Source organism: Micromonospora arida, from assembly GCF_003857035.1.
GTDB classification, from domain to species: Bacteria; Actinomycetota; Actinomycetes; order Mycobacteriales; family Micromonosporaceae; genus Micromonospora; species Micromonospora arida.
In genome coordinates, this window is the sequence record NZ_QGSY01000169.1 from 1 (window position 1) to 50,915 (window position 50,915).

The 50,915-nt window shown below is 70.9% G+C and carries 43 protein-coding genes, 2 tRNA genes, 1 other RNA gene and 1 pseudogene; 27 read left to right on the top strand and 20 right to left on the bottom strand.

The genetic code is table 11. The annotated features are described in order from the left end of the window. Together DLJ58_RS34570 and DLJ58_RS14245 are read left to right on the top strand one after the other, a co-directional pair. Positions 1-120 (top strand): annotated as a pseudogene (locus DLJ58_RS34570) (IS30 family transposase); the annotation flags it as partial. Between the two features lie 168 nt (positions 121-288). Beyond that, positions 289-657, top strand: coding sequence for an SCO4402 family protein (locus tag DLJ58_RS14245; RefSeq protein WP_124856591.1), 369 nt, complete (start codon positions 289-291; stop codon positions 655-657). A gap of 177 nt (positions 658-834) precedes the next feature. Here DLJ58_RS14245 and DLJ58_RS14250 read toward each other — a convergent pair. Further along, a tRNA-Ser gene (locus DLJ58_RS14250) sits at positions 835-919 on the bottom strand. 82 nt (positions 920-1,001) lie between these two features. Here DLJ58_RS14250 and ffs point away from each other — a divergent pair. Together ffs and DLJ58_RS14260 are read left to right on the top strand one after the other, a co-directional pair. Beyond that, positions 1,002-1,091, top strand: an RNA gene (gene ffs, locus DLJ58_RS14255) — signal recognition particle sRNA small type. A gap of 202 nt (positions 1,092-1,293) precedes the next feature. Next, the gene (locus DLJ58_RS14260) at positions 1,294-4,464 is read left to right on the top strand and encodes a DNA polymerase III subunit gamma and tau (protein WP_124856593.1); all 3,171 of its coding nucleotides are present in this window, start codon (positions 1,294-1,296) and stop codon (positions 4,462-4,464) included. Positions 4,465-4,525: 61 nt separating this feature from the next. Here DLJ58_RS14260 and DLJ58_RS14265 read toward each other — a convergent pair whose 3' ends face one another. After that, positions 4,526-5,197: a DUF998 domain-containing protein gene (locus DLJ58_RS14265; protein ID WP_124856595.1), complete on the bottom strand. Its 672-nt coding sequence runs from the start codon at positions 5,195-5,197 to the stop codon at positions 4,526-4,528. A gap of 201 nt (positions 5,198-5,398) precedes the next feature. Here DLJ58_RS14265 and DLJ58_RS14270 point away from each other — a divergent pair, with 201 nt between their 5' ends. The 7 genes from DLJ58_RS14270 (at position 5,399) to DLJ58_RS14300 (ending at position 12,514) form a co-directional block, all read left to right on the top strand. Then, a complete protein-coding gene (locus tag DLJ58_RS14270) occupies positions 5,399-5,707 on the top strand; it encodes a YbaB/EbfC family nucleoid-associated protein (protein ID WP_007466279.1) in 309 nt (102 codons plus the stop codon). An 8-nt stretch (positions 5,708-5,715) separates the two neighbouring features. Beyond that, positions 5,716-6,309 carry a recombination mediator RecR gene (recR, locus tag DLJ58_RS14275; protein ID WP_124856597.1) on the top strand — a complete coding sequence of 198 codons (594 nt, stop codon included), beginning with the start codon at positions 5,716-5,718 and terminating at the stop codon, positions 6,307-6,309. A gap of 314 nt (positions 6,310-6,623) precedes the next feature. Next, complete coding sequence (locus DLJ58_RS14280) at positions 6,624-8,288, top strand: ABC transporter substrate-binding protein (protein WP_124856599.1); 1,665 nt, start codon at positions 6,624-6,626, stop codon at positions 8,286-8,288. 82 nt (positions 8,289-8,370) lie between these two features. Beyond that, entirely contained in the window at positions 8,371-9,375 is a 1,005-nt protein-coding gene (locus DLJ58_RS14285; RefSeq protein WP_088950603.1) for an ABC transporter permease, read from the top strand. Next, a complete protein-coding gene (locus DLJ58_RS14290; RefSeq protein WP_124856601.1) occupies positions 9,372-10,334 on the top strand; it encodes an ABC transporter permease in 963 nt (320 codons plus the stop codon). The genes DLJ58_RS14285 and DLJ58_RS14290 overlap by 4 nt, the downstream gene beginning before the upstream one ends. Positions 10,335-10,400: 66 nt before the next feature. Then, positions 10,401-11,414 carry an ABC transporter ATP-binding protein gene (locus tag DLJ58_RS14295; protein WP_124856603.1) on the top strand — a complete coding sequence of 338 codons (1,014 nt, stop codon included), beginning with the start codon at positions 10,401-10,403 and terminating at the stop codon, positions 11,412-11,414. After that, positions 11,411-12,514, top strand: coding sequence for an ABC transporter ATP-binding protein (locus DLJ58_RS14300; protein ID WP_124856605.1), 1,104 nt, complete (start codon positions 11,411-11,413; stop codon positions 12,512-12,514). Before DLJ58_RS14295 ends, DLJ58_RS14300 begins: the two co-directional genes overlap by 4 nt. 21 nt (positions 12,515-12,535) lie before the next feature. Here the strand turns inward: DLJ58_RS14300 and DLJ58_RS14305 are convergent, their stop codons facing one another. Both DLJ58_RS14305 and DLJ58_RS14310 read right to left on the bottom strand, forming a co-directional pair. Continuing rightward, the gene (locus tag DLJ58_RS14305; RefSeq protein ID WP_124856662.1) at positions 12,536-12,925 is read right to left on the bottom strand and encodes a hypothetical protein; all 390 of its coding nucleotides are present in this window, start codon (positions 12,923-12,925) and stop codon (positions 12,536-12,538) included. Continuing rightward, positions 12,919-13,560 carry an HNH endonuclease family protein gene (locus DLJ58_RS14310; RefSeq protein ID WP_124856607.1) on the bottom strand — a complete coding sequence of 214 codons (642 nt, stop codon included), beginning with the start codon at positions 13,558-13,560 and terminating at the stop codon, positions 12,919-12,921. The genes DLJ58_RS14305 and DLJ58_RS14310 overlap by 7 nt, the downstream gene beginning before the upstream one ends. A 107-nt stretch (positions 13,561-13,667) precedes the next feature. On the opposite strand from DLJ58_RS14310, the gene DLJ58_RS14315 reads away from it, so the two are divergent. Then, positions 13,668-15,161, top strand: a complete 1,494-nt coding sequence (locus tag DLJ58_RS14315; protein WP_124856609.1) for an MFS transporter — start codon at positions 13,668-13,670, stop codon at positions 15,159-15,161. 29 nt (positions 15,162-15,190) lie between these two features. Here DLJ58_RS14315 and leuA read toward each other — a convergent pair whose 3' ends face one another. Continuing rightward, the gene (gene leuA / locus DLJ58_RS14320) at positions 15,191-16,942 is read right to left on the bottom strand and encodes a 2-isopropylmalate synthase (RefSeq protein ID WP_124856611.1); all 1,752 of its coding nucleotides are present in this window, start codon (positions 16,940-16,942) and stop codon (positions 15,191-15,193) included. 237 nt (positions 16,943-17,179) lie between these two features. After that, complete coding sequence (locus DLJ58_RS14325; protein WP_124856613.1) at positions 17,180-18,451, bottom strand: MFS transporter; 1,272 nt, start codon at positions 18,449-18,451, stop codon at positions 17,180-17,182. A 77-nt stretch (positions 18,452-18,528) separates the two neighbouring features. Between DLJ58_RS14325 and DLJ58_RS14330 the strand changes: the two genes are divergently transcribed. Then, the gene (locus DLJ58_RS14330) at positions 18,529-19,515 is read left to right on the top strand and encodes an ArsR/SmtB family transcription factor (RefSeq protein ID WP_124856615.1); all 987 of its coding nucleotides are present in this window, start codon (positions 18,529-18,531) and stop codon (positions 19,513-19,515) included. Between the two features lie 6 nt (positions 19,516-19,521). On the opposite strand, the gene DLJ58_RS14335 is transcribed toward DLJ58_RS14330, so the two are convergent. Beyond that, positions 19,522-20,052, bottom strand: a complete 531-nt coding sequence (locus tag DLJ58_RS14335; protein ID WP_124856617.1) for a nitroreductase family protein — start codon at positions 20,050-20,052, stop codon at positions 19,522-19,524. Positions 20,053-20,136: 84 nt separating this feature from the next. Continuing rightward, positions 20,137-20,925, bottom strand: coding sequence for a hypothetical protein (locus DLJ58_RS14340; RefSeq protein WP_244218936.1), 789 nt, complete (start codon positions 20,923-20,925; stop codon positions 20,137-20,139). A 259-nt stretch (positions 20,926-21,184) separates the two neighbouring features. On the opposite strand from DLJ58_RS14340, the gene DLJ58_RS14345 reads away from it, so the two are divergent. Next, positions 21,185-22,450: an aspartate kinase gene (locus tag DLJ58_RS14345; RefSeq protein ID WP_124856619.1), complete on the top strand. Its 1,266-nt coding sequence runs from the start codon at positions 21,185-21,187 to the stop codon at positions 22,448-22,450. Positions 22,451-22,455: 5 nt separating this feature from the next. Beyond that, on the top strand, positions 22,456-23,517 hold the full coding sequence (locus tag DLJ58_RS14350; protein ID WP_124856621.1) for an aspartate-semialdehyde dehydrogenase: 1,062 nt from the start codon (positions 22,456-22,458) through the stop codon (positions 23,515-23,517). A 120-nt stretch (positions 23,518-23,637) separates the two neighbouring features. On the opposite strand, the gene DLJ58_RS14355 is transcribed toward DLJ58_RS14350, so the two are convergent. Then, positions 23,638-25,047, bottom strand: a complete 1,410-nt coding sequence (locus tag DLJ58_RS14355; RefSeq protein WP_124856623.1) for a sensor domain-containing diguanylate cyclase — start codon at positions 25,045-25,047, stop codon at positions 23,638-23,640. A 413-nt stretch (positions 25,048-25,460) separates the two neighbouring features. Here DLJ58_RS14355 and DLJ58_RS14360 point away from each other — a divergent pair, with 413 nt between their 5' ends. From DLJ58_RS14360 to DLJ58_RS14370, 3 genes are all read left to right on the top strand, one after another. Next, positions 25,461-25,928: a peptidoglycan-binding domain-containing protein gene (locus tag DLJ58_RS14360; protein ID WP_158629588.1), complete on the top strand. Its 468-nt coding sequence runs from the start codon at positions 25,461-25,463 to the stop codon at positions 25,926-25,928. A 276-nt stretch (positions 25,929-26,204) separates the two neighbouring features. Then, positions 26,205-26,984, top strand: a complete 780-nt coding sequence (locus DLJ58_RS14365) for a phosphodiesterase (RefSeq protein ID WP_124856627.1) — start codon at positions 26,205-26,207, stop codon at positions 26,982-26,984. 9 nt (positions 26,985-26,993) lie between these two features. After that, complete coding sequence (locus DLJ58_RS14370) at positions 26,994-27,644, top strand: histone deacetylase (protein WP_244218937.1); 651 nt, start codon at positions 26,994-26,996, stop codon at positions 27,642-27,644. 35 nt (positions 27,645-27,679) lie between these two features. Here the strand turns inward: DLJ58_RS14370 and DLJ58_RS14375 are convergent, their stop codons facing one another. Continuing rightward, positions 27,680-28,477, bottom strand: coding sequence for an alpha/beta fold hydrolase (locus tag DLJ58_RS14375; protein ID WP_208741090.1), 798 nt, complete (start codon positions 28,475-28,477; stop codon positions 27,680-27,682). Between the two features lie 283 nt (positions 28,478-28,760). Here DLJ58_RS14375 and DLJ58_RS14380 point away from each other — a divergent pair, with 283 nt between their 5' ends. Next, complete coding sequence (locus tag DLJ58_RS14380) at positions 28,761-30,467, top strand: bifunctional metallophosphatase/5'-nucleotidase (protein WP_124856631.1); 1,707 nt, start codon at positions 28,761-28,763, stop codon at positions 30,465-30,467. 126 nt (positions 30,468-30,593) lie between these two features. Here DLJ58_RS14380 and DLJ58_RS14385 read toward each other — a convergent pair whose 3' ends face one another. Further along, entirely contained in the window at positions 30,594-31,871 is a 1,278-nt protein-coding gene (locus DLJ58_RS14385) for an MFS transporter (protein ID WP_124856633.1), read from the bottom strand. A gap of 148 nt (positions 31,872-32,019) precedes the next feature. On the opposite strand from DLJ58_RS14385, the gene DLJ58_RS14390 reads away from it, so the two are divergent. Then, entirely contained in the window at positions 32,020-32,493 is a 474-nt protein-coding gene (locus tag DLJ58_RS14390) for a hypothetical protein (RefSeq protein ID WP_124856635.1), read from the top strand. A gap of 149 nt (positions 32,494-32,642) precedes the next feature. Here DLJ58_RS14390 and DLJ58_RS14395 read toward each other — a convergent pair whose 3' ends face one another. The 5 genes from DLJ58_RS14395 to DLJ58_RS14415 all read right to left on the bottom strand — a co-directional run bounded on the left by DLJ58_RS14395 (position 32,643) and on the right by DLJ58_RS14415 (position 38,139). Then, the gene (locus DLJ58_RS14395) at positions 32,643-34,655 is read right to left on the bottom strand and encodes an FG-GAP-like repeat-containing protein (protein WP_158629589.1); all 2,013 of its coding nucleotides are present in this window, start codon (positions 34,653-34,655) and stop codon (positions 32,643-32,645) included. Positions 34,656-34,787: 132 nt separating this feature from the next. After that, entirely contained in the window at positions 34,788-36,224 is a 1,437-nt protein-coding gene (locus tag DLJ58_RS14400; RefSeq protein ID WP_124856639.1) for a hypothetical protein, read from the bottom strand. Further along, positions 36,221-36,775, bottom strand: coding sequence for a SigE family RNA polymerase sigma factor (locus tag DLJ58_RS14405; protein ID WP_124856642.1), 555 nt, complete (start codon positions 36,773-36,775; stop codon positions 36,221-36,223). The genes DLJ58_RS14400 and DLJ58_RS14405 overlap by 4 nt, the downstream gene beginning before the upstream one ends. 309 nt (positions 36,776-37,084) lie before the next feature. Further along, positions 37,085-37,161 (bottom strand) — tRNA-Pro (locus tag DLJ58_RS14410). Positions 37,162-37,245: 84 nt separating this feature from the next. Next, positions 37,246-38,139 carry a metallophosphoesterase gene (locus DLJ58_RS14415; RefSeq protein WP_124856644.1) on the bottom strand — a complete coding sequence of 298 codons (894 nt, stop codon included), beginning with the start codon at positions 38,137-38,139 and terminating at the stop codon, positions 37,246-37,248. 25 nt (positions 38,140-38,164) lie between these two features. Between DLJ58_RS14415 and DLJ58_RS14420 the strand changes: the two genes are divergently transcribed. Beyond that, entirely contained in the window at positions 38,165-38,620 is a 456-nt protein-coding gene (locus DLJ58_RS14420) for a GatB/YqeY domain-containing protein (RefSeq protein ID WP_124856646.1), read from the top strand. Between the two features lie 116 nt (positions 38,621-38,736). Here the strand turns inward: DLJ58_RS14420 and DLJ58_RS14425 are convergent, their stop codons facing one another. Next, positions 38,737-41,169: a penicillin-binding protein gene (locus DLJ58_RS14425; RefSeq protein ID WP_124856648.1), complete on the bottom strand. Its 2,433-nt coding sequence runs from the start codon at positions 41,167-41,169 to the stop codon at positions 38,737-38,739. Between the two features lie 407 nt (positions 41,170-41,576). Here DLJ58_RS14425 and DLJ58_RS14430 point away from each other — a divergent pair, with 407 nt between their 5' ends. Continuing rightward, a complete protein-coding gene (locus DLJ58_RS14430; protein ID WP_030328078.1) occupies positions 41,577-41,897 on the top strand; it encodes a WhiB family transcriptional regulator in 321 nt (106 codons plus the stop codon). 6 nt (positions 41,898-41,903) lie between these two features. Here the strand turns inward: DLJ58_RS14430 and bagB are convergent, their stop codons facing one another. From bagB to DLJ58_RS14445, 3 genes are read right to left on the bottom strand one after another with little or no spacing between them, the layout of a single operon-like run. After that, positions 41,904-43,055, bottom strand: a complete 1,152-nt coding sequence (gene bagB, locus DLJ58_RS14435; RefSeq protein WP_208741091.1) for an ArsA family ATPase — start codon at positions 43,053-43,055, stop codon at positions 41,904-41,906. Positions 43,056-43,108: 53 nt separating this feature from the next. After that, the gene (gene bagA, locus DLJ58_RS14440; RefSeq protein WP_124856652.1) at positions 43,109-44,086 is read right to left on the bottom strand and encodes an ATPase BagA; all 978 of its coding nucleotides are present in this window, start codon (positions 44,084-44,086) and stop codon (positions 43,109-43,111) included. A gap of 26 nt (positions 44,087-44,112) precedes the next feature. Then, entirely contained in the window at positions 44,113-44,814 is a 702-nt protein-coding gene (locus tag DLJ58_RS14445; RefSeq protein ID WP_124856654.1) for an Rv0361 family membrane protein, read from the bottom strand. A gap of 353 nt (positions 44,815-45,167) precedes the next feature. Here DLJ58_RS14445 and DLJ58_RS14450 point away from each other — a divergent pair, with 353 nt between their 5' ends. The 5 genes from DLJ58_RS14450 to DLJ58_RS14465 all read left to right on the top strand — a co-directional run bounded on the left by DLJ58_RS14450 (position 45,168) and on the right by DLJ58_RS14465 (position 50,912). Then, positions 45,168-45,650, top strand: a complete 483-nt coding sequence (locus tag DLJ58_RS14450; protein ID WP_112621981.1) for a hypothetical protein — start codon at positions 45,168-45,170, stop codon at positions 45,648-45,650. Between the two features lie 44 nt (positions 45,651-45,694). Then, a complete protein-coding gene (sp36, locus tag DLJ58_RS34085; protein ID WP_007466198.1) occupies positions 45,695-45,850 on the top strand; it encodes a Sp36 family protein in 156 nt (51 codons plus the stop codon). After that, positions 45,847-46,308, top strand: a complete 462-nt coding sequence (locus DLJ58_RS14455; protein WP_124856656.1) for a RidA family protein — start codon at positions 45,847-45,849, stop codon at positions 46,306-46,308. The genes sp36 and DLJ58_RS14455 overlap by 4 nt, the downstream gene beginning before the upstream one ends. A 123-nt stretch (positions 46,309-46,431) precedes the next feature. Then, positions 46,432-47,268 (top strand): MBL fold metallo-hydrolase, encoded by an 837-nt coding sequence (locus DLJ58_RS14460; RefSeq protein WP_124856658.1) that lies wholly within the window; start codon positions 46,432-46,434, stop codon positions 47,266-47,268. After that, positions 47,265-50,912: an adenylate/guanylate cyclase domain-containing protein gene (locus DLJ58_RS14465; RefSeq protein ID WP_124856660.1), complete on the top strand. Its 3,648-nt coding sequence runs from the start codon at positions 47,265-47,267 to the stop codon at positions 50,910-50,912. The genes DLJ58_RS14460 and DLJ58_RS14465 overlap by 4 nt, the downstream gene beginning before the upstream one ends. Positions 50,913-50,915: the final 3 nt, after the last annotated feature.

The window sequence follows — 50,915 nt, forward strand, 5'->3', positions numbered from 1 at the left end:
GACCAGGCCGGCCTCGACCACGTCGCCGACGAACTCAACGACCGTCCCCGCATGACCCTGGGCTGGGCCACCCCAGGTGAGAAGATGACCCAGCTACTCGGTGTTGCAACCACCGGTTGAGCCCGCCGTGCGAACGGAAACTGTCCAAGATCTCGACGAAGTCGAGGTGCCGGGCCGCAGCCGGCCATGTCGGTCGGCGGTCGGGCGTTTGCGCCAGTCTCGGCCGCGAGGGGTGCCGAAGGTCGCAGCGGGGACGCGTCCCATTGAGTGGAGCAGGAGCTGGCAACCATGATCGCCATCACCTGGCCCGACCGCAGGGCCGACATCACCAATGCCCTGTCCGTCCTTGCGACCCTGCAACCCCACGGCATTGCGTCGTGGCCGGGCCTGACCGATGCCGTGCACTGGCTCATTGACGACACGTTCTGGGACGGCCACGACCCCCGCGACGACATCGGAACTATCCTCGCCGATACCAGCGAGGCCGAAGCGATCATTGCGACGCTCGAACCCTTGCTCGCCATCCTTGGCGCACTCGGACCCACCGCCCCCGACGATGACTACCTCACCCATCCCAGATGGCATGAAGTCACTCGGGCCGCAACCGACACTCACCAACTCATGACTGGCAAAACCCCAAGCCGGCCCCAGCACTGAACGACGAGCAGCGGCTCACGTCCGCCACCACAGGCGCGATTGCCCCTGCGACGGGCCGCCGGTAGACCGGCCGGAACAGGTCAAGTGAGACGACAACTGAGACGGGAGCGACCGCGCAGACGACTCAGGGCCGGTCCCCGTTAGGGCCGGCCCTGTCGTTCGTGCTGCTCAGGCGAGCGGAGGATACGAGATTCGAACTCGTGAGGGTGTAAACCCAACACGCTTTCCAAGCGTGCGCCCTAGGCCTCTAGGCGAATCCTCCGCGAGCCAGGATACAGGCCCGTGTCGGGCGGGCCACCCCACCACCCCCTGAAGATCGACGGGCGGTCGGGTAGGCTGGGCGTCACCTCCCGTGCGGCGGTATCTCGTGAACCTCCCCAGGGCCGGAAGGCAGCAAGGATAAGCGAGCTCTGCCGGGTGCACGGGAGGCCTTTTTGTCTGTGGGCGGTTGATCCACTCGGCATCCGTGATGTCGCGGTGTCCCGGCCACGCGGACACCGCGGTTTCCAGGAAGCCGAGTCGATCAAGGCCGATAGCCGAGTCGATCAAGCCCGAAGGCCCAGGCGCCCCGGGGTGGTGGGTGGTCACCCGCGCCCGACCGGCGCAGAATGGCTCGGTCGAGAGGAGGCGGGACGAGTGACGCTGGCGCTCTACCGCAAGTACCGGCCGCGTACCTTCGCTGAGGTCATCGGTCAGGAGCACGTGACCGAGCCGCTGTCGCAGGCGCTGCGCAGCGGACGGCTCAACCACGCCTACCTCTTCTCCGGCCCCCGTGGCTGCGGCAAGACCACCAGCGCCCGGATCATGGCCCGCTCGCTCAACTGTGAGCAGGGCCCCACCCCCGAGCCGTGCGGCAAGTGTGAGTCCTGCCGCTCGCTGGCCACCGACGGCACCGGGTCGATCGACGTGATCGAGATCGACGCGGCCAGCCACGGCGGTGTCGACGACGCCCGCGAGCTGCGCGAGCGCGCCTTCTTCGCGCCGGCCAGCAGCCGCTTCAAGATCTACATCATCGACGAGGCGCACATGGTCTCGACCCAGGGCTTCAACGCCCTGCTCAAGCTGGTCGAGGAGCCCCCGGAGTACGTCAAGTTCATCTTCGCCACCACCGAGCCGGAGAAGGTCCTCGGCACGATCCGGTCGCGGACCCACCACTACCCGTTCCGGCTGTTTCCGCCGAAGGTGGTCCGCCCGTACCTGGAGCAGCTCACCCAGGCCGAGGGCGTCGCCGTCGAGCCGGCGGTCTTTCCGCTGGTCGTCCGCGCCGGTGGCGGCAGCATGCGGGACAGCCTCTCCGTGCTCGACCAGCTCATCGCCGGCGCCGGCGCGGAGGGGGTCAGCTACGCGCGGGCCGTCGCGCTGCTCGGTGTCACCGACTCGGCGCTGATCGACGAGATGTGCGACGCGCTGGCCGCCGGTGACGGCGCGGCCGCGTACGCCACCGTCGACCGGGTCGCCGAGGCCGGGCACGACATGCGCCGGTTCGCCTCCGACCTGCTGGAGCGACTCCGCGACCTGATCGTCATCCAGCAGGTGCCGGACGCCGCCGCGAAGGGTCTGATCGACGGCCCGGCCGACCAGATCGAGCGGATGGCAGCCCAGGCGTCGCAGCTCGGCTCGGCCACGCTGTCCCGTTGCGCAGACATCGTGCACAACGGGCTGGTCGAGATGCGCGGCACCACAGCGCCCCGCCTGCTGCTGGAGCTGATCTGCGCCCGGATGCTGCTGCCCGGCGCGGACGACTCCACCGGCGGCCTGCTCCAGCGCCTGGAGCGGATGGAACGCCGGCTCACCCTGGGCGGCACCGACGCGCCGTCGGCCGCCGCCGGCTCCGCGCCGACCAACCACCCAGGGGTACGCCCACAGCAAGCCACCCCGGTCCCGGCTGCCGCCACCCCGGCACCCGCGAACGCCCCGACCTCCGCACCGCCGTGGGCGGTCGACCCGGCAGCGTCCCCGACCCAGAGCGCTGCGGGCGCTCCCGCCCCGGCTGCTTCGGTCACCGGGGCACCCGCCACGCACGCTCCGACCTCCGGTGCACCTACCTCGTACGTCGTGGCGGCCGACTCGCCGATCCCGGTCTCTCCCGGCGCGTCGACCGGGTCGGCCCCCGCTGACCAGGCCGGGTCCGTCTCACCCGCCGGGCCGGCCCCGCGTCGCGTGGTGCCACCGTCGGCGGTGCTTCCCGACCCGGCCACGCCCGCGCCGCCCCGACCCGGAGCGCCGCCCGCCGCGCTGGACGCGGTCGCGGTCCGCCGCGTCTGGCCCGACGTGGTCGGCAAGGTCAACCGGACCAACAAGCGGATCGCCGCCCTGATGCGCGACGCGGTCGTCCGCGAACTCGACGGCGACATGCTGGTGCTGACGGTGAAGTCCACAGTGCTGGCCAAGATGATGGCCGACCACGCGGCCGTGCTCACCGACGCGCTCTACGAGGAGTTGGGCGGGCGCTGGCAGATCCGGTGCGAGGTGGCCGGCGAGCGCGGTGGCGTATCGCTGTCCGGCTCACCGCGCACACAGCAGACCGCACCGGCCCGCCCCGACGCGCCCGCCGCCGCGCCCCCGACTGCCGCCGGCCCGACGAGCGCGCCGCCGGGGCCGAGCACGAACCCCGCGCCAGCCTCGAACCCCGCGCCAGCCTCGAACCCCGCGCCAGCCTCGAACCCCGCGCCTGGCTCGAACGCCGTGTCCGGCTCGAACCCCGCGCCTGGTTCGAACGGTGCGCCTGGTTCGAACGCAGCGCCTGGGTCCAACGCCGCGTCCGGCTCGAACGCCGCGCCTGGTTCGAACGGTGCGCCTGGCTCGACCGCAGCGCCTGGGTCCAACGCCGCGTCTGGCTCGAACGCCGCGCCTGGTTCGAACGGTGCGCCTGGTTCGAACGCAGCGCCTGGGTCCAACGCCGCGTCCGGCTCGAACCCCGCACCTGGCTCGAACGGTGCGCCTGGCTCGACCGCAGCGCCAGGTGCGAACGCCGCCGGGCGGGGGACTGTGGGACCCAACGCCCCGACCGCCGCCGGTCCGACGAACGCCTCGCCGGCCGCAGCGAACCCGACCGGCCCCGGCTCGGCTTCGCGTGGCGGTGTCGGTGCGGGTTCCGCTGGTCACGGTGCTGGTGGGCAGGGCGCAGCGCCCTCCGCCCCGGCGGACGACGACGGCGACTGGCCGGAGGCGGCCCGCCCCGGCGGCGGCGCCCTCGCCGCCGAGGCTAAGGATGACGAGGACTGGCCGGAGGCCGCCCGACCTGGCGGCGCGTCGGCCGGAAACGAGTCGAGCCCGCACTCCGCATCGGCGTCGAGCGGCGCGAACGGCAACCCCGGGAGCGGGAACGCCGGGAACGGCAGCGGCACCAACGGTGGTGGCGCGAACGGCACCGGGCCGGAAGGTTCGGGCGGTTCCGGGTCAGCGGCCGGTGGCGGTAAGCCGGGCGGGCGGGGTAACCCGACACCGGCGGCCCGGCAGCCGGCGACAGCCGGTGGTGCGCCGGTGAGCAGCGCCATCGCCGCGGCTCGCGCGGCGGCGGCGGGGCGCGGTGCGCGTACCGGAGCGGCAGCCCGGCCGGTCGCGGACGCCGAATGGGCGGGCGAGCCGCCCTACGACCCGGACTTCGACGGCCCAGCGCGGGCCGGCCGACCCGGCGGCGCGGCACCGGCTGCGGCCCCGGCCTTCGAGGGGTTCGACCCGGGCGACGAGCCGTTGGACGAGATCATCGACGAGAAGACCGCACGGGAGTCCAGCGAGGAGCAGGCGGTACGGCTGCTCCGGGAAACCTTCGGCGCCGAGAAGATCAACGAGGTCGACGCCCGCTGACAACGCGTCCCCGGCTCGGCGATCTTGCAGTTTCGGGTGTCGCCTTGCGCAGAATGCCCCCTTATGTCGAGGCAGAAAGTGCAAGATCGCGCAGGGGAGGAGGTTCGGCCAGCAGGACTCCCAGGGAGCAGGCCCAGAGAGGGAACGGAAGCACAGCTACCCGTTCCATACCGCCTACCCCGATCCCCAGGCCTTGCTGGGCGGCGAACAGGGTCGTTCCGGCCAGCGCGATGAGCCCGGCGGTGAGGGTGAGTCGTCGCCACCGGCCGAGCGTCGTGCTGCGGGGTGCGAAGCCGGCGAGGAGCAGGCCGATGTTGCCTATCCCCATGATCAGGACTGCGCCGAGGACGTGCAGGTTCTCGTCGATGTCGGCCGGGTAGAGGGCCACGAGGGCGTATCCACCGGTGGCCAGCAGCAGGAGTGTCTGGGCCGTGCGCACCATCGGACCGTGACCGAGGATCCGCCAGGTCAGCAGGAGCCCGGCGGCGAGCAGGACGGCGGTGGCCAGTGTCGCGGTGTTCATCAGTGGGTGCCACGGTGAGCAGACGTAGCGGGGGCGGGTGGTGTCCCAGATGCCGCAGTGGGCGTTGCCGAGGTCGCTGATGTTGTGGGTGGCCCAGCTGTAGGGGGGCTCGCGCCACCGCAGCCCGGTGATCAGGCTGGCGACGAGGAAGATGGGCGCGGCCGCGAGCCAGCACAGTGCGCCGACCCGGCCGGTGCGGTTGAGGTTCATGCCACGAGCAGACCAGTGCGACGGGTATGGGCGCACTACCAGCAGATGGCCGGTTCGGGGTAGGGGTAGCCGTACCCGAAGGCTCGGCGTGGGCGGACGCACCGGGCGGGGCGAGGTCGGTCCCAGCGGATAGGCTGAGCGGCGGTCGAGCAGACGAGTGCGAGAAGGAGCCATCCCGTGCGCCCAGGTGGACAGCCGAACATGCAGCAGATGCTGAAGCAGGCGCAGAAGATGCAGCAGCAGATCGCCGCCGCCCAGGCCGAGCTGGCCGAGGCCGAGCTGACCGGCACCGCCGGCGGCGGGCTGGTCACCGCGACGGTCTCCGGCTCCGGTGAGTTGAAGGCCATCAAGATCGACCCGAAGGCCGTCGACCCGGACGACGTGGAGACGCTGGAGGATCTGGTCGTCGCGGCCGTGCACAACGCCGCCGAGGCGGCCCGGGAGCTGACCGAGCGCAAGATGGGCCCGGTCGCCGGCGGCATGGGCGGCCTCGGCCTGCCCGGTTTCTGAGCCGGCAGATGTACGAAGGTGCCATCCAGGATCTGATCGACGAGCTGGGGCGGCTGCCGGGCGTGGGCCCGAAGAGCGCTCAGCGGATCGCGTTTTACGTCCTCTCGGCGGATCCGGCCGACGTCAACCGGCTGGCCGGCGCGCTGCGCAAGGTCAAGGAGCTGGTGCGGTTCTGCACGACCTGCTACAACGTGGCCGAGTCCGAGCAGTGCCGGATCTGCCGCGACCCGCGCCGCACCGACGAGGTGCTGTGCGTGGTGGAGGAGCCCAAGGACGTGGTGGCCGTCGAGCGGACGGGTGAGTTCCGCGGTCGCTACCACGTGCTGGGTGGCGCGATCAATCCGCTGGAGGGGATCGGCCCGGACAACCTGCGCATCCGGGAGCTGATGATCCGGCTCGGTGGCGGCGGTGTGCGGGAGTTGATCCTGGCCACGGATCCGAACACCGAGGGCGAGGCGACCGCCACCTACCTGGCGTTGATGGTGAAGCCGATGGGCATCTCGGTGACCCGGCTGGCCAGCGGGCTGCCGGTCGGCGGCGATCTGGAGTACGCCGACGAGATCACCCTCGGTCGGGCCTTCGAGGGGCGCCGCGCGGTCTGATTCCCTGACGTACGGCCGGTGGCCGGCACCCCGTGTGGGTGCCGGCCACCGCTGCGTCCGTGCCCGGAAATGATCTGACACCTGTGCCCTCATCGGGGCTGTTCGACGTAACAGTTTGGCATCGCGGGTGCTGATTGATCGGTTTTTGCCGCTGTTTACCTAAGAATCGAATGTCAAGCGGCGGTTGAGGCACGATCCGATACCAACCGTCCACTCAGCGGTTTCCGGGTGGACGCATCGGGAGCTATGGTCACCGCCATCGGTGACCCCTGTCACCACGTTGTCCGTACCCCCAAGGACGAGGTGAAGCACACATGCGTGCACCCAGGCCGAAGGTCGCGATCGCGGCCATCGCGGTCGCGGCCCTCGCGGTAGCAGGCTGCGCCGAGAGCAACCGCGACGACGACAAATCCGGTGGTAGCAAGAAGGACACCCTCGTCTTCGGCGTCGCCGGAGACCCGAAGGTGCTCGACCCGAGCTTCGCCAGCGACGGTGAGTCGCTGCGTGTGGCGCGTCAGGTCTTCGAGACCCTGGTCCGACCGGAGGAGGGTGGCACCAAGGTCACCCCCGGCCTGGCCGAGTCCTGGACTCCGGACGCCGCCGGCACCACCTGGACCTTCAAGCTCCGCTCGGGCGTGAAGTTCCACGACGGCACCGACTTCAACGCCGAGGCCGTCTGCGTCAACTTCAACCGCTGGTACAACGCCAAGGGCCTCATGCAGAGCCCGGACGTGACCGCGTACTGGCAGGACGTCATGGGCGGCTTCGCCAAGAACGAGGACGCGGAGCTCCCGCCGAGCCTCTTCAAGTCGTGCGCCGCCAAGGACGCGACCACTGTGGACCTGGCGTTCACCCGGGTCTCCAGCAAGGTTCCGGCCGCGCTGATGCTTCCCTCGTTCTCCATCCACAGCCCGAAGGCGCTGCAGGAGTTCGACGCGAGCAACGTCGCCGGCACCGCCGAGGACATCAAGTACCCGGCGTACGCCACGGCGCACCCGACCGGCACCGGCCCGTTCAAGTTCAAGGCCTGGGACGTCGCCAACAAGACGCTGACCCTGGAGCGCAACGAGGACTACTCGGGCACCAAGGCCAAGCTGAAGACCCTGATCTTCAAGACGATCTCGGACGAGAACGCCCGCAAGCAGGCGCTGCGCTCCGGCGACATCCAGGGCTACGACCTGGTTGGCCCGGCCGACGTCGAGCCGCTGAAGAGCGAGGGCTTCAACATGCTCACGCGCCCGGCGTTCAACGTGCTCTACCTGGCGATGAACCAGAAGGGCAACCCGAAGCTCGCCGACATCCGTGTCCGGCAGGCCATCGCGTACGCCCTGAACCGTCAGCAGCTGGTCACGTCCAAGCTGCCGCCGGGTGCCAAGGTCGCCGACAACTTCATGCCGGACACCGTCGAGGGCTGGAACGGTGACGTCACGAAGTACACCTACGACCCGGCCAAGGCGAAGGCGCTGCTGGCCGAGGCCGGCGCGTCGAACCTGACGCTGAAGTTCCACTACCCGACCGAGGTCACCCGGCCGTACATGCCGAACCCGAAGGACATCTTCGAGTTGCTCTCGGCGGACCTGAAGGCCGTTGGCATCACCGTCGAGGGGATCCCGCTGAAGTGGAGCCCGGACTACCTGAACGCCACCACCTCGGGTAGCAAGCACGACATCCACTTCCTGGGCTGGACCGGCGACTACGGCGACGCCTACAACTTCATCGGCACCTTCTTCGACCGGCCGAAGGACGAGTGGGGCTTCAACAACAAGGCCCTGTTCGACCAGTTCAAGGACGCGGACACCACCGCGGACATCGCGGCCCGGACCGAGAAGTACAAGGCCCTGAACAAGTCCGTGATGGAGTTCCTGCCCGGTGTGCCGATCTCGCACTCGCCGCCGGCGATCGTGTTCGGCAAGGACGTGACCGGCGTCAAGGCGAGCCCGCTCACCGACGAGCGCTTCGCCACCGCCGAGTTCAAGTAAGTCCTGATCTGACGCAAGGAACGCGGGCGGGCGCTGTCGCACAGCGCCCGCCCGCAACCCTCCGCACCCCTTCGAGGCCGCCGTGTTCCGGTTCATCGTCAGGCGCCTGCTTCAGCTGATACCCACGCTGTTCGGGCTCTCCCTTCTGCTCTTCATCTGGCTCCGCCGGCTCCCCGGCGGCCCCGAGACCGCCATCCTCGGCGAGCGCGGCACGCCCGAGATGCGTGCCGCCATCCGCCGCAACATGGGGCTCGACGAGCCCATCCTGGTGCAGTACGGCCGGTTCGTCCGGCGGATGATCAAGCTCGACCTGGGCACCTCGACCTCCACCAAGCGGGCGGTCACCACGGAGTTCATCGAGCGCTTCCCCGGCACCGTCGAGCTGACCATCACCGCGATGATCATCGCGATCGGCATCGGTATCCCGCTGGGCTACCTGGCCGCCCGCCGTCGCGGCCGTTTCCTGGACCACGCGTCCGTGGGCGGTTCGCTGATCGGCATCTGCATCCCGGTGTTCTTCCTGGGCTACGTGCTCAAGGCGATCTTCTCGGAGAACCTGCACTGGTTCCCGTCCAGCGGCCGGCAGGACCCGACGCTCGAGGCGACCCGGGTCACCAACTTCTTCGTCCTCGACGGCCTGATGACCCGCGAGTGGGACGCCGCCGCCGACGCGCTCTGGCATCTCGTGCTGCCCGCCATCGCGCTGGCCAGCATCCCGCTGGCGATCATCGTCCGAATCACCCGGGCGAGCGTGCTGGAGGTGCTCAACGAGGACTTCGTGCGCACCGCCGAGGCGAAGGGCCTGACCGAGCAGACGGTCCGTCGCCGGCACGTCCTGCGCAACGCGATGCTGCCGGTGGCCACCTCGATCGGTCTGCTCGCTGGCGGCCTGCTCTCCGGCGCAGTGCTGACCGAGACCGTCTTCGCCTTCAGTGGCATCGGAGCGTTCGTCGCCGAGGCCATCGGCCAACGCGACTATCCGGTGCTGATGGGCTTCATCCTGATCATCGCGGTGGTGTACGTGCTGGTGAACCTCCTGGTCGATCTCTCCTACAGCTTCATCGACCCGAGGGTGAGGGTGCGATGACACTCAGCCCAGGCAAGAAGCGCGAAAAGATCGACCGGCTCTCCGAACTGGCCGCCCGTGACGACGAGCGGGGCGTCAGCCTCTGGCAGGAGGCGTTCCGCCGGCTGCGTGGCAACCCGGCCGCGATCGTCGGCGCCGTCATCCTGGCGCTCTTCGTGCTGGTCGCGGTCATCGGACCGTTCCTCGTGCCGTACGCGCCGACGGACACGGTCGGCATCCGGGAAGGGCTGATCAAGCCGGGTGTCATCCCCGGCCCGACCGGCGACCACTGGTTCGGTTACGACCACCAGGGCCGCGACGAGTTCAGCCGGATGATCGTGGGCGCCCGGCAGACCCTGCTGGTCGGCGTGGTCTCCACCCTGATCGGTCTGGCGATCGGCGCGCTGATCGGTGGCGTCTCCGGTGCCGCGGCCGGCCTCGGTGGCCGGTGGGGGCGGTGGATCGACACCACCCTGATGCGCTTCATCGACATGCTGCTGGCGATGCCGAGCCTGCTGCTGGCGGTGAGCATCGCCGCCCTGCTCGGGGCCAGCCTGACCACGGTGATGATCGCGGTCGGTGTGGTCTCGGTGCCGGTGTTCGCCCGGCTGCTGCGCGGCTCGATGATCTCCCAGGCCAACAGCGACTACGTGCTGGCGGCGACCTCGCTCGGCGTCAAGAAGTCGAAGATCGCGCTGACCCACGTGGTGCCGAACTCGCTCGCCCCGGTGATCGTGCAGGCCACGCTGACCCTGGCCACCGCGATCATCGAGGCCGCTGCGCTCTCCTTCCTCGGCCTCGGCAACCCGGACACCGCCGTACCGGAGTGGGGGGTCATGCTCGCCGACGCGCAGCAGTACCTCGGCATCCGGCCGTCACTGGCGATCTACCCGGCGGTGGCGATCATCATCACCGCGCTCGGCTTCACCCTGCTGGGTGAGGCGATGCGCGAGGCCCTCGACCCGAAGCTGCGGAAGTAGGCCCGGAATGTGTGAAGCGCGAGGAGTGAGCTTGCGAGCCCCGCAGTCGCGAACGGAAGGCCAGTAATGGCACTGCTCGAAGTTGAAGATCTCTCCGTCACGTTCGCCCGGCGCGGCCAGCGGGCCGTGCACGCGGTCGACGGGGTGTCCTTCTCGGTCGACGCCGGTGAGGTGGTCGGCCTGGTCGGCGAGTCCGGCTGCGGCAAGAGCGTCACCTCGCTCGCGATCATGGGTCTGCTGCCCAAGCAGCCCGGCCTGCGGGTCGGCGGCAAGGCCGTCTTCGACGGCACGGACCTGCTCCAGCTCGACGACCGGTCGCGGCGGGACATCCGGGGCCGCGACATCGCGATGATCTTCCAGGATCCGCTGTCCTCGTTGAACCCGGTGATCCCGATCGGGTTGCAGGTGACCGAGGTGCTCACCCGGCACCGGGGGATGAAGGGCGAGGCCGCGGCGAAGGAGGCGGCGGCGCTGCTGGACCGGGTCGGCATCCCCGACCCGAAGCGGCGGCTCAAGGAGTATCCGCACCAGCTCTCCGGTGGGATGCGCCAGCGTGCGCTCATCGCGATGGCGGTGGCCTGCCAGCCTCGGCTGCTGATCGCCGACGAGCCGACCACCGCGCTGGACGTCACCATCCAGGCCCAGATCCTGGAGCTGCTCAAGGAGCTGGTCCGGGACTCCGGCACCGCGCTGCTGATGATCACGCACGATCTCGGTGTGGTGGCCGGCATGGTCGACACCGTCAACGTGCTCTACGGCGGCCGGGTGGTGGAGACGGCCCGCCGTCGTCCGCTGTTCCGCCAGCCGCGTCACCCGTACACGGTGGGTCTGCTCGGCTCGGTGCCGCGCCTGGACGCCGGGCGGGGCGAGAAGCTCAACCCGATCGCCGGTTCGGTCCGCGACCTGCTGCCCTGGCCGGACGGATGCGCCTTCGCCCCGCGCTGCGCCCGGCGGATCGACGAGTGCGTGGGTGAGCCGCCGGAGCTGGTGCACGCGCACGACGGACGGAGCTACCGGTGCGTCAACCCGGAGCCGCTGCCGGGCATGGTGCCCGCCCCGCGCGAGGAGGAGACAGCGTGAGTGAGAACGACATCCTCGTCGAGGTGCGCGACCTGAAGGTGCACTTCCCGATCAAGCGGGGGGTGCTCTTCGACCGGGTGGTCGGCCAGGTGAAGGCCGTCGACGGGGTCGACCTGAGCATCGCGCGAGGCAAGACGTACGGCCTGGTGGGTGAGTCCGGCTGCGGCAAGTCCACGTTGGGCAGGGCGCTGCTCCAGCTCACCCCGCCGACCGCCGGTGAGGTCAGTTTCGACGGCGTCGAGCTGACGACGCTGCCGCCCGGCAAGCTGCGCAGCATGCGTCGCCGGATGCAGATGATCTTCCAGGACCCGATGTCCAGCCTCGACCCCCGGCAGAACGTCGAGTCGATCCTGACCGAGGGCCTGCAGACCCACGGGATCGGCACCGACCGCACCGACCGTCGACGGATCATCGGCGAGACCCTGGACGCGGTCGGGCTGCCGCGCTGGGCGCTGTCCCGTTACCCGCACGAGTTCTCCGGCGGGCAGCGGCAGCGCATCGGCATCGCTCGCGCGTTGGTGCTCGGGCCGGAGCTGATCGTCGCCGACGAGCCGGTCTCGGCGCTCGACGTGTCGATCCAGGCCCAGGTGGTCAACCTGCTGGACGAACTCCAGGACAGCCTGGGGCTGACCTACCTGGTGATCGCGCACGACCTCGCGGTGGTCCGGCACATCTCCGACACGGTCGGCGTCATGTACCTGGGCGCGCTGGTCGAGGAGGCACCGAGCGACCGGCTCTACACCGAGCCGCTGCACCCGTACACCCGGGCGCTGATGTCGGCGGTGCCGGTGCCGGACCCGGACGTGGAGGACCGCCGGGAGCGGATCCTGCTCGCCGGTGACCTGCCGTCGCCGGCCAACCCGCCGTCCGGTTGCCGCTTCCACACCCGCTGCCCGTGGGCGCAGCCCACCCGCTGCGCCGACGAACGGCCGGTGCTGCGGGACATCGGCGCCAGCCGGGTGGCCTGTCACTTCGCCGAGCAGATCGCCAGCGGGGAACTGCGCCCCCACGGGGTCAGCGCGCAGATCGTCCGGCCCGAGGGCGAGGGGGACACGCCAGGCGTGGTCTCCGCACCCACCGAGCCCGGTTCGTACGTCTGAGACTGGACGCGGTGCCGGCCGTCAGCCTTCGGGGCGGTTCAGCAGCCCCACGGCGACGCCGTGCACCGCGTCCAGCCCGGCCGGGTCGGCCAGCGTGACCGACGTGCCGGTCACCGCGTACCACTCGTCCGCGTCCTTGTACTGCACCCGCAGGGTGACCTTGCCGTCCGCGTACTCGGTGCGCAGAGTCAGATCACCGGTGACGACGCCGACCTCGTCGGTCATCACGCCGCCGGGGCCGGGCACGATGTCGGTGGTGCGGGCCTGCGGGCCGGCCGCGCCGCCCGAGTCCGCCACCATGCCGGCACCCGGCACGGCGGCAGGGGTCTCGGCGGTGCCGTCGGCGGTCATCCCGGCGGCGGCCGGGCCGCTCTCTTCGGCGGCGGTCACGAATAGCTCCCCACTCAACAGCCCTCCAACATGTCGGTCAGGGCGGCCTTCTCGGCGCTGGTCACCGTCAGCTTCCAGTGGTGCTTGACCGTCACCCAGTCCTGAGCGTATTTGCACCAGTAGGACCGGTTTGCCGGCTTCCACTGCGACGGGTCCTGGTCACCCTTTGCCCGGTTCGACGAGGCGGAAACCGCGAAGAGCTGCGGACGGGTGGTGTCGTTGGCGAAATCGCCGCGCTTCGCGTTGTCCCACTCGTCGGCACCTGAGCGCCACGCGTTGGCCAACGGCACCATGTGGTCGATGTCCACGTCGGAGGGATCCGAGAAGCTGCGACCGTCGTACACGCTCTCCCAGCGCCCACCGACCACGTTGCAGCCGGAGAGCTTCACGTCCTTGCCGTCGCGCTGGAGGATGCTGTCCCGGACATCGCAGTTCTTGCCGGTGTCCCGCCAGTGCGGAAAGCGTTCCCGGCTGTAGCCCTTCATCGACCCGGCGGTTGCGACGGTCAGTTGGCTGAGCTGCTCCGCGGCGTTGCCGCCGCCGTCGCTCGACGGCGGTGTGGTCGGCTCATCCTGCGGGACGCAACCGGCCATGCCGAGCGCCAGCGCCGCGGCAAGCACGGCCACCGCCGCTCGCGGTCCTGATCTGGTACGCACAGACGACACCTCTCCAGCTTGGGGGCTCCCGGCGATTGCGCACAGTACCCGGGCACGGTTTCGGCGTTTCGTGGCGTCTCCCACATGATGCAAGGCAGATTGGTGGGATGACCGCATCCGTACCGGCGACCGCCCTCCGGATGGGCACCACCGCCGGCCGGGGCACGCTGCTCGCCGCCGTACTCGCCTCTGGCATGGTCTTCCTCGACAGCACCGTCGTCAACGTGGCGCTGCCGAAACTTGGGCAGGACCTTGGCGCGAACGTGGCCGATCTCCAGTGGACCATCAACGGCTATCTGCTGATGCTGGCAGCATTCGTGCTGCTCGGCGGCGCGCTCGGCGACCGCTTCGGCCGGCGACGCATCTTCCTCATCGGCGTTGTCTGGTTCACCGCCGCCTCCGTGCTCTGCGGGCTGGCCCAGGGCACCGGCATGCTGATCGCGGCCCGATTCCTCCAGGGCGCCGGTGGCGCGCTGCTCACACCCGGGTCGCTGTCGGTGCTCCAGGCGAGCTTCCATCCGGACGACCGGGGCCGGGCGATCGGTGCCTGGGCCGGGCTGTCCGGGGTGTCCACAGCGCTGGGCCCGTTCATCGGGGGCTGGCTGATCGACGCGCTCTCCTGGCGCTGGATCTTCTTCCTGAACCTGCCGATCGCCGTGCTGGTGCTGCTGGCCGCCCTGCGCTGGGTGCCGGAGAGCCGGGACGAGAGCGCCTCCCGCACCGAGGGACGGGGGCCGACCCGACGGCGGTTCGACGTCGCCGGAGCCCTGCTCGGAGCGCTCGCGCTCGCCGGCGTCACCTACGCCCTGATCGACGCGCCGGCCCGCGGGTTCGACTCCGCCGAGGTGCTTGTCGCCGCCGTGGTCGGGGTGCTCTCCGCGGTGGCCTTCGTCCTGCTGGAACGGCGACGTGGCGACGCCGCGATGCTGCCCACCGGGCTGTTCAGCAGCCGACTCTTCTCGGTGCTGAACCTCTTCACCGTCGTCGTCTACGCAGCACTCGGCGGTTTCACCTTCTTTTTCGCCGTCTACCTGCAGAACGTGGTCGAGTGGTCGGCCTTCCGCACCGGCATCGCGTTGCTGCCGATGACCCTGCTGCTCCTGGTCGGGTCCGCGCGGGCCGGTGCGCTGTCCGCCCGAATCGGCCCACGGCTGCCGCTCGCCATCGGACCGGTGATCGCCGCGGTCGGCCTGCTGCTGCTGCGCGGCGTCGGACCGGGCGCGTCGTACTGGCGGGACGTGCTGCCCGGGGTGCTGCTCTTCGGCATCGGGTTGACCCTGGTGGTGGCACCGCTGACCGCGTCGGTGCTGGCCGCCGTGCAGGACCGGTTCTCCGGTGTGGCCAGCGGGTTCAACAACGCCGCGTCCCGCGCCGGCGGCCTGCTCGCGGTGGCGGCGCTGCCGCTGCTCGTCGGGCTCTCCGGCGGCGGGTACGAGCAGAAGGCCGAGCTGACCGACGCGTTCCGGGGCGCGATGGAGTGGTGCGCAGGGCTGCTCGTGGCCGGCGCGCTGCTGGCCCTGGTGCTGGTCCACCGACCGCCCCGGAAAGCCCCGCCGTCCCAGCCCTGCCATTCACTGCCCGCCGCGACACCCCCGAAGTAGGAAGCCACTTCGGGGGTGTCGCGCCCAGGTCAGCGGCGGGCGCGGTTGACGGCGCTGGTGACCGCCTTGATCGACGCGGTGACGATGTTGGCGTCGGTGCCGACACCCCAGACCGTCCTGCCGTCCACCTCACACTCCACGTACGCGGCGGCCTGCGCGTCACCACCGGAGGAGAGCGCGTGCTCGTGGTAGTCGAGCACCCGTACGCCCACCCCGACCGACTGGAGCGCGTTGACGTACGCGTCGATCGGGCCGTTGCCGACCGCGGCGAGCGAGCGCTGCTCGCCGCCCACACCGACCTGGGCCTCGATCTCGACCTTGCCGTCCACCGTGCCGATCGTGTAGCCGGCCAGCCGGACCGCCGGGTCGGGCTGGTGGTCCAGCAGGTAGTGCGTCGCGAAGATCTCCCACATGGCGGTCGGGTCGACCTCGCCGCCGTCGTGATCGGTGACCTGCTGCACCACCCCGGAGAACTCGATCTGGAGCCGGCGCGGCAGGTCCAGTTGGTGCTCGCTCTTCATGATGTACGCGACGCCGCCCTTGCCGGACTGCGAGTTGACCCGGATGACCGCCTCGTAGGTGCGGCCCAGGTCCTTCGGGTCGATCGGCAGGTACGGCACCGCCCAGGTGTGCTCGTCCACCGGTACGCCGGCCGCCTTCGCGTCGGCGGTCAGGGCGTCGAAGCCCTTCTTGATCGCGTCCTGGTGGGAGCCGGAGAAGGCCGTGTAGACCAGGTCGCCCGCGTACGGGTGGCGCTCGTGCACCGGCAGTTGGTTGCAGTATTCAACCGCTCGCCGGATCTCGTCGATGTTCGAGAAGTCGATCATCGGGTCGATGCCCTGGGAGAAGATGTTGAGCCCCAGGGTCACCAGGTCGACGTTGCCGGTGCGCTCACCGTTGCCGAACAGGCAGCCCTCGATGCGGTCCGCGCCGGCGAGCAGGCCCAGCTCCGCGGCGGCCACGCCGGTGCCCCGGTCGTTGTGCGGGTGCAGGCTCAGCACCACGCTGTCCCGGCGCGGCAGGTGCCGGTGCATCCACTCGATCGAGTCGGCGTACACGTTGGGGGTGGCCATCTCGACGGTGGCCGGGAGGTTGATGATCAGCGGCCGGTCCGGGGTCGGGTCGATCACGTCGATCACCCGGGAGCAGACCTCCAGCGCGTACTCCAGCTCGGTGCCCGTGTACGACTCCGGCGAGTACTCGTAGAAGATCTCCGTGTCCGGGGTGTGGATCTCCGCGTACTTCTGGCAGAGCCGCGCGCCGGTGGTGGCGATGTCGGCGATGCCGTCCCGGTCCAGGCCGAAGACCACCCGCCGCTGGAGGGTGGAGGTCGAGTTGTAGAAGTGCACGATGGCCCGCTTCGCGCCGCGCAGCGACTCGTACGTCCGCTCGATCAGGTGCTCCCGGCACTGCGTGAGCACCTGGATCGTGACGTCGTCCGGGATCATGTCGTCTTCGATGAGCTGCCGGACGAAGTCGAAGTCGGTCTGGCTGGCCGACGGGAAGCCGACCTCGATCTCCTTGTAGCCCATCTGGACCAGCAGCTGGAACATCCGGCGCTTGCGCTCGGGCGACATCGGGTCGATCAGGGCCTGGTTGCCGTCGCGGAGGTCCACGGCGCACCAGCGGGGTGCGGCCTCGACGGTGCGGGTGGGCCAGGTGCGGTCCGGCAGTTCGACCCGGAACTGCTCCTGGTACGGCTGGTAGCGGTGGTACGGCATCCGGCTGGGGCGTTGCCGGGCGATCGGATCGGTCTCAGCGTCGGTGACAGGTTGAGCCATCTCAGAGTGCTCCCTGGAACATGTGGCGTCAGCAGATCGGAAGGTGTCGGCGAGATGCCGGGCGACGGTGCGCGGCGGTGCCGAGAAGAAGTTCGGATGTGCTGGACGGCGCGATGCGACTCCGCGACGAGGTGCCGGCCGGTCAGGCCTCGTCGCGGCGGCTAAGGAGGAGCAGCGCCTGCCACATGACCAGGTCACCCTACGTGATGGAACGGGGGGTGGGAAGGCAGGTCCGGACTATGGGACCGGGGTCATGGCCGGCTCTGCGGCCTCGGCACCCAGCCTCGGCGTCCGTTGCGCCCAGGCCACAGCGGGCACGATCGCCACCGCTACCAGCACGAAGATCGCTGCCGTCGGTAACCAACCCCACCCGCCGGTGGTCACCCCGAGCGCGGTCAGCCCCGCCGGCGCGATCAGGTACTGGACCTGCACGCCGAGTCCGAGCGCCCCCACGTACGCACCGCGCTGGTCGGCCGGAGGCAGGGTGGCGGTGAGCCCCCAGCTGCCCGCCGACTCGATCAGCTCGGCCAGGATCAGCAACATGGCGGCGGCCACCAGCACCACGACGGTCAGCAGGCCCCGGGTGACCCCGGAGATCGGCAGGACCAGGCAGAACAGGGCGATCAGCAGCCCACCCCGACGGGAGGCCCGCGCCGCGCCCGCCGCGGTGTCCGCGCCCCGGCTGACGCGCACCTGGAGCAGCACGATCAGGATCGTGTTGAGCAGCACCAGCCCGGCGATCATCGTCTTCGGGGCGTCGGTGTGGGTGAGGATCCACAGCGGCATGACCGTCAGGTAGAGCACCCCGTGCGCGGTGAGCAGCCCGGACACCAGGGACACCGCCATGAACGGCCGGTCCCGCAGCACGGCGAGCCGACTCATCGGCTCCGCCGGTCGGGCCACCTGCAGCAGCCGGGGCAGTCGCCGCACGAAGAGGGCCGTCACGAGGAAGACCGTCGAGATGAACCAGACCATTCCCCGGTACGCGGTGATCGTGTCCACCGCCAGCACCAGGCCGCTGATCACCGCGCCGAGCCCGAAGCCGACGTTCAGCGACGAGCGCTGGTAGGCCATCGCCGTGACCCGTTCGGCCGGCGGGAGCGCGTTGATCGAGTAGACCTGCCGGGCCACGCCGACAGCGGCGTCCACGGCGGCCAGCGCCACCACCACGGCGAGGAACCCCGCGAAGCCGCCCACGAACGGGTAGGTCGCGAACAGCGCCGCGTTGAGCACCAGCCCCACCACCCAGACCCGCTGCGGCCCGTACCGGTCGGTGAGGCCACCCAGCGGCACCGTGCCCAGCAGCGACACCCCCGCCGCGATGGACAGCCCCAACCCGACCTGGGCGGCGCTGAGCCCGAGTGCCCGGGTGAAGAAGACGGCGCTGCCGGCGTGGAACAGGCCGCTGCCGACGGCGTAGACCATTGCCTGCACGGCCAGGGCGCGGGTCAGTCCGGCGGGCGGTACGACGTCTCGAACGGCGGTGCGGATGGTTTCTCTGGTCCCCATGTCCGGGGAGTGAAGCGGGCCCCCATCGTTCCGGTCGAGTCTTTTAGGCTGGACCGAATCCTGTTCCTGGGGGGCGTGTGTCCGAGTTGCGGTTCAGCCTGGCCGACGTGGCGGGAGTACGGCTCGCCGTGTCACCGGTCAACGAGACGGTCATGAGCATGTGGGCGCTGGCCAACCCGGTCCGCTACGCGGTGCACCTGCCCTGGATCGACCGGGCCCGGGTGACGTTGCGTCGTCCCGAGGTGGCCGACCGGGTCCGACCGCTGGTGGGGTTGGTCGTGCCGGGTCGCTGGCTGCCCGACTTCCTCACCCCGGCGGCCCGACCGAACGTGGAGATGGCCGAGCAGCTCGACCAGATCGCCGCGACGCCGCCGGCCGTGGTGGTCCAGGACCTGCTGTCGACCACCTGGCGAAAACCGCTGAGCCCGTTCGGGCGGGCGCTGCTCGCCGACCCCGGCGGGCTGCTGCCGCAGGTCGTCGACGCGGTGCGGGTCTGGTACGACGAGGCGATCGCCCCGGACTGGCCGCGGATGCGGGCGCTGCTCGACGCCGACGTGGCGTACCGGGCGGCGCAGCTCGCCGAGAGCGGCGCCGGTCGGTTCTTCGAGCAACTCCACCCGAGCCTGCGCTGGCACGGCGACCGGGTGATCAGCGACGACACGTTCGAGCGGGACTTCGACCTCCGCGGTCGTGGGTTGGCGCTGAACCCGACGGTGTTCACCGAGCAGCACGTGCTGTGGAACCTGCTGGAGGATTCGCTGCCGGCCGGCGCGTACCCGGTCCGTGCCGTCGGGACGCTCTGGGAGGCGATCGCGCCACCGCCCGGCGATCCACTGGCACGGGTGATCGGGCCGGGCCGGGCCGCGCTGCTGCACCTGCTCGAGACGGCGCTGACCACCACCGACCTGGCCCGACTCACCGGGACGTCCGCCGGAAACGTCTCCCAGCACCTGGCCGCGCTGCACGGCGCCGGCCTGGTGTCCCGGTCCCGCGAGGGTCGGCACGTCCTCTACCGCAACACCGACGCCGCGGCGGTCCTCCTCCGGGCCAGCCGCGGCGGGTGAGCCCGCTCAGCGCAGCAGCAGCTCGGCGACCGGACGGCGGCGACGCAGGCCGGTCTCCCGGGCTTGCAGCTCGGCCGGGAGGGCGAACGGGTCCCCGAGTCGGCCGACGGCGGCGACCACCAACGGGCGGACGCCGCCGGGCAGGTCGAGTTCGGTGGAGAGGCCGGCCCGGTCGAACCGGGTGAGCTGGTGCACGTGCAGCCCGAGCGCGGTGGCCTGCACGGTCAGGTGGGCGACCGCCTGCCCCAGGTCGTACGCGGCCCGCTCGGTGTCGAGGCCGGTGTGGGCGCCGACCACCAGGGTCGCGGCGTGCCGGATCCAGATCTGGTCGTCGACCGGGAGGCTGATCAGGATCCGTTTCCAGGTCTCGTCGTCGCGGTGGCCGAGGGCGAACCGCCAGGGCTGCCCGTTCTCCGCCGACGGGGCCCAGCGCGCGGCCTCGAGCAGCGAGGCGGACTCCTCCGGAGTCAGCTCGGCGCTCGGGTCGAAAGCTCGTGGACTCCAGCGATAGGCGAGCAGCGGGGTGAGGTCGGCCATACACCGGATCGTCCTGTATGGGTGATTCGCCCCTCAGGATGGGGTGGCTAAATGTGGGCAAGAGCACCCGTAACGGGACGAAGATCAGGGCGTTCCCGCGCCCGGGCTCTCCGACGGGTCCGGGGTCGGCGGCGCCGCGGTGTCGAGCGGCTCCCGGTCGATCACCACCGGGCCGGCCAGCTGCACGGTGGCCGGTGCCGGGCCGGGTGCAGCGGCCAGCCGCAGCGTCCCGTCCCCGGTCCGGACGCCGGTCGGCGTGCCGTCCTGGTCGTAGCAGTAGATGCCCACATCCAGCGGAGCGTTGAGCGACGCCGAAGTGGAATCCACCGAGTAGCAGGTGCCGGTGAGACCCTCGGGCGCGTTGGCCGGGGCGACCGCCAACGGCGCGCGTCGGTCGGTGAGCACGTTCAGCCAGTCGGTGAGCAGGTGCTGGACCCGGGGGTCCAACCGGCGTGGGATCGCGTCGTCGCGATCACCCAGGCGTACGCAACTCGCCGACCCGCTATGACCGGCCGACGGCAGGGCGCACTGGAACAGCCCGTCGGCCGTGCTGGCCATCGAGACATCGGCGGTGCCACCCAGGGCGCCCCCCGGCACGTCCACCCGCCAGCTGCCGTCGTTCGCGCTGGTGAACACGATGGTGCGATCCGGTTTACCCGACTGGCTGTAGACGTACTGGGCCACCAGGTGACGGTCCTGAGCTGCCGCGGCCAACGCGGCCAGCTCATCCCGCGCGGCATCCACCTCGACCGGCCCCGGATCGACGGGCGGTGGAGTCGGAGGCTGCTCAGTGGTGCAGGCGACCAGGAGGGCTGGCAGGGCGAGGACGAGCGGCCCGAGCACGCGGCCGGCCGAGCGGATGAGGACGGGCACCGGCCCATTCTGGTGGGTGCGGGCGGTAGGTGGGTGCCGGCCCGTATCGGGCTCGTTCCGGCGTGTCGGGCGGGGCGTCCCGGCGTACCCGTTCGACCTGGTGGGACCGGCTCGGCCGGTCCCGGCCGGGCCGGATGGTGGGATCACCTGACCCGGCTTCGTTATCCGCCGGATACCCTCATGGGGTCTGACACGCGCCGCCGGCCCCGGTTCCGGCGGCGTCGGCACGCTCAGGGTCGCTGGGAGGGAGTGCACCGTCGTGGCACTCGTGGTGCAGAAGTACGGCGGGTCCTCCGTCGCCAACGCCGAGCGGATCAAGCGGGTGGCCGAGCGCATCGTCGCCGCCCGCAAGGCCGGCGACGACGTGGTGGTGGTGGTCTCCGCAATGGGCGACACCACCGACGAGCTGCTCGACCTGGCCAACCAGGTCAGCCCGCTGCCGCCGGGCCGCGAGCTGGACATGCTGCTCACCGCCGGGGAGCGGATCTCCATGGCCCTGCTGGCCATGGCCATCCACAACCTGGGGTACGAAGCCCGCTCGTTCACCGGTTCGCAGGCCGGCGTGATCACCACCTCGGTGCACGGCCGCGCCCGGATCATCGACGTCACCCCCGGGCGGCTCAAGGGCGCGCTCGACGAGGGTTCGGTGGTCATCGTGGCCGGCTTCCAGGGCGTCTCGCAGGACACCAAGGACGTCACCACGCTGGGCCGTGGTGGTTCGGACACCACCGCCGTGGCGCTCGCCGCCGCCCTGCACGCCGATGTCTGCGAGATCTACACCGACGTGGACGGCATCTTCACCGCCGACCCGCGGATCGTGCCCAACGCTCGACACATCAAGCACATCACCTACGAGGAGATGTTGGAGTTGGCCGCGTGCGGCGCGAAGGTGCTGCACCTGCGTAGCGTGGAGTACGCCCGCCGGGCGGGGTTGCCGATCCACGTCCGTTCGTCATACTCGACCAACACCGGCACGATGGTCACCGGATCGATGGAGGACCTTTCCGTGGAGCAGGCACTGATCACCGGGGTCGCGCACGACCGCAGCGAGGCCAAGATCACGATCGTCGGGGTGCCCGACGAGCCGGGTGCCGCCGCGCGGATCTTCGACACCGTCGCCGGCGCCGAGATCAACATCGACATGATCGTGCAGAACGTCTCCACCGAGGGCACCGGCCGGACGGACATCTCGTTCACCCTGCCCAAGGCCGACGGCCCCACCGCGATGGCGGCGCTCAGCAAGATCCAGGAGCCGGTCAAGTTCAAGGGCCTGCTCTACGACGACCACGTCGGCAAGGTCTCGCTGATCGGCGCGGGCATGCGCTCGCACCCCGGGGTGGCGGCCGGCTTCTTCGCCGCGCTCGGCGCGGCCGGGGTCAACATCGAGATGATCTCCACCTCCGAGATCCGGGTCTCCGTGGTCTGCCGGGACACCGACCTCGACGCCGCCGTCCGCGCCATCCACGACGCGTTCGAGCTGGGCGGCGAAACCGAAGCCGTGGTCTACGCGGGGACGGGTAGGTAGCGCCGATGACGGCGCTGCCCACCCTCGCCGTGGTCGGAGCGACAGGTGCCGTCGGCACCGTGATGTGCGAGCTGCTCACCGGGCGACGCAACGTCTGGGGTGAGATCCGGCTGCTCGCCTCCGAGCGCTCCGTCGGTCGCCGGGTGCGCTGCCGGGGCGAGGAACTCGTCGTCCAGGCGCTGACGCCTGAGGCGTTCGACGGTGTCCAGGTGGCCATGTTCGACGTGCCCGACGAGGTCTCCGCCGAGTGGGCGCCGATCGCCGTCGCCCGGGGCGCGATCGCTGTCGACAACTCCGGCGCGTTCCGGATGGACCGCGACGTCCCGCTGGTCGTTCCGGAGATCAACCCCGAGCAGGTCCGCAACCGGCCCCGGGGCATCATCGCCAACGCCAACTGCACCACCCTCGCGATGATCGTCGCCGTCGCGCCGCTGCACCGCGAGTACGGCCTACGAGAGCTGGTGCTCGCCTCCTACCAGGCGGTCTCCGGAGCCGGTCAGTCCGGCGTCGACATCCTGCACGACCAGCTCACCAAGGTCGCCGGCGATCGGGCGCTCGGCTCGCGCACCGGCGACGTACGCCAGGCGGTCGGCGACGACCTGGGGCCGTTCCCGGCACCCATGGCGCTCAACGTGGTCCCCTGGGCCGGCTCCCTGGCGGACAGCGGCTGGTCGTCGGAGGAGATGAAGATCCGCAACGAGTCGCGGAAGATCCTCGGCCTCCCCGACCTCAAGGTCTCCGCCACCTGCGTCCGGGTGCCGGTGGTCACCGCCCACTCGGTCGCCGTGCACGCGGTCTTCGCCACCGAGGTCGACGCCGAGGGCGCTCGCGAGGCGCTGCGCAACGCACCCGGGGTGATCCTGGTCGACGACCCCGCCGCCGGGGAGTTCCCGATGCCGATCGACGCCGTCGGCACCGACCCGTCCTGGGTCGGCCGGATCCGTCGCGCCCTGGACGACCCCCGCGCCCTCGACTTCTTCGTCACCGGCGACAACCTCCGCAAGGGCGCGGCCCTCAACACCGCCCAGATCGCCGAACTCCTGGCCAAAGAACTCCGCACCCCCTGACCCACGGCGGGTCCCCCACACCCCCTGCTGCGGCGATCTTGCAGTTTCTGTGCGGGCATAAGGGGCGAGGGCGGCAGAACGGCAACCGAAAGTGCAAGATCGGCGGGGGCGTGGGGGCGGTTACGCGGCGGAGAGCAGGACGCCGTCTCGGCCTTGGCGTTTTACCGCGTAGAGGGCCTGGTCGGCTCGTTTCAGGGTGCGGTCGGGGGTTTCGCCGGGGCGGGGCAGTGCGACGCCCACGCTGATCGTGCGGCCGATGCGTCGGGCCGCCTCGGTGAGCCGTTCGGCGATGCGGACCGCCTCCTCCGGGCGGCTCACCTCGATCACCGCGACGAACTCGTCGCCGCCGATCCGGTACAACTCGTCGCCGTGCCGCAGCGCCCCCTCCAGGGCCCGCGCCAACCCGACCAGCACCCGGTCGCCGGCCTGGTGGCCGTACGTGTCGTTCACGGTCTTGAAGCCGTCCACGTCGATCGCCAGCAGAGCCGTACGCCCGGGGGTGGCCGCAGCGATCCGCTGCCCGAACGGGCCGGTGTGCCGCAACCCGGTCAGCGGGTCGGAGCTGGCCTGCTCCCGCAGCCGGGCCAGCGTGCGCAGCCGGTCCACGCTCGTCCAGGCCTGACCGGCGAGCAACTCCATGAGGCTGACAGTGGTCGGGTCCGGGCGCAGCGCGCGTTCGTCGGCGACCAGGAGCACCCCACCGGCGTCCGTGGGCCCGACCGGCACGGCGACCAGCGTGCGTACCCCTGCCCGGGTCAGCGGGCGGTAGTCCTCCGTCGGGGGATGCCCGGTCTCGCCCAGCGTGTACCCGGCGCCGTAACGGTGGGCCCGCTCGACCATCCGGTCCAGGGCGGCCGGGCCCGCCGCGGCCAGCTCGGCGCGAATCCGGGTCTCCAGGTCGCTCGGCGTCGCCGGGGACGGGCCGAGCTGACCGCCGATCAGCAGCAGTGCGGTGGAGAGCGTGGAGACCTCCCGGGCGGCGCGGGCCGCCGCCCCCATCACCTCCCCCTCGGTCGGCGCGGAGGAGAGCGCCGCAGCGTGCCGAAGCAGCTTCTCGCTGCGACTCTCCGCAGGGGGGCCACCGAGGGCGGCGATCCGCCCGCCCAGCCCGTCGGCCAGCCGCTGCGCGGTCTCCCGCCACGGCTCCAGGTCGGTCGGCTCACTCCATTGCAGGTCGAGAACGCCGATCGCCCGTCCCGTCGGGTCCAGCACCGGTACGCACAGCTCGGCGGTCACATCCGGGCGGACCGGTAGGTAGTCCGGGTCGACGGTGACGTCCGGGACGACGGCGGGGGCGCCGGTCGCGTACACCCGGCCGACGATGCCGGTCCGCGCCGGCACGGTGGCGAAGACCTGCCAGGCCCCGGTCGCGGCGACGCAGCGCAGGCGGTCGTGGACCGCGAGCAGCACGGAGATGGTCGCCGGGGTGTGGCGGGACAGCGCGGTGACCGTCCACCGGCACGCCTCCGGCGTGCTCGACGCCATCGGCAGGCGGACGGTGACGTCACGGATGACTCGCTGATGATCCACTCGCACGTCGTTCCAGGTAGGGGAGAGGGCTCGGCCGACGCCGAACCGCTCGATCAAGCGTACTCACGGTGGCTGGGACCGGCCGGGCTTCGTACACACGTGCTATCCACAGGCTGTGGACACAGCCTGTGGGCATTGAGGCCGGGGTGTGGGGGCGGCGCCACCTCGGCGCACAGGCCGCAGGTCAGGCGTGGACGGCGGCCGGCTTTGGGGCGGTCGCGGCCATCGCCCGACCGTCCTGGGCGGTGGTGAGCGGCAACAGCGGGGGCACACGTCAGCCGATGGATCAACTACTATGTGCATGGCCCTCGCTATTCGGAGTGCACCCCTCGGGGCGAAGTGCTTGCGCACCATTGGAGTCTTCGTTACGGTGAATGTGTCCACACTGGATTATCCCTCTAGTTAGGATCAAAATGCGCGCAACGGGGAAAGCACGTGTTGGAGCCGCACTGTTCAGTGCGCTCGCACTCGGCGGGGTTCAGCTGATTGGTGCCTCGCCCGCACTTGCGGGAGACTTCACAATTCAGGCGACCTGCTATCGGACAGTTTCGGTTGTCGGCGGAGACGTCGGCGTCTCGGGCGAGGACATTCCCTCGGCTGGCAGCACCGCTGCCAGCACGGCTTGCGGTATGGCGCAGGGCGCCAACAGCGCGGCCGTGAAGAAGTTGCAGCAGACCTTGAAGTACTGCTACAACCAGAACATCGCGATCGACAGCGATTTCGGTCCGGCAACCAAGACTGCCCTGAGGAATGCGCAGAGGTCCGAGGGAATTACCGCCGATGGCGAATACGGGACCCAGACGCGGAACGCCCTGATTTGGTGGACCGGCACGACGACCTACAACTGCAACAGCATCGTGCTCCCCGTTCGACTGGCTTAGTCGCTAAATTCAACTAATTGCCGTCCCGGCGCAAGCAGGCAAGCAATTGTCAGCTTGTGCCGGGACGGCATTGGTGCGTGCCATCAGCGAATTTTTCACTGAACCGCTGCAAGGCAGCCGGCGCGGCCGGAGTCGATCGAGTGGGACTAGGCCCCAGCGGGCCGGCCCCAGCGCCCAGTCCCCCTCAGCGGCCAACTCACCCCGCATCGGCGTGTCCCCCCGGGACCCCGCGCCTGCCGATAGCGTGGAGCCTCCCGGCGCCGAGGAGGCGAGCCCATGCTCATCGCCCAGCTCAGTGACCCGCACCTGACCACCGGCCTACTCGCCGCCGAACCGGCCGCCGGGTTGCACCGAGCGCTCGGCCGGGTGCTGGCGTTGCGACCCCGACCGGACTGCGTGGTGATCAGCGGCGACCTGGCCGACCACGGCCAGCCCGACGAGTACGCGGCGCTGCGCGAGGTGATCGGCAGTTTCCCGCTGCCGGTGCACCTGACCACCGGCAACCATGACGACCGGGAGTCCCTGCTCGACGCGTTCGGCGGCACACCCTGGCTCGGCGGCGGCTTCTCGGCCTACTACCACGTCGACCACGAGGCGGCGTCCGTCGTGGTGCTCGACTCGCTCGTCCCCGGCAGCGACGGCGGCCAACTCGGCGAGGAACAGCTCGGCTGGCTCGACGGGGTGCTGGCCGGGCGGCCCGAGGTGCCCGCCGTGATCTTTCTGCACCACCCGCCGGTCGCGGTCGGCATCCCCGTCGCGGACTCCATCCGGCTCGCCGACGGTGACGCGCTCGCCGAGGTGATCGGTCGGCACCGGCACGTGGTACGGGTCGGCGCCGGCCACCTGCACCGCCCGGTCACCACGGCGTACGCGGGCACGGTCCTCACCGTGGCGCCCAGCACCTGGAAGCAGAGCACGCTCACCATGAGCGCCGACGAACAGATCGGCTGGGTCGACGAGCCCACCGCCTTCCTGCTGCACTCGGTCGAGGCCGCCGGATGCGTGACCCACACCGTGCAGGTGAGCCACTCCGCCGGGCAGACCTGCGGCTTCTGAGGGGTCCTCGTGCTGGCCTGGTACGTCTCCTACGGCTCGAACATGCACGCCGCCCGGCTGGGCTGGTACATCGGTGGCGGCTGCCCACCCGGCGGAAAGCGGACGTACCCGGGCTGCCGCGACCGGCGTCCACCCAGCCGATCGACGCCCGTGTCGCTGCCCGGCGGCATCTACTTCGCCGGCGAGTCCGGTGCCTGGACCGGCGGCATGGCCTTCTACGACCCGCACCTGCCGGGCGAGGCCGCGGCCCGCGCCTACCTGGTCACCCTGGAGCAGTTCACCGACATCGCGGACCAGGAGATGTACCGGCCGCCGGGCGACACGACCGAGCTGATCCCGGCGACCGGCGCGGCCATCGACGCCGCCGTCGCCAACGGACGGGCCACGCTCGGCCCGGGGCGGTACGAGACGCTCATCTGCCCGGGCAGTCGCGACGGTGTTCCGATGCTCACCTTCACCGCCCCCGAGGGGGCGTCAGCCGTGCCGTGCCGACCTCCCGCGCCGATCTACCTCGGCATGATCGCCCGAGGGCTGCGCGAGTCGCACGGCTGGCCCGTCGAGCGGATCGCCACCTACCTGGCGGCCCGGCCCGGCATGGCGGGCGCCTGGCCACCGGACGCCGTAGCTGCCCTGGTCGACGAGGCGCTGGCTGACGGCTGAGCCGCCGGCTCGCGCCTCGGTGGCCGCTGGTGCGGTCAACCGAGCAGGAACTCGCGCAGCGCAGGGGCCAGCGTCGTCGGCGGCACGTCGTGGTAACCGCCGTCGAGGCTCACGGACCGGCCGCCCGGCACGGCCTCGGCCGCCGCCCGACTCGCGTCCCGCAACCACTGTGGACTGCCGGTGCTGTCCACCGCGAGGGTCGGCGCGGTGATGGTCGCCAGCCGGTCGGCGGGGAGTCGCCCTCCGGCGGTGACGATCGAGTCGTACACCAGGGTGTGCGCGACCGCCGTCAGCCCACCCCACACCGGTTGCGACCGCATCCCGGTGATCTGCTCGGCCGGCAGCCCCACCGAGGCGCTGAGGAAGGTTTCCACCGCCCCGTCCCGGTCGTCGGCGGCGATCAGCTCGATGAGCTGCGGGGTGATGTCCTTGCGGACGCCCGCGTGCGGGCCGACCTGGAACGGTGGCTCGAACATGACCAACTTGGTCACCGGCAGGCCCTGAGCGGTGGCGAGGGCAGCCAGAACGGCCCCGGAGGAGATGCCGTAGACGGCGGCGGAACCACCTGCCGCCGCGATCAGGGCCGCCAGGTCGTCGATCTCGCGGTCGACCTCGTACGGTGCGGTGTCGCCGCTGTAGCCCCGACCGCGTCGGTCATAGCTGAAGGCGGTGAAGTCCGGCGCCAGTGCCGCGCCCAGGTCACGGGTCGCGTTGCGATCGCTGAAAGCGCCGCCGACGAGGACGACCGCCGGCCCGGCACCGGACCGCTCGAACGCGATGGGTGTGCCGTCGGCCGATCGCACCTGCTCCGCCACGGGTGTCGTTCCGCTCACGATGCCGTCCCCATTCCTCGTAGGCTGTCCCGTCCTTTCTAGACCCTGGGTCCGACGTTGTCCGGCAGACCGCGTTAAACGATGATCGATAGCGGCCTCGACGTACGCGCTGCTCCGATGCACTGCCCGGCTCGACCGGTGGACGTCCGGATGAGAGGCTGTCGGGGCGGGGGCCATGCTCAACCACCGTCATCCGCGACCCTTTCGACGGCGTCCGTCGGCGGCCCGGTCGACCCAGAGGCCAGGCACCGCACCGTACGCGCCGATTCTCACGAGGAGATCCATGTTCATACCCGGGATGCGTCGGGCCGCTGTCGGCCTGACCGCGCTCGCGGTGGCCGCTTTCGGCGCGGTCGCCACCAGCCCTGAGCAAGCCGACGCGCGGCCGAAGCCGGTCGACGTCACCCTGCTCGCCCTCAACGACTTCCACGGCAACCTCGAACCGCCGAGCGGCTCCAGCGGCACCATCGCCGGGCAGACCGCGGGTGGCGTCGAGTTCCTGGCCACCCACCTTGCCGAGCTGCGCGCCGCAGCCAAGAAGAAGAACACCATCACCGTCGCCGCCGGTGACCTGATCGGTGCGTCCCCGCTGCTCTCGGCCGCGTTCCACGACGAGCCGACCATCGAGGCGCTGAGCATGGCCGGGCTGGACTACGCCAGCGTCGGCAACCACGAGTTCGACGAGGGCGCCGCCGAGCTGCTGCGCATCCAGAACGGTGGCTGCCACCCGGTGGACGGCTGCGCCGACGGCACCCCGTACCGGGGCGCCGGCTTCAAGTACCTGTCCGCGAACGCCTTCAAGACCGCCACCGGCCAGCCGCTGATGGCGCCGTACGCGATCCACAAGGTGCAGGGCGTCAAGGTCGGCTTCATCGGCATGACCCTGGAGGGCACCCCGCAGATCGTCAGCCAGCAGGGCGTCGCCGGCCTCACCTTCGCCGACGAGGCGGACACCGCCAACCGGTACGCCCGCGAGCTGCGCCGCAAGGGCGTGGAGACGATCGTCGTGCTGCTGCACGAGGGTGGCACCCAGGCCGCGACCGGCGGGATCAACGACTGCGTCGGCATGACCGGCCCCATCGTGGACATCACCAACCGGATGGACCCGTCGATCGACGTGGTGGTCAGCGGGCACACCCACCAGGCGTACAACTGCGACATCAACGGCAAGCTGGTCACCAGCGCCAGCTCGTTCGGCCGCCTTGTCACCGACATCGACCTGAAGATCGATCGCCGGTCCGGTGACGTGATCTCCGCTGCCGCGAACAACGTCGTCGTCACCCGGGACGTCGCCAAGGACCCGAAGCAGACCGCACTGATCGAGCGGTACAAGACCGTGCTCGGCCCGGTCGCCGACCGCCAGGTCGGCGAGACCACCACCGCGATCACCAAGACCCAGGAAACCCTCTTTGGTACGACCCTGGGCGAGTCGCCACTGGGCAACCTGATCGCCGACGCGCAACTCGCCGCCACCGATGACGAGCAGAATGCGGTCGCCGCCTTCATGAACCCGGGTGGGGTCCGGGCCGACCTCAATGCCGGCCCGGTCACCTACGAGGAGGCGTTCACGGTACAGCCGTTCGCCAACAACCTGGTGACGCTCGACCTGACCGGTGCGCAGCTCTACTGCGTACTGGAACAGCAGTTCGTCACCGGTCGGACCCTGTACCCGTCGGCCACCGTGGGCTACGTGGTCGACCCGAACGGCACCACCGGTACGGTCGCCGACCCGTGCGCCGGCACCCGGGTGGTCCGGGGCAGCCTCACCCTCGGCGGCACCACCGTCGACACCGCCGCCACGTACCGGGTGACGGTGAACAACTTCCTGGCCGGCGGAGGCGACGGCTTCAGCGCCCTCACCGGCGGCACGAACCTGGTCACCGGCCAGATCGACCTGGACGCCTTCGTGGACTACCTGACCGCCCAGTCGCCGGTCTCCGCACCGACGCTGGACCGGATCCGCACCACCGCCGAGGTCCCCGCCGCCTGACGGCCGACCCCTGCGATCATCGGGCCCCGGAGCACCAGCTCCGGGGCCCGACCCTTTGCCACGACGAACAATTCCGGCGCTGTGTCACGACGTCGGGCCGAGCGGCGTGCGTGCGTGGGGCCGGGTTCAGGCCGGGACCGGGGTGGGAGACGCCGGGGTGGTCGTCGTGCGCCCGTCCTGTTCGGCGCTGAGCAGTCGGCGTAGGGAGATCGCCACCAACGAGGCGACCAGGCAGCCACCGACGACTGTCGCCACCCAGACGCTGCCGTTGGCGGCGCCGAGGAGCGGACCGGCGGTCACCGGTCCGATCACTCCACTGATCCCGAAGATCATTGAACTCATCGCGTTGTACCGGCCGCGCAACTCGTCGGTGGCCAGCGCGTTCGTCAGCGCGGGCATCACCGGCGACAGCATCGTCTCGCCGAAGCCGAAGATCGCCGAGCAGGCCACCACGCACAGCGCGGCAAAGACGGCGTTCTCGGCGCTGACCAGGCCGCCGGCACCGAGGACCAACCAGGCGGCGGCGAACACCGCCCCGACCACGGCGAGTGCACCGGTACGGCTACGCCCCTCGATCCGGCCGAGCACCAGGAGTTGGGCCAGCACGATCATTGCCGTGTTGGCCGCCAGCGCCCAGGCGACCACCTGGGGCGTCACCTCGACGACCCGCACCGCGTACGCGGCGAAGCCCACCTCGATCTGGGCGTACCCGCAGGTGGTGAGGATGAGACCGAAGATCACCAGTCGGCGGAACGGGCGGTCGCGGAGCACGGTCAGGTAGCCACCGGCCGACGGTTCGCCGCCCGTCCTGGGGCGGACGAGTCGGTGACCGATGCCCGGCAGGGTCAGCAGGATCAGCGCCGGAATCAGGTAAGTGACCGCGTCGAGGACGTAGATGATCTGGAACGTGCCCGGCCGGGCGGTGTCGACGATCGCGCCGGACGTCATGCCACCAACGCCGATACCGAGGTTGAGCAGGGCGAAATTCAACCCGTAGACCCGTTGCCGTTCGTCGTCGCCGGTCAACGAGGCGAGAATCGTGTTCTGCCCGGACCAGATCGCCGAGCCGCCGACGGCGATCACCGTCATCACCAGCACTGCCGAGCCGGTCGAGTTCACCAGCGCCAACGAGCCGGTGCCGATCGCCTCGATCAGCAGGCAGGGCACCACCACCCGGCGGGCGCCGAATCGGTCGATGAGTGTCCCGCCCAGCGGTGACAGCGCCAGGGTGACCGCGCCGTACCAGCCGATCACCAGACCCGCTCGGGTGTCGGTGAGTCCGCGAACGTCGGTGAAGTAGATGAACAGGAACGGCAGGGTCAGACCGCGCCCGATCGCCGACAACAGGGTGCCGATCAGGAGTCGGCGAGCTTCGAAACGGCGGGGTAGGGCACGACGCAGCATGTCCGGCATTCTGTTCGTCGGGTGCGACACCGCGCGAACGCTTTTGGCGTAGCCCCGCTGGCTGCGGCGGTCGCGTGACCGATCCCACGATGATCCACTCGGCTGACGACGGTCCGGCGCTGTCCGCCGGGTCTGCGATGCTGACCCGATGACCGGCACCTGGCGACACCTGCCCGCTACCGCCCGCGCCATCGCGGTGACCGCCACGACGGCCGTCGCCGCTGCCCAGGCACGCGACGGTCAGGCGTACGACGAGGCGGTCGACGGTCTCGCCGCAGACGAGCGCTCCGGCCTGGTGCTCGGCGCGGTGGTCCGGTTGCTGCTGGAGGAGAGCCATCCGGACGGGTTGACCGGCGACGACATCCGCCAGGTGTTGACCCGCTGCGTGCAGCAGTCGACGCGGTGGCGTTCCGATGTCGACCCGCACGTGGTGCTCGTCCTGCTGGCCGGCGCGCTCGGGGTGTACGACCCCGACGGCGACGAGTCACCGCCGGACGCGTCGGCGCTGGCCCGGCACGCCCCGCTGCTGGTGGCCGACCTGTTGGCGACGACCAGCGTGCCGCTGGGCGACTACCTGGCCGCCGCGTTCGCGGAGATCGAACGCACCGAACGACAGGACTGACAGGCACGCGAACGCCGTTGAGAAGGCCCTGAACCCGCTGCGTACGAGGAACGGCCCGGTCGCTCCGACCGGGCCGTTCCCTCGTGCTCACTCCTGGTTCCATCCGCCGCCCGCTGGGGCCCTGGAAGCGGGCCCGTCGTCAACGTCGCTCAGGCCCGACCCACCTGGACCTTCGGTGACGCCGCCGCCGACGTGGCTGCGGGGCGCTGCGGTACGACCACCAGACCGTAGTTGTAGTTGGCCATCAGCAGGTCCTTCAGACCGTCGTTGTTGATGTCGGCCAGCGCGAGGCCACGCGGGGTGAAGGAGCTGGCGGACGGCAACTGGGAGACCCGGAACTCGTTGCCCAGCCAACCGTCCGGCCGCTGCAACAGCACACTCGCCGCGCTCCAACCGCCGTGGGTGATGGCGACGTCGTCCCGACCATCGTTGTTGACGTCCGCGATCGCGATGGCGTCCGGCATCTCGTAGACCGGGTAGCGGATCCACCGTCCGAGCACACCTGCGCTGTCGTGCGTGAGCACCTGCACCTGGGCGTTCGGCGCATTGCCGGACACGGTGACGACGACGTCCTTCCTGCCGTCGCCCGTCACGTCGCCGACCGCCATGGAAGCCACGGTCTGCAGGTGCCCGGCGGGCGCCTGATAGCCCGCGGGGGCGGCGAACGACCGGGGCTTCACCTGGGTGCTGATCTGGATCAGCTGCCCGAGCTGCACCACCAGGTCCGCCCGGCCGTCCCCGGTCATGTCGACCACGTCCAGAACGAAGCCGCGGTGCGGAGAGACGAGAGCCGCGGGCGTGAAGCTGCCGTTCTCGTCGCCGTACCGCACGAGGACGCCGTTGTCGCTCACGGCGACGATGTCCGTCCGGCCGTCAGCATCGAGGTCGCGGAGCCTCAGGTCGATGAGGTCGTCGGCGAACGACAGGTGCTCCGCCGTCGAGAGCCCCGATCCGGTACGGCGGAACACGTCGACGCCGTCGCCGGTGGCGACGACCAGCTCGTCCGCGCCGTCACCGTCCAGGTCGCCAATCACCGGATACATACTGCCGCCGGTGGAGGTCGACATCGCCACCTGCTGCTTCATCACGAGCTGGTTGTCTGCCTCCTGCACGAACAGGAAAGCGGAATGGTCGTTGGCGTCGTCGAAGTACTCGGTCGTCGTGATCACCACGTCGGAGAGGCCATCGCCGGTCAGGTCGCCGGCGGCGACCGCCTCCTCCCAGGAACCGAGCTTCAGCCACGACGGGCCGTTGAAGGCCACCGAGCCGTAGGGCTGGGTGACCACGGGCACCGCATCGCCGGCCACGCTCGCCCCGGCCGGCGGCCAGTCGGAGCCCTGGAACTGGGCATAGACCGAGGTCGGAGTCCAGCCGGTGCCGTTGACCATGGCGATCGCCGTGCCGTCGGTGCCGTTGACATTGGCGAACGCGACCGCTCCGGCCGCGGACATGAACGCGACCTCACCACCGGGAATCCGGCCGTCGGCGTACCGTACGTTCGCGATGAGCAGGATCCGCTGTCCCTGCTCCACCGAGCCCGGTGACACCGTGACCGTCGTCGTGGTGGCAGGTCCGGTGTAGACCCGCACGGCGTCGGACGTGGCCGCGGCACCGCCCGTGGCGATCGCCCGGATCCAGTAGACGTAGCGGGTGGCGACACTGAGGCCGGTGTCCACGTACTCGGTCGACGTCGTGGTGCCGACCACCGTCTCCACCGGGACATCGTTACTCAGGCGGACGATCTCGTAACGCGCGGTGCCGGCCACGGCCTTCCACCGCAGGGTCATGCTCGTCTCAGCCGCTGCCGCCCGTACGTTCACAGGCTTCGCCAGCGAGGTCCGCACCGACACCTCGGGCGAGTCACCCGACGTCCGCTTGCCGGATCGGGACCGCACCACGTAGTAGTACGTGGTCTCGGCGGCGACGGTTTCGTCGACGTACGACGTCCCGGTGACGGTTCCCACCACCGTGTACGGGCCACCCGACACGGTCCCACGCCGTACTTCGTAGCTGCTGGCGCTCGCCACCGCCGGCCAGCTCACCTCGACCCGGGCGTCGGACACCAATGACGCGCTGACCGGAGCGGGTGGCGGCAGGGCCGCCGCGAACGCCGGTGTGCTGGACGCCACCAACACCAGCAGGGCCGTCAGTAAGGCCAGCACGCCACGATTCAGTAATCGCAGTTGCGACAACATACGCATCTCCAGATCCCCCGAGGGCTTGTACGGGCAGCCGTTGGTACAGCGCCGGCACATGCGGGATCGTCACGCGCGGAACGGGCCACCTCCGGGCGCCTATTCCTGGTTCCAGGCGTCCGTCTCCGGTGTCCCTCGCGCACCCTCGTCAGACACCTGCGCGCTGGCGAGTGTCCTGCCGGAGGCGTCGAGCGCCTTCACAACGAGACCCGCAGTGGGTCGGGGCACTGTCAACGCCGCCCCGGAGCCGCTGGCCGGAGCCCTCGCCACCTCCTGCCCGTCCCGCAGGACGCGCACCGTGGTGGCGGCAGCCGGCGTCACCACGAGCAGGAACTGCTGGTCCCCGCTACCGACCGCGTCACCGTCGATCGGCACGGCCAGCACGCTTGCGGGATCGGTTGGATCCGTCGTGACGGTGAAGGAGGTGCCGGTGCCGACCACGCTGTCGGACCTTGGCTGATCGGGCTCGATCGTCACCTCGCCGACCCAGGTGCCATCGACTGCGGGAGCAGCCAGGACGGTCACCTGGCCGTCCGCCACCGACGGCGATCCGCCGGTCGGGACGCCAGCAACGTGCCCGCCCCACACCACGCTCGGAAGGGCGGTCAGGCGGTAGCCCGCCGACTGGGCCGACTGATACACCAGCTCTCGGGCACGCTGCGCCTTGACATCCCCCCGGACCCGGGACATCGCGGTCGCAAGCTGGGCGTCGGTGATCGGCTTGGCCGCCAGCGAGCCCGGTCCGGGAGTTATCTTGCGCGTCACCTCGGCGCAGTTGACCCGCCACCACTCGGGTCGCTGGGTCTGCGGCGTGCGGATCAGATAGGACCCGGTCAGCTCCGAGGCCCACTTGAACGCGTGGCCGTTCAGCACCGGTGAGGTGAGGAAGACGCAGCCGGCGGGTGCGATCGCCACGTGTATCGCCCTTCCCGGACCGGACGGGTCGTCCACGGCAAGGCTTTCGTAGGGTTCCAAAGCGTCGCTCGTGCCCCGAACAGAGCCGGTGCTGGCCAGCTTCTCGGCGCTGGCGCCTTTTTCGGCGACGAGCCACACTGCGGCGCTGGGCCAGCCGGTGACCGGATCGGGCTGGTCACGGACGAAAGCGGCGAGCGCGATCCGTTGGTCGTTGACGTCTTCGATGAAGAGGACCTTCACCGCGTTCACCGGCACCGTCAGGTTGGGAAAGTCTCCCCGGCGCTGGGCGTCCAACAGAATGTCGGAAAGCTGGCGGACATAGCCGGTGTCCCGGGCGACGGCACCGCGTGGCGGTGACTGCAGCAGTTTGTCCGCCCAGGCCAGTACGGGTGCGATGGACTCGTTCGAGTTCGCTGGTGGTGGCTGCGTGGTCCGGGCCGGGCCGGCTATGGCGAAGGCTGTGCCACCCACGGAGACCACGAGGGCCAGGGCCAGCCCGCCGAGGCGTCGCTGCCGCATCCGTCGATAACGCGCCCTGACTCGACCGTACGGATCCGGCTGCGGGGTCAGCGTGCTGCTCAGCTCGGCCAGGGCCCGGCCCAGCTCCTCGTCGACCCTCATGGCGTTGCCCCCGTCATCCTCGTTGTCCCGTCCGGTGCTGAATGAGCTGACGCTGATGTCGATGTCGACGGCGGCGCGTCCGCTGCCAGTGCCAGCCGCAGGCGAGCCAGGCCCCTCGACGCACGGCTCTTGACTGACCCGACCGAGCAGCTCAGGGTGGCTGCGACCTCCGCCTCCGGCAGATCGACCACGTACCGCAACACGATCACGGCTCGGGTACGGGGCGTCAGTGCCCGCATCGCCGCGTACAAGGCGTGCCGCTCTGCCACCGCATCTGTCATGTCCCGGGTGGACCTCTCCGGCAGAATCGCCGTCACCAACTCGTGCACCCGGTAGCGGCGCCAACTACTGATGTGCTGATTGATCATGACGCGCCGCAGGTAGGCCATCGGATCTTCGACCCGCCGCCAGCGACGCATCACCTTCACCAGCGCCGCCTGCACCAGATCCTCCGCATCCTGTGCCGACCCGGTGAGGTGGTACGCCACGCGCAAGAGATCCATGTAGCGCGTGTCGACGAACTCTCGGAAATGCTCGTCGTCAGCTGCCATAAGCCCCCGCCTCGATTGGTTACCTGTCACGACTCCGCTGAGGGTCAAAAGGTTGAAGACGGCAGCGGGCGGTTTTGCCGTGCCTCGGATGAGCGCTGACGGCCGGCTCGCCAACACCCGGGCGTCCGACGACACGGTGGCGGAAAGCTACGCCGACCTTGTGCGGAACGCACTCGTCAACGCGCCCTAGGAGCGGGCAGCCCTGCGCGCCGACGGCCCTAGCCGGGCAGCGTCGTCACAGTGCTGGGCGGTGCATGGTCAACAAAACGCTTGAGGGCACATCCGTGAACGGATGTGCCCTCTTACCTCTGGTCGGGGTGGCCGGATTCGAACCGACGACCTCTTCGTCCCGAACGAAGCGCGCTACCAAGCTGCGCCACACCCCGAGGCGTGCCGACAAATAGTAGCCCACCCGCCTCGGTGGTCAAACTCGGTACCCCCGCCGTCCGGGCCAGCGGGCGGCGAAGCGGTCAGCGGGGGATGAGGGTGAGGATGCTGGCCTCCGGGGGGCAGGCGAAGCGGATCGGGGCGGTCGGGTGGGTGCCGAGGCCGGCGGAGACGTGCAGCCAGGAGTCCGAGCCCGGCCAGCGGTGCAGTCCCTGTGCCATCGAGCGCGGCAGGCCGCAGTTGGTCACCAGGGCCCCGAAGCCCGGCACGCAGACCTGACCACCGTGGGTGTGCCCGGCCAGCAGCAGCCCGAAGCCGTCCGCCGCCATCTGGTCGAGCACCCGTGGCTCGGGTGAGTGCGTCAGCGCGATGGAGAGGTCCGCCGAGGACGACACCGCGCCGGCCACGGTGGGGTAGTCGTCCCGGTCGATGTGCGGATCGTCGACGCCGACCAGGTCGAGCTGTCGGCCGCCGGCCTTCAGCATCGTCCGGGCGTTGTTGAGGTCCGCCCAGCCGGCGCCGGTGAAGACCTGACGCAACTCCTCGTAGGGCAGCTCGACGCCCTCGGTGTACTCCCGGTCGGGCAGGAAGTAGGTGAACGGGTTCTTCAACACCGGCCCGGTGTAGTCGTTGGAGCCGAACACGAATGCGCCCGGGTAGTCCAGCAGTGGTTGCAGGGCCCGCAGCACGCCCGGCACCGCCCCCGGGTGCGCCATGTTGTCGCCGGTCACCACGACCAGGTCGGGGTCGAGGGCGGCCAGCGATGCCACCCAGCGCTGCTTGCGCGCCTGGTCGGGCATCATGTGCAGGTCCGACAGGTGCAGCACGCGCAGCGGCTCCGCGTCGGCCGGGAGCACCGGCACGTCGTACCGCCGCAGGGTGAACATGTTGCGCTCGACGAGCGACGCGTACGCGAGGGTGGCCGCGCCGATCGTGGCGGTTCCGGCGGCGAGCCGGAATAGTGTGCGCTTTCGCATGGCGTTCAGGGTAGTTTGACCGTCCATGAGCACGCTGAAGGACCGCCTCACTGCCGACATGCGTTCCGCGCTCAAGGCGCGCGACGAGCTGACCACCTCCACGCTGCGGATGGCCCTGGCCGCCGTCGGCACCGCCGAGGTCGCCGGCAAGGCCAAGCGCGAGCTCACCGATGACGAGGTGCTCGCGGTGCTGACCAAGGAAGCCAAGAAGCGTCGGGAGGCGGCCACCGCCTTCGCCGACGCCGGCCGCGCCGAGCAGGCCGCGAAGGAGAGCGCCGAGGGTGAGGTGTTGGACCGATACCTGCCCAAGCAGCTCTCAGACACCGAGCTGACCGAGCTGGTGTCGGGGGCGCTTGCCGCCGGCGGCTTCACCGGCAAGGGCCAGATGGGCCCGGCGATGAAGGCGGCCCAGGCCGCGGTGGCGGGCCAGGCCGAGGGTGGCCGGGTGGCCGCCGAGGTACGCCGACAGCTCGGTCTCTGACCCGGCAGGGTCAGGGGCGCGGCACGACGGGTTGTCGCAGCCGCTCGCGGGTCCGGACAGACGAAACGGGCGGGCACCCGAGAAGGGTGCCCGCCCGTCGTGTCCTACGCGTCGGCTCAGCCGCCGGGGCGGCCCCCGGGTCGGCCCCCGGGCGGATTGCCCGGAGTGCCGTCGGTGTTGCCCGGCGTGCCGCCGCCGCTGCTGACCTGGATGGTGACCACACCACCCTTGATCGTGCGTCCGTCCGGGCTGGTGCCGGCCGCGTCGCCCGCCTTACAGGAGGACGGCACCTTCGCGCTGGAGACGACCGGCTCGAAGCCGGCGCCCTTGAGCCGGGACTTCGCCTGATCCACCGAAATGCACTTCACGTCGGGGATGCTGCGCTGGTCACCCTCGGATATCTTCTGGCCCGGTGGCGTGAACTGCACGCGGTCCTTGCCCTTCATGGCATCCCGCAGGGTCTCGTACACCGGCGGGTTGATGCCGTCCTTCTCCTTGTGCTTCATCTCGACGTTCGTCTGCGGCCAGTCCGGGTCGGCCATGATGCCGGCCACCGAGTACTGCTTGGTCATGGCGACCAGGGCGGCCGTCTTCTCCGAGTCGGTGGTGCCGGACTTACCGGCCACCGGCGCGTCGACGATGCCCTTCACGACGGCGGCCGTGCGGGTGCCACCGCACTTGCTGGTGCTGGAGTTGTCACCCACCGGGCAGCGGGCGGCGTCCACGGCGGCCCGGGCCACCTCGGTGCTGAACCGCTTTTCGCAGCGCGGGTTGGCGATGTCCAGCTTGTTGCCCTCCGGGTCCCGGATTTCCTGCACCGGGATCGGCTCGCAGTACTTCCCGTCCGCCGCGAGGGTGGCGTACGCGTTGGCCAGGTCGAGCGGCGTCGTGGAGGAAACACCCAGGGTGAAGGCGCCCCACTGGTGGGCGGCTTCCTTGGTCGCGGCGAACTTGGCGTCGTTGCTCGCCCGGAACTGGATGCCGGCCCGCCGGGCGGCGTCGACCACGTTCTCCGCACCGACCTGCTGTTGCAGTGGGACGAAGTAGGTGTTGATCGACGCGCTGAAGGCGCTCCACATGTTCTGCACGCCGCCGGCCTTGAGGCCGGAGTTGGTCGGGCAGTAGAAGTGGGTGCCCTTGCACGCCGCCGGGCTGCTGCTGTCGATGATGTATTCCGACTTGAACTGCTGGGGCGCGTTCATCGAGTAGCTGAGCGGGATGCCCTTCTCCAGCGCGGCGAGGATGCTGAAGATCTTGAAGGTAGAGCCTGCCTGGTAACCGGTGATGCCGTTGCCGCCGGTGAGCAGCGGGTTCACGGTCGCCGGGTAGTTGCCCCGGATGCCCTTCCTGCTCTTGGCCGGATCGCTGGACATCTTGTTCTTCGGGTTCTTCGGGTCGTCGAGCTTGAACTGCCGGTTGACCGCGAGCGCCCGCACCCGGCCGGTGCCCGGCTCGACCACCGCGACCATTGCCGCTTCCTTGCTGTTCACGCTCTTGGCCTTACGGACCGCCTTGTCCGCGCCACGCTGCGCTTGGACGTCGATCGAGGTCACGACGGTGTAGCCGCCGCTCTTCAGCCGGCGCTCCCGGTCGTACGTGGTCGAGCCGAACGTCTCCTGATCCAGCCACCAGCGGTAGAAGTAGTCGCAGAAGAAGCCCCACTCGTTGACGTTGGCGGCGACGCAGCCGTTCGGGGTGCGCTTGTCCTTCACGACCAGCTCGGTCGCCTTGGCGGCGTCCGCCTCCTGCTGGGTGATGGCCTTGATGTCGACCATGTTCTGGATGACGTAGTCGCGCCGGTCCTTGGCGAGCGGGTAACCCGCCTCGGTGGTCGGGTCGTTCGTCGTCGGCGCCTTGACCATGCCGGCCAGCAACGCCGCTTCCTCGATCTTCAGCTTGCTCGGTGGCTTACCGAAGTAGACCTGGCTGGCGGCGTAGATGCCGTACGCGCCGTTGCCGAACGAGGCGAGGTTGAGGTAGCGGGTGAGGATCTCGTCCTTGGAGAATTCCTTGTCGACCTGGAGGGCCAGCCGCATCTCGCGGAGCTTGCGGGCGCTGGTGTCCTCGGTCGCCGCGACGACGTCCGCCGGGTGGGTGGCCGAGTAGGCGATGGCCAGCCGGACGTACTGCATGGTCAGCGTCGAGGCGCCCTGCCGGCCGGAGCCTTCGCTCTGGTTGTTGACGAACGCACGGGCGACGCCGTTGATGTCGACGCCGTTGTGCTTGTAGAACTCATGGTCCTCGGCCGCGATGATGGCCTTCTGCATGGCCGGCGAGATGTCGGCGAGCTTGACGTCCCGCCGGTTCTCGTCGTACATCGTCGCGAGCGGTGTCTTGCCGTCCGATGCCAGCAGGTAGCTGATCTGTGGCGCGCGGGCCACCGTCAGCTCCGTGGGCAGGGCACCGAATGTCTCGGCGCCGGCCTTCGCGGCCAAGCCGGACATCGCTACCGCGGGGAAGGCCGCCGCAGCGACCACCACGCCGGCCAGCAGGCCACACACAAGTAGCGATGCGGCGTTGGTCAGCACATTGTGGTCACGTTTCCGCATCCAGGTCACCTCGACAGGGTACGCGAGTAGGGAACGAGGGGCGCTGGGGCGTTCTTTCCCCATTTCCTGCGCGCGCTGCCCTCGTTGTGCTAAACGCACGACCCCCGGTGCTTGGTTGCGTGTGAACTGGCGTGAGTCTCCTCGGATTCAGTGAGGCGGCGCAGCGTTATCGCTGACCTCGGCGGGGTAACCGGCGGTCGAAGGCCCGGGAAGCCGGGAGTGTCCGGAATGATGGATTTCGTCGACAACGTTGCGTAATCAGTCGACTACAGAGCATGATGGGGGCGGCAACAGCGCCACATGTCGTCCGCGCCGCCTTGGGGAAGGCAGGCCGGGCGATCGGGGGGAATTGCCGGCTGACGTGCATCGACGAGGTCGGTAGGTACTGCAAGGGGGGACGTGTACACATGGGCATGATCACTGACTGGCCGTCGCTGGCGGCATGTCAGAACGGGGACCCGGACGCGTTGTTCGTACAGGGCGCCGAACAGAACGTGGCGAAGCGGATCTGCCGGAGCTGCCCAGTTCGGTACGAGTGCCTGGCCGACGCGCTGGACAACCGGATCGAGTTCGGTGTGTGGGGCGGCATGACCGAACGCGAACGGCGCGCGCTACTGCGTCGTCACCCCCAGGTGACGAGCTGGCGCAAGATGTTCGAGGCCGCGATGAAGAAGAACAGCAAGGACAAGGCCGGCAAGGACAAGATTCTCGTCAGCGCGGCCAACTGACGCCGGTCACGGCCGGCTGATCGCCGCGCCGATCGTCCGTAGCCCGTCGACGTCGTGCACGTCGGCGGGCTGCGCCGTGACCGAAACCGCCGGCACGGCCGGGAACGCCTCGGTGAAGCGCGCGGCGACCTGCTGCTCGCGTACCGCCTGGCGAGCCAACGCCGCGTGAGCCCGCAGCACGTCGGCGGTGGCCTCATGCCCACCCAGCTGGATCAACCGCTCGGCGGCGACCAGGCTCTGCTCGGCGTCCAGCTCCGGGACCGCCGGCCGGTGCACCCGGTTGAGCACCAGGCCGGCCAGCGGCATCCGCTCGTCGCGCAGCCGGCCCGCGAAGTAGGCGGCCTCCCGGACCGCGTCCGGCTCCGGCGTCGCGACCAGCAGAAAGGCCGTCTCCCGCGCCTGCAGGATGCGGTACGTCTGCTCGGCGCGCTGCCGGAAACCACCGAACATCGAATCCAGTGCCGCCACGAAGCCGGACAGGTCGGTGAGCAGCTGCGCGCCGAGCACCTTCTGCACCACCTTCGAGAACATCCCGAACGAGGCCGTGACCAGGCTGAACATGCTCCGGCCGCCGCTGCGCGCCGGGGCCAGCAGCAGCCGCAGCATCCGGCCGTCGAGGAAACGGGAGAGTCGAGCCGGCGCGTCCAGGAAGTCCAGTGCCGAGCGGGACGGCGGCGTGTCCACCACGATCAGGTCCCATTCGCCCCGGGCGTGCAGCTGACCCAGCTTCTCCATCGCCATGTATTCCTGCGTGCCGGCGAAGGTCGAGCTCATCGCCTGGTAGAACGGGTTCGCGAAGATCTCCGCAGCCTTCGTCGGGTCGGTGTGCTGCAACACCACGTCGTCGAAGGTGCGCTTCATGTCCAGCATCATGGCGTGCAACTCGCCGCCACTGCTCTCGACGTCGATGCCCTTGACCTGGCGAGGGGTGTTGTCCAGCTCGGTCAGGCCCAGCGACTGGGCCAGCCGGCGGGCCGGGTCGATGGTGAGCACCACCGTGCGGCGGCCGTGGTGCTCGGCGGCCCGCAGCGCCAGCGCCGCGGCCGTGGTCGTCTTTCCCACTCCGCCGGCACCACAACACACGACGATCCGCACGCCCGGGTCGGCGAGGATCTGGTCGACGTCCAGCTGCGGCGCCGCGTCTTCGGAAGGCACCAATCGAGCGTATCGGGCCGGTGGGTCCGTCCGCCCGTGCTGCGCTCAGGTGTGAGTCATTCGGCGCGAACGAGGGCCTGGGCCAGCGTCGCGAGCCCCGCCCGGTCCACCCCGTCGGGCAGCAACGGCAGCTCGATCATCGGCAGCCCCAACTCCACCAGGTCGGCGCGGAGCGAATCTTCCAGTTCGCGCCGGATGAGCTGATCACGGGCCTCGTCGTGCAGCCCGCCCACGATGTCCCGATCGGCCGGCAGCCCGGCGGCGACCAGCCCGCGCTTCAACTCCGCAGCGGTCACCGCCGGTCCGGCGGGCAGCGGGGGTCGGACCCCGTTGACGAGCACCTTCCCGACGCCGAAGCCGAGGGCGGTCAGGTCGGCGATCGCGTCGACCGTCTCCTGGATCGGCATCTCCTCCAGCAGCGTGACCACGTGCACCGCGGTAATCGGGGACCGCAGCAACGCGGCGACCCCCTCGCTCTGGGTCTTGATCGGGCCCACCTTGGCCAGCCGGGCGGTCTCCGCCGTCACGTTGAGGAACCGGCCGATCCGCCCGGTCGGCGGGGCGTCCAGCACCACCGCGTCGTACGCGCGCCGCTGCCCGGTGGTGCGGGTCGTGGCCTCCTTCACCTTGCCGGTGAGGAGGACGTCCCGTAGGCCGGGCGCGATGGTGGTGGCGAAGTCGATGGCGCCGAGCTTGCGCAGTGCCCGGCCCGCCGCGCCCAGCTTGTAGAACATGTCCAGGTACTCGAGCAGCGCCTCCTCGGCGTCCACCGCGAGCGCGCGGACCTCACCGCCGTCCGGCGCGTCGGCGAGGTGCCGCTCCTCGTAGGGCAGCGGTTCGATGCCGAACAGCTGGGCGATGCCCTGCCGCCCCTCGACCTCGACCAGCAGGGTGCGCCGGCCGCCGGCGGCGAGCGCGAGGGCCAGCGCCGCCGCCACGCTGGTCTTACCGGTGCCGCCCTTGCCGGTCACCACGTGGAGACGGGCGGGCCATCCGGTACCGGCCGGGTCGATCGGACGCTCAGCTGCACACACTCGTCGAGCCTATCCAGGCTCGGCGGTCAGGCGACCTCGCAGACCCACCAACCCGTCTTCTGCACCACAGTGAAGCGCAACTCCTGGTCGGCCACCTTCTCGTCGGCGGTGGTCATGGTGAGCCGGGTGGAGACGGTGGCCCGTTCCCCGGTCTGGTTGTCCACCTTCGGGGTGGTCCACCGGAAGCGCGGGTTCTGGTAGGTGGAGGCGTACTTCTCCACCTCGGCCACCTTCGCGGCGATCTTGTCGTCGTCGCGGGAAGCGGCGCAGACGCGACCGGCCGCCTTTGTCGCGTCGCGATCCTTGTAGACCGCGGTGAGGAACTCGTCGACGGCGACCGCCGGCTCCTTGGCACCCTCGCCGGTCTCGGCATCGCGCAGGGTCAGGAAGGCCACCACGCCACCGCCCACGCAGAGCACCATGATCACGACCAGGGCGATCGCCGCGATCAGCAGACCGCGCTTCTTCTTCGGCTCGGCCGTGCCCTGGTAGGGCGGATAGGCCGGCGGGGCCGCGGGGATCGACGAGGGGTTCGGGGCACCGGGCTGCGACGGTGCGGCGGCCGAGGTGGGGCCGCCACGCCCTTCCGGCTGCCCGGCGCCGCCGGGCTGCCCCGGGAAGGCCGGCTGGCTGGGGATGGTCGGCGCGCCGGGCTGACCGGCGGGATCCGGGTGGGTCGGCGGGTGAGCGGGTGTGCCGGCCTGGTCGCCGCTGGGCGGGTGGGTCATGTCGTTCCCCCAGGGGTGCGGCGCCCGTCGCCACCCCTGGCGCCGAGCGTGATCGAGCGGGCGGCCGGGCGCTGCGCGACCGTCCGACCGGAAGGGTAGCGGTCGATGACCGGATCGGTGTCGCCCCTGCCTGTCGAGCGGCCCAGCGATCCGGTGAGCGGTACCAGCGTCGGTTTAGGTGTCGGGCCCCCGACCTGCGGTGTGTCGCATATGTGACTGTTGGTGGCTTCTTGTGCGCGTCCTGTTGGCGGGACCGCGGCCACAGACCTACCTTCGTCCCGGTGCGGGGGCCGGAACGGACGAATGGGTCCGGGCCGGAAGCATGGTCCGAGAGGTACGACCGGAGGCAGTGCATGCGCGACGCGGACAACATCCCTCGCACCCAGTTCCCGACGAACGACCGGCCCCGCCGGCTCGGGTCCGTGGTCGAGGCCGGCGGGCAGGTCACCAACCAGCCGATCAACGAACGGTCGTACCGCCGGATGCCGGAGCAGGCGGAGACGACCCGGATGCCGAGCCAGCCCGCCGAGCGGACCCGCGAGGACGACGAGCCGGGCTTCGTCATCCACCTGCCGATCCGGGTGCCGAATCTGGCGGCGGCGACCGTGCTGGCCGGTCGGGTCGCGGTGTCCCTGGGCTTCCTGCCCGAGTTGGACGCCGGCGAGACCACCGTCTCCAACGCCGACGATCAGAACAACCGGCACCGGGTCTTCTGCGACCTGCTGCTGCCCGACCGGTCCCGCTGCCCGCAGGGGTACGAGCACGAAGGGCGCTGCGGGGAGCTGCCGGCCGCGCCGGAGCAGCGTCCCGTACCTCGCCCTGCCAGCGGACCGTAGGCTGTCCCTCGAACAATTCCGCACCGAGAGGGAGCCCTTCAGCGATGCAGAAGTGGGAATACTCCACGGTCCCGCTGCTGGTCCACGCGACCAAGCAGATCCTCGACAACTGGGGCGAGGACGGGTGGGAGCTCGTCGCCGTGGTCCCCGGCCCGAACCCGGACCAGCTGGTCGCCTACCTGAAGCGGCCGAAGGCGTGAGCAACGGTCCGCACGCGAAGCTCGCCGAGCTGGGTCTCGAACTGCCCGAGGTCGTGCCGCCGGTGGCCAGTTACGTCCCGGCCGTGCAGTCCGGGCAGCACGTGTACGTTTCCGGCCAGTTGCCGATGGCCGAGGGCAAGTTGCTGGCGACCGGCAAGGTCGGCGCCGGGATCTCCGCCGAGCAGGCGAAGGATCTGGCCCAGCGGTGCGCGCTCAACGCGTTGGCCGCTGTCGACTCGCTGGTCGGCCTGGAGAACGTGGTCAAGGTGGTCAAGGTGACCGGGTTCGTGGCCTCCGCGCCCGGCTTCACCGGTCAGCCCGCCGTGATCAACGGTGCCTCGGATCTCTTCGGCATCGTCTTCGGGGAGGCCGGCCGGCACGCGCGCAGCGCGGTGGGCGTGGCCGAGTTGCCCCTGGACGCCCCGGTGGAGATCGAGCTGATCGTCGAGGTCGCCTGACGCGTCCCCATCGCCCCGCGATCTTGCACTTTCTGCTCGGACGAAAGCCCTGAACCGGGATGAATCAGGGGCCGCAAGTGCAAGATCGTGGGGTGTGGCGGGCGGGGTCGTACGATCGCAGCCATGAGCGGGCACGTGACGGGGGCGGTGGCGGCGCTTGCCGACGAGTTGCCCCGCTGGGTTTCACTGCTGCGTGCGCCGAACCCGGGGCCGATGACCCTCGACGGCACCAACACCTGGGTGCTGCGCGCCCCGGCGGCCGAGTCCGGCATCGTGGTCGACCCGGGGCCGGCGGACGAGGGGCACCTGACCCGGATCGCCGAGCACGGCCCGGTCGGGCTGATCCTGATCACCCACGGCCACCCCGACCACACCGAAGGCGCGGCCCGGCTGAGTGAGCTGCTCGGCGGCGTGCACGTGCTCGCCGTCGATCCGGCGCACACCATCGGCGGCGAGCCGCTGACCGAGCCGGGCGAGCACTTCGGCGGCTCCGGTCTGCACATCAGCCTGTTGCAGACGCCAGGGCACACCGCCGACTCGGTCTGCTTCCTGGTCGAGCACGGCGACGAGAGGGTGGTGCTCACCGGTGACACCATCCTCGGCCGGGGCACCACCGTGGTCGCCCACCCCGACGGGCACCTCGGTGACTACCTGAGCAGCCTGGAGTTGCTGTCCGCGTACCGGGGGATCCCGGCGCTGCCCGGACACGGCCCGGCACTGGCCGACTGCGCCGCCGCCGCCGACTTCTACCTCGCCCACCGCCGGGCCCGGCTCGACCAGGTCCGGGCGGCGGTCGCCGCCGGTGCCCACACCCCCGCCGACGTGGTCGCGACGGTCTACGCGGACGTGGACCGCTCACTCTGGTGGGCGGCCGAATGGTCGGTCCGGGCCCAGCTGGAGTATCTGGGCGTCGACACCGGGGAATCCGCGCCCGGGGTCAGTGGGTTGGAGCACATGTGACCTGCCCCGTGTGTGGAACCGTTGCCGTTCCCGGCGCGCGGTTCTGCCACAACTGTGGCGCCGCGCTGCCGGCCGCCGCCACGTTGCCGGCGGCCGAGCGCCGGGTGGTCACCGTGCTCTTCGGTGACCTCTCCGAGTTCACCTCCTGGTCGGAGGACCTCGACCCGGAACGCGTGGGCGCGGTCACCGATCGGGTGCTCGCCGCCCTGGCAGGTGCGGTGAAGACGTTCGGCGGGCACGTCGACAAGCTGACCGGTGACGGCATCATGGCTGTCTTCGGCGCCCCGGTGGCACACGAGGACGACGCCGAACGCGCCGTCCGGGCCGCCCTGTCCATGCAACGGGCCGTCCGGCGGGTGCTCGACGACGAGCGGGGCGGCGGCGCGCCGCTCGGGCTGCGGGTCGGGCTGAACACCGGCGACGTCATCGCGGGCATCCAGGCCGCGATCGAGTACACGGTCATCGGCGACACGGTGAACACCGCGGCCCGGCTCGCCGACGCCGCCGCCGTCGGGGCCGTCTACGCCGGTGGACGTACCGCCGCGGCCACCAGGCACGTCTCCTCCTGGCGGGCGCTGCGCCCGCTGCGGCTCAAGGGCAAGCGTGAGCCGGTCGAGGCGTACGAGCTGCTCGGTCTGCTGGACGCACCGGGCACCCGCTCGGGGCTCGGCGACGAGGCACCGTACGTCGGCCGGGAGACGGAGATCGGTCGGGTCGCCGGCCGGCTCGCCGAGGTGATCGACCAGGGCGACCCACGGGTGCTGCTGATGACCGCCGAGGCGGGCATCGGCAAGTCCCGGTTCGCCGCCGAGGTGGAGCGCCTCGCCGCCGGGTACGACGTCGGTGCTGGCCGCTACGCGGCGCACACCGGGGCCCGGGTGCTCTCGGTGCACTGTGCCGCGTTCGGGGAGCGGCGACGGCTCGCGCCCCTGGCCGACCTGGTGCGGGCCGCCGTCGGCCTGCCCAGCGACGCGTCCACAGCGCTGACCCGCCCGGCGGTCGAGGAGCGGCTGCGCCGGCTCGGGCAGCGGCTCGCCCGCTCCGGTGCGGAGACACCGCCGATCGCCACTGAGCAACTGTTGGCCCTGCTCGGCTACGCCGAACTCCCGGCGCACGGTGGCAGCGACAGCGGCGAGTGGGGCGGCTCGGGCACTCCGGCAGCGGACGCCGAGGTGGTGCCGAACGCGGTCGCCGACCTGCTCACTGGGCTCGCCTCGGAGGCGCCGCTGGTGATCGTGGTGGATGACCTGCACGATGCCACCGCCGAGACGATCGGTGCCCTCGGGTTGACCCTGTCCAAGCTCACCGGCCCGGTGCTGGTGCTGCTGCTCGGCCGTCCCGAGTTGGTGCGTACCGCCGGCGCGCTGACCCGGGTCGCGGACGCCGAGGTGCACTCGTTGCCGCCGCTGCGCGGTGCCGACGCGGCCCGGCTGCTCACGAGTTACCTCGGCGGCGGCAAGCTGCCGCAGGCCGACACCGACCGGTTGCTCGCCACCGCGCAGGGCAATCCGTTCTACCTGGCCGAGCTGGTCACCCTGCTGATCGAACGGGGCGCGCTCACCACCGAATCAGTGCGCGGTGTCGCCTCGACGCGGGGTGCCGCGGTGGAGCGGTCCGGCTCCGGCGAGCGGGAGCAGAGCGGGCCGGCAGGCTGGCGGCTGGTGCCGGGTTCGCTGGGCAGTCGGCTGCTCTCCCGGGACCTCGCCGCCGTGCTCGCGGCCCGAATCGACGCGTTGCCACCGGATGCCCGGTCGGTGCTGCGCGACGCCGCGGTCACCGGTGACACGGTGCCGAACGGCGCGCTGGAGGCGATGCGGGAGCTACGCGGCGGTCGCGACGGCCGGCCGTCGGCCGTGGTCGCGGTCGAACTCGACCGGGCGGTCGAGGAGTTGCTGCAACGCCGCATGCTGCACCGCTCACGTGCCGGCTATTCGTTCGCCACACCACTCATGCGGGAGGCCGCGTACGCCGGGGTGAGCAAGGCCGAGTTGGCCGAGCGGCACGCGGCGCTGGCCCGCTGGGCGGGGCCGGCGGACGAGACCACGGCCAGCACGGTGGGCGGGTTCACCGACGAGGCCCGGGACGACTTCGTGGCGACGCACGTCGAGCGGGCCGCCACGCTCGCCGACGCGGTGAAGCTGCGCCCGGACGCGCCGGCCCGGGCGGTGGTTCCGCTCGGCGTCGCCGCGCTCGGCCGGGCCGCCCGCCGCTCGCTCTCCGCCGGTGAGCCGGCAATGGCCGTCGAGTACGCCGAGCGCGCCACCGAACTGGCCCGCGACGGGGTGCCGGCAGCCGATCGGGTGGTGCACGCGCGGGCGTTGCTCCAGGTCGGCCGGGTCTCCGACGCGTTGGCGTACGCCGAGAAGATCGCCGCGAACGCGGGGGACGAGGCCACCCGGGTCAGCGCCCTGCTGCTGGCGGGGCAGGCCCAGGAGACCCTCGGCGACCAGGGCCGGGCGGTGACCGCCTGGGAGGAGGCGTTGCAGGTGGCCACCGAGGGTCGGCTGCCCACGCAGCGCGCCACGGCGATGCGCCGGCTCGGCATGGCCGACTTCGTGGCCGGGCGGCTGAGTCAGGCGAGCAGCCGGTTGGCGGCCGCGTACCAGGTCAGCCTCGGTGCGCAGGACCGACGCGGGCAGGCGTGGTCCCTGCAGAACCTGGCCTGGGTGACCACCACCCGGGGCGACTTCGCCGGGACCGACGCGGTACTCGGCCGGGCCGCCCGACTCTTCGCCGAGCTGAAGGACCCGTACGGGCGGGCCTGGCTGCGCGGCACCACGGCGTTCGCCCGGCTGCTCGCCGGCCGACTGCGCGAGGCGTGTCGGATGGCGCAGGTGTTCCTGCCGTTCGGCGAGCGGGTCGGTGAGGCGTGGGCGGTGGGCACGTTGCGCGCGGTGGCGGCGTTCGCCACTGCCGAGCTGGGTGACCTGGCCGAGGCGGACCGGGAGGCCCGGCGGGCGTACCGGGAGTTCGCCGCCGCGTCCGACGACTGGGGGCGTGGGTTCGCCCTGGTGGTCCGGGCGGTGGTGGCGCGCGGCCTGGGCGAGCCGGAGCACGCGGCCGACCTGCTCACCGACGCCCTGGCGTACGCGGAGCGCACCTCGCATCCGCTGCTCACCGGGATGGCCGGCACGCTGCGCGGCTTCGTCGCGTTGGACATGGGCGACTGCGAGACGGCCGAGCGGGTGGCCCGCGCGGTGCTGACCGCGGTGGAGCCGCACAACCCGCAGGCCCCGGCGCAGGTGGCGCCCCGGGTGCTGCTGGCGACGGCCCGTCTTGCCGCCGGCGACTCGGCGACAGCGGTCGGGCTGCTCGCCCCGGTGGCCACGGCCGCCGCGAACGCACCCTCGCTGCTCTTCTCCCGCCGCCAGACGATGGCTCAGTACGCGGCGGCGCTGCTCGCTCACGGTCAGCGGGAGCAGGCCTTGGACTGGGCCCGCCGGGCGGTCACCGCGCCGGCCGAGGACGTGCGCAGCCAGGTGATCGCGGCGAGTGTGCTGGCCGAGGCGTTGGCCGCCTGCGGTCGCCCGGCGGAGGCGGTGTCCTGCGCGCAGGAGGCGGTCCGCCTGGCGTACGCCACCGAGCAGCGCAGCGAACGAGCCGCAGCCGACGCTCTGCAAACCCGCCTGTCCGCCCTGCTCTAACCC

Coding starts and splice junctions, on each gene's coding strand:
- DLJ58_RS14415 (WP_124856644.1), bottom strand. CDS start 38,139: ATGCGAAAGCGCACACTATTCCGGCTCGCCGCCGGAACCGCCACGATC.
- DLJ58_RS14265 (WP_124856595.1), bottom strand. CDS start 5,197: ATGAACCTCAACCGCACCGGCCGGGTCGGCGCACTGTGCTGGCTCGCG.
- DLJ58_RS14380 (WP_124856631.1), top strand. CDS start 28,761: ATGTTCATACCCGGGATGCGTCGGGCCGCTGTCGGCCTGACCGCGCTC.
- recR (WP_124856597.1), top strand. CDS start 5,716: ATGTACGAAGGTGCCATCCAGGATCTGATCGACGAGCTGGGGCGGCTG.
- DLJ58_RS14280 (WP_124856599.1), top strand. CDS start 6,624: ATGCGTGCACCCAGGCCGAAGGTCGCGATCGCGGCCATCGCGGTCGCG.
- DLJ58_RS14385 (WP_124856633.1), bottom strand. CDS start 31,871: ATGCTGCGTCGTGCCCTACCCCGCCGTTTCGAAGCTCGCCGACTCCTG.
- DLJ58_RS14400 (WP_124856639.1), bottom strand. CDS start 36,224: ATGAGGGTCGACGAGGAGCTGGGCCGGGCCCTGGCCGAGCTGAGCAGC.
- DLJ58_RS14325 (WP_124856613.1), bottom strand. CDS start 18,451: ATGGGGACCAGAGAAACCATCCGCACCGCCGTTCGAGACGTCGTACCG.
- DLJ58_RS14360 (WP_158629588.1), top strand. CDS start 25,461: ATGCGCGCAACGGGGAAAGCACGTGTTGGAGCCGCACTGTTCAGTGCG.
- DLJ58_RS14425 (WP_124856648.1), bottom strand. CDS start 41,169: ATGCGGAAACGTGACCACAATGTGCTGACCAACGCCGCATCGCTACTT.
- DLJ58_RS14335 (WP_124856617.1), bottom strand. CDS start 20,052: ATGGCCGACCTCACCCCGCTGCTCGCCTATCGCTGGAGTCCACGAGCT.
- DLJ58_RS14405 (WP_124856642.1), bottom strand. CDS start 36,775: ATGGCAGCTGACGACGAGCATTTCCGAGAGTTCGTCGACACGCGCTAC.
- DLJ58_RS14315 (WP_124856609.1), top strand. CDS start 13,668: ATGACCGCATCCGTACCGGCGACCGCCCTCCGGATGGGCACCACCGCC.
- DLJ58_RS14460 (WP_124856658.1), top strand. CDS start 46,432: ATGAGCGGGCACGTGACGGGGGCGGTGGCGGCGCTTGCCGACGAGTTG.
- DLJ58_RS14390 (WP_124856635.1), top strand. CDS start 32,020: ATGACCGGCACCTGGCGACACCTGCCCGCTACCGCCCGCGCCATCGCG.
- DLJ58_RS14445 (WP_124856654.1), bottom strand. CDS start 44,814: ATGACCCACCCGCCCAGCGGCGACCAGGCCGGCACACCCGCTCACCCG.
- DLJ58_RS14365 (WP_124856627.1), top strand. CDS start 26,205: ATGCTCATCGCCCAGCTCAGTGACCCGCACCTGACCACCGGCCTACTC.
- DLJ58_RS14290 (WP_124856601.1), top strand. CDS start 9,372: ATGACACTCAGCCCAGGCAAGAAGCGCGAAAAGATCGACCGGCTCTCC.
- sp36 (WP_007466198.1), top strand. CDS start 45,695: ATGCAGAAGTGGGAATACTCCACGGTCCCGCTGCTGGTCCACGCGACC.
- DLJ58_RS14430 (WP_030328078.1), top strand. CDS start 41,577: ATGGGCATGATCACTGACTGGCCGTCGCTGGCGGCATGTCAGAACGGG.
- DLJ58_RS14245 (WP_124856591.1), top strand. CDS start 289: ATGATCGCCATCACCTGGCCCGACCGCAGGGCCGACATCACCAATGCC.
- DLJ58_RS14270 (WP_007466279.1), top strand. CDS start 5,399: ATGCAGCAGATGCTGAAGCAGGCGCAGAAGATGCAGCAGCAGATCGCC.
- leuA (WP_124856611.1), bottom strand. CDS start 16,942: ATGGCTCAACCTGTCACCGACGCTGAGACCGATCCGATCGCCCGGCAA.
- DLJ58_RS14295 (WP_124856603.1), top strand. CDS start 10,401: ATGGCACTGCTCGAAGTTGAAGATCTCTCCGTCACGTTCGCCCGGCGC.
- DLJ58_RS14350 (WP_124856621.1), top strand. CDS start 22,456: ATGACGGCGCTGCCCACCCTCGCCGTGGTCGGAGCGACAGGTGCCGTC.
- DLJ58_RS14420 (WP_124856646.1), top strand. CDS start 38,165: ATGAGCACGCTGAAGGACCGCCTCACTGCCGACATGCGTTCCGCGCTC.
- DLJ58_RS14450 (WP_112621981.1), top strand. CDS start 45,168: ATGCGCGACGCGGACAACATCCCTCGCACCCAGTTCCCGACGAACGAC.